This is a genomic window from Collimonas sp. (genome assembly GCF_035566555.1).
Taxonomy (GTDB): Bacteria; Pseudomonadota; Gammaproteobacteria; order Burkholderiales; family Burkholderiaceae_D; genus Collimonas.
The window spans coordinates 1-53,520 of record NZ_DATMRB010000137.1 but is presented as its reverse complement, the minus strand read 5'-3'; the positions used below and the strand labels follow the sequence as shown (position 1 = coordinate 53,520).

At 60.4% G+C, this 53,520-nt stretch carries 46 protein-coding genes and 1 pseudogene; 23 read left to right on the top strand and 24 right to left on the bottom strand.

Annotated elements, in window-relative coordinates; all coding sequences use genetic code 11:
* From VNZ65_RS17390 to VNZ65_RS17365, 6 genes and pseudogenes are all read left to right on the top strand, one after another.
* Window positions 1–263, top strand: a pseudogene (locus VNZ65_RS17390) (acetyl-CoA carboxylase biotin carboxylase subunit); the annotation flags it as partial.
* A gap of 63 nt (window positions 264–326) precedes the next feature.
* Complete coding sequence (gene prmA, locus VNZ65_RS17385) at window positions 327–1,235, top strand: 50S ribosomal protein L11 methyltransferase (RefSeq protein WP_325671197.1); 909 nt, start codon at window positions 327–329, stop codon at window positions 1,233–1,235.
* 10 nt (window positions 1,236–1,245) lie between these two features.
* Window positions 1,246–2,655, top strand: a complete 1,410-nt coding sequence (locus VNZ65_RS17380) for a DUF3426 domain-containing protein (protein ID WP_325671195.1) — start codon at window positions 1,246–1,248, stop codon at window positions 2,653–2,655.
* 49 nt (window positions 2,656–2,704) lie between these two features.
* The gene (locus tag VNZ65_RS17375; RefSeq protein WP_325671193.1) at window positions 2,705–3,637 is read left to right on the top strand and encodes a carbohydrate kinase family protein; all 933 of its coding nucleotides are present in this window, start codon (window positions 2,705–2,707) and stop codon (window positions 3,635–3,637) included.
* Window positions 3,638–3,841: 204 nt separating this feature from the next.
* The gene (locus VNZ65_RS17370) at window positions 3,842–4,081 is read left to right on the top strand and encodes a hypothetical protein (RefSeq protein ID WP_325671191.1); all 240 of its coding nucleotides are present in this window, start codon (window positions 3,842–3,844) and stop codon (window positions 4,079–4,081) included.
* A gap of 119 nt (window positions 4,082–4,200) precedes the next feature.
* Window positions 4,201–4,740: a peroxiredoxin gene (locus VNZ65_RS17365; protein WP_325671189.1), complete on the top strand. Its 540-nt coding sequence runs from the start codon at window positions 4,201–4,203 to the stop codon at window positions 4,738–4,740.
* Between the two features lie 78 nt (window positions 4,741–4,818).
* Here the strand turns inward: VNZ65_RS17365 and VNZ65_RS17360 are convergent, their stop codons facing one another.
* Window positions 4,819–6,054 (bottom strand): MFS transporter, encoded by a 1,236-nt coding sequence (locus VNZ65_RS17360; RefSeq protein ID WP_325671187.1) that lies wholly within the window; start codon window positions 6,052–6,054, stop codon window positions 4,819–4,821.
* A 174-nt stretch (window positions 6,055–6,228) separates the two neighbouring features.
* Between VNZ65_RS17360 and VNZ65_RS17355 the strand changes: the two genes are divergently transcribed.
* Window positions 6,229–7,032 carry a helix-turn-helix transcriptional regulator gene (locus VNZ65_RS17355; protein WP_325671185.1) on the top strand — a complete coding sequence of 268 codons (804 nt, stop codon included), beginning with the start codon at window positions 6,229–6,231 and terminating at the stop codon, window positions 7,030–7,032.
* Here the strand turns inward: VNZ65_RS17355 and dapA are convergent, their stop codons facing one another.
* Together dapA and VNZ65_RS17345 are read right to left on the bottom strand one after the other, a co-directional pair.
* Window positions 7,033–7,890, bottom strand: coding sequence for a 4-hydroxy-tetrahydrodipicolinate synthase (dapA, locus tag VNZ65_RS17350; RefSeq protein ID WP_325671183.1), 858 nt, complete (start codon window positions 7,888–7,890; stop codon window positions 7,033–7,035).
* A 265-nt stretch (window positions 7,891–8,155) separates the two neighbouring features.
* Entirely contained in the window at window positions 8,156–8,764 is a 609-nt protein-coding gene (locus VNZ65_RS17345) for a glutathione S-transferase family protein (RefSeq protein WP_325671181.1), read from the bottom strand.
* A 223-nt stretch (window positions 8,765–8,987) separates the two neighbouring features.
* Here VNZ65_RS17345 and purB point away from each other — a divergent pair, with 223 nt between their 5' ends.
* Window positions 8,988–10,355, top strand: coding sequence for an adenylosuccinate lyase (gene purB, locus VNZ65_RS17340; RefSeq protein WP_325671179.1), 1,368 nt, complete (start codon window positions 8,988–8,990; stop codon window positions 10,353–10,355).
* A gap of 202 nt (window positions 10,356–10,557) precedes the next feature.
* Here the strand turns inward: purB and secF are convergent, their stop codons facing one another.
* The 6 genes from secF to queA all read right to left on the bottom strand — a co-directional run bounded on the left by secF (window position 10,558) and on the right by queA (window position 17,584).
* Window positions 10,558–11,502 carry a protein translocase subunit SecF gene (gene secF / locus VNZ65_RS17335; protein WP_325671177.1) on the bottom strand — a complete coding sequence of 315 codons (945 nt, stop codon included), beginning with the start codon at window positions 11,500–11,502 and terminating at the stop codon, window positions 10,558–10,560.
* 108 nt (window positions 11,503–11,610) lie between these two features.
* Window positions 11,611–13,476: a protein translocase subunit SecD gene (gene secD / locus VNZ65_RS17330; RefSeq protein ID WP_325671175.1), complete on the bottom strand. Its 1,866-nt coding sequence runs from the start codon at window positions 13,474–13,476 to the stop codon at window positions 11,611–11,613.
* Between the two features lie 179 nt (window positions 13,477–13,655).
* Entirely contained in the window at window positions 13,656–14,009 is a 354-nt protein-coding gene (gene yajC / locus VNZ65_RS17325) for a preprotein translocase subunit YajC (RefSeq protein ID WP_061937298.1), read from the bottom strand.
* 212 nt (window positions 14,010–14,221) lie between these two features.
* Entirely contained in the window at window positions 14,222–15,349 is a 1,128-nt protein-coding gene (tgt, locus tag VNZ65_RS17320; protein ID WP_325671173.1) for a tRNA guanosine(34) transglycosylase Tgt, read from the bottom strand.
* A 127-nt stretch (window positions 15,350–15,476) separates the two neighbouring features.
* Window positions 15,477–16,484: an STAS-like domain-containing protein gene (locus VNZ65_RS17315; protein ID WP_325671171.1), complete on the bottom strand. Its 1,008-nt coding sequence runs from the start codon at window positions 16,482–16,484 to the stop codon at window positions 15,477–15,479.
* A gap of 71 nt (window positions 16,485–16,555) precedes the next feature.
* Window positions 16,556–17,584 carry a tRNA preQ1(34) S-adenosylmethionine ribosyltransferase-isomerase QueA gene (gene queA / locus VNZ65_RS17310; RefSeq protein WP_325671169.1) on the bottom strand — a complete coding sequence of 343 codons (1,029 nt, stop codon included), beginning with the start codon at window positions 17,582–17,584 and terminating at the stop codon, window positions 16,556–16,558.
* Between the two features lie 151 nt (window positions 17,585–17,735).
* On the opposite strand from queA, the gene recG reads away from it, so the two are divergent.
* The 4 genes from recG (at window position 17,736) to VNZ65_RS17290 (ending at window position 22,217) form a co-directional block, all read left to right on the top strand.
* On the top strand, window positions 17,736–19,865 hold the full coding sequence (gene recG, locus VNZ65_RS17305; protein ID WP_325671167.1) for an ATP-dependent DNA helicase RecG: 2,130 nt from the start codon (window positions 17,736–17,738) through the stop codon (window positions 19,863–19,865).
* 82 nt (window positions 19,866–19,947) lie between these two features.
* The gene (locus VNZ65_RS17300; RefSeq protein ID WP_325671165.1) at window positions 19,948–20,895 is read left to right on the top strand and encodes a LysR substrate-binding domain-containing protein; all 948 of its coding nucleotides are present in this window, start codon (window positions 19,948–19,950) and stop codon (window positions 20,893–20,895) included.
* Window positions 20,896–20,971: 76 nt separating this feature from the next.
* The gene (ubiA, locus tag VNZ65_RS17295; protein WP_325671163.1) at window positions 20,972–21,826 is read left to right on the top strand and encodes a 4-hydroxybenzoate octaprenyltransferase; all 855 of its coding nucleotides are present in this window, start codon (window positions 20,972–20,974) and stop codon (window positions 21,824–21,826) included.
* 70 nt (window positions 21,827–21,896) lie between these two features.
* Window positions 21,897–22,217, top strand: coding sequence for a DUF883 family protein (locus VNZ65_RS17290; RefSeq protein WP_325671161.1), 321 nt, complete (start codon window positions 21,897–21,899; stop codon window positions 22,215–22,217).
* Window positions 22,218–22,312: 95 nt separating this feature from the next.
* Here the strand turns inward: VNZ65_RS17290 and proC are convergent, their stop codons facing one another.
* Both proC and VNZ65_RS17280 read right to left on the bottom strand, forming a co-directional pair.
* Entirely contained in the window at window positions 22,313–23,137 is an 825-nt protein-coding gene (gene proC / locus VNZ65_RS17285; protein WP_325671159.1) for a pyrroline-5-carboxylate reductase, read from the bottom strand.
* Complete coding sequence (locus tag VNZ65_RS17280; RefSeq protein ID WP_325671157.1) at window positions 23,134–23,880, bottom strand: YggS family pyridoxal phosphate-dependent enzyme; 747 nt, start codon at window positions 23,878–23,880, stop codon at window positions 23,134–23,136. The genes proC and VNZ65_RS17280 overlap by 4 nt, the downstream gene beginning before the upstream one ends.
* A 185-nt stretch (window positions 23,881–24,065) precedes the next feature.
* Here VNZ65_RS17280 and VNZ65_RS17275 point away from each other — a divergent pair, with 185 nt between their 5' ends.
* The 3 genes from VNZ65_RS17275 (at window position 24,066) to VNZ65_RS17265 (ending at window position 26,841) form a co-directional block, all read left to right on the top strand.
* Window positions 24,066–25,109: a type IV pilus twitching motility protein PilT gene (locus tag VNZ65_RS17275; RefSeq protein ID WP_325671155.1), complete on the top strand. Its 1,044-nt coding sequence runs from the start codon at window positions 24,066–24,068 to the stop codon at window positions 25,107–25,109.
* A 98-nt stretch (window positions 25,110–25,207) separates the two neighbouring features.
* Window positions 25,208–26,344, top strand: coding sequence for a PilT/PilU family type 4a pilus ATPase (locus tag VNZ65_RS17270; protein WP_061937269.1), 1,137 nt, complete (start codon window positions 25,208–25,210; stop codon window positions 26,342–26,344).
* A complete protein-coding gene (locus VNZ65_RS17265) occupies window positions 26,341–26,841 on the top strand; it encodes a glutathione peroxidase (RefSeq protein WP_325671153.1) in 501 nt (166 codons plus the stop codon). Before VNZ65_RS17270 ends, VNZ65_RS17265 begins: the two co-directional genes overlap by 4 nt.
* 147 nt (window positions 26,842–26,988) lie before the next feature.
* Here VNZ65_RS17265 and VNZ65_RS17260 read toward each other — a convergent pair whose 3' ends face one another.
* From VNZ65_RS17260 to VNZ65_RS17245, 4 genes are all read right to left on the bottom strand, one after another.
* A complete protein-coding gene (locus VNZ65_RS17260) occupies window positions 26,989–27,702 on the bottom strand; it encodes an MIP/aquaporin family protein (protein ID WP_061937263.1) in 714 nt (237 codons plus the stop codon).
* Between the two features lie 94 nt (window positions 27,703–27,796).
* Complete coding sequence (gene glpK, locus VNZ65_RS17255) at window positions 27,797–29,293, bottom strand: glycerol kinase GlpK (protein WP_325671149.1); 1,497 nt, start codon at window positions 29,291–29,293, stop codon at window positions 27,797–27,799.
* A gap of 132 nt (window positions 29,294–29,425) precedes the next feature.
* On the bottom strand, window positions 29,426–30,961 hold the full coding sequence (glpD, locus tag VNZ65_RS17250) for a glycerol-3-phosphate dehydrogenase (RefSeq protein ID WP_325671147.1): 1,536 nt from the start codon (window positions 30,959–30,961) through the stop codon (window positions 29,426–29,428).
* A gap of 370 nt (window positions 30,962–31,331) precedes the next feature.
* Entirely contained in the window at window positions 31,332–32,126 is a 795-nt protein-coding gene (locus VNZ65_RS17245; protein WP_325671145.1) for a DeoR/GlpR family DNA-binding transcription regulator, read from the bottom strand.
* A 171-nt stretch (window positions 32,127–32,297) separates the two neighbouring features.
* Between VNZ65_RS17245 and VNZ65_RS17240 the strand changes: the two genes are divergently transcribed.
* From VNZ65_RS17240 to VNZ65_RS17210, 7 genes are all read left to right on the top strand, one after another.
* A complete protein-coding gene (locus VNZ65_RS17240) occupies window positions 32,298–33,371 on the top strand; it encodes a LacI family DNA-binding transcriptional regulator (protein WP_325671143.1) in 1,074 nt (357 codons plus the stop codon).
* A gap of 156 nt (window positions 33,372–33,527) precedes the next feature.
* Window positions 33,528–34,877: a glucarate dehydratase gene (gudD, locus tag VNZ65_RS17235; RefSeq protein WP_325671141.1), complete on the top strand. Its 1,350-nt coding sequence runs from the start codon at window positions 33,528–33,530 to the stop codon at window positions 34,875–34,877.
* A gap of 92 nt (window positions 34,878–34,969) precedes the next feature.
* On the top strand, window positions 34,970–35,860 hold the full coding sequence (locus VNZ65_RS17230) for an SMP-30/gluconolactonase/LRE family protein (RefSeq protein ID WP_325671139.1): 891 nt from the start codon (window positions 34,970–34,972) through the stop codon (window positions 35,858–35,860).
* On the top strand, window positions 35,857–36,642 hold the full coding sequence (locus VNZ65_RS17225) for an NAD(P)-dependent oxidoreductase (protein WP_325671137.1): 786 nt from the start codon (window positions 35,857–35,859) through the stop codon (window positions 36,640–36,642). Before VNZ65_RS17230 ends, VNZ65_RS17225 begins: the two co-directional genes overlap by 4 nt.
* Before the next feature lie 163 nt (window positions 36,643–36,805).
* On the top strand, window positions 36,806–38,083 hold the full coding sequence (locus VNZ65_RS17220) for an MFS transporter (RefSeq protein WP_325671135.1): 1,278 nt from the start codon (window positions 36,806–36,808) through the stop codon (window positions 38,081–38,083).
* 22 nt (window positions 38,084–38,105) lie between these two features.
* Complete coding sequence (locus VNZ65_RS17215; RefSeq protein ID WP_325671133.1) at window positions 38,106–40,577, top strand: glycoside hydrolase family 31 protein; 2,472 nt, start codon at window positions 38,106–38,108, stop codon at window positions 40,575–40,577.
* 16 nt (window positions 40,578–40,593) lie between these two features.
* On the top strand, window positions 40,594–41,775 hold the full coding sequence (locus VNZ65_RS17210) for a porin (RefSeq protein ID WP_325671131.1): 1,182 nt from the start codon (window positions 40,594–40,596) through the stop codon (window positions 41,773–41,775).
* A 23-nt stretch (window positions 41,776–41,798) separates the two neighbouring features.
* On the opposite strand, the gene glcF is transcribed toward VNZ65_RS17210, so the two are convergent.
* The 5 genes from glcF to VNZ65_RS17185 form a co-directional block, all read right to left on the bottom strand.
* Window positions 41,799–43,037, bottom strand: a complete 1,239-nt coding sequence (gene glcF / locus VNZ65_RS17205) for a glycolate oxidase subunit GlcF (protein WP_325671130.1) — start codon at window positions 43,035–43,037, stop codon at window positions 41,799–41,801.
* Window positions 43,038–43,057: 20 nt separating this feature from the next.
* On the bottom strand, window positions 43,058–44,143 hold the full coding sequence (gene glcE / locus VNZ65_RS17200; protein ID WP_325671128.1) for a glycolate oxidase subunit GlcE: 1,086 nt from the start codon (window positions 44,141–44,143) through the stop codon (window positions 43,058–43,060).
* A gap of 20 nt (window positions 44,144–44,163) precedes the next feature.
* A complete protein-coding gene (locus VNZ65_RS17195; RefSeq protein ID WP_325671126.1) occupies window positions 44,164–45,687 on the bottom strand; it encodes an FAD-linked oxidase C-terminal domain-containing protein in 1,524 nt (507 codons plus the stop codon).
* A gap of 165 nt (window positions 45,688–45,852) precedes the next feature.
* Window positions 45,853–46,740 carry a LysR substrate-binding domain-containing protein gene (locus VNZ65_RS17190; protein WP_325671201.1) on the bottom strand — a complete coding sequence of 296 codons (888 nt, stop codon included), beginning with the start codon at window positions 46,738–46,740 and terminating at the stop codon, window positions 45,853–45,855.
* 342 nt (window positions 46,741–47,082) lie between these two features.
* Window positions 47,083–48,492, bottom strand: a complete 1,410-nt coding sequence (locus tag VNZ65_RS17185) for an FAD-binding oxidoreductase (RefSeq protein WP_325671124.1) — start codon at window positions 48,490–48,492, stop codon at window positions 47,083–47,085.
* 108 nt (window positions 48,493–48,600) lie between these two features.
* Between VNZ65_RS17185 and VNZ65_RS17180 the strand changes: the two genes are divergently transcribed.
* Window positions 48,601–49,158 (top strand): cob(I)yrinic acid a,c-diamide adenosyltransferase, encoded by a 558-nt coding sequence (locus VNZ65_RS17180; RefSeq protein ID WP_325671122.1) that lies wholly within the window; start codon window positions 48,601–48,603, stop codon window positions 49,156–49,158.
* Window positions 49,159–49,212: 54 nt separating this feature from the next.
* Here VNZ65_RS17180 and folE2 read toward each other — a convergent pair whose 3' ends face one another.
* From folE2 to VNZ65_RS17160, 4 genes are all read right to left on the bottom strand, one after another.
* Window positions 49,213–50,016: a GTP cyclohydrolase FolE2 gene (gene folE2 / locus VNZ65_RS17175; protein WP_325671120.1), complete on the bottom strand. Its 804-nt coding sequence runs from the start codon at window positions 50,014–50,016 to the stop codon at window positions 49,213–49,215.
* A 187-nt stretch (window positions 50,017–50,203) separates the two neighbouring features.
* Complete coding sequence (dxs, locus tag VNZ65_RS17170) at window positions 50,204–52,075, bottom strand: 1-deoxy-D-xylulose-5-phosphate synthase (RefSeq protein WP_325671118.1); 1,872 nt, start codon at window positions 52,073–52,075, stop codon at window positions 50,204–50,206.
* Between the two features lie 12 nt (window positions 52,076–52,087).
* Window positions 52,088–52,960 carry a farnesyl diphosphate synthase gene (locus VNZ65_RS17165; RefSeq protein ID WP_325671199.1) on the bottom strand — a complete coding sequence of 291 codons (873 nt, stop codon included), beginning with the start codon at window positions 52,958–52,960 and terminating at the stop codon, window positions 52,088–52,090.
* Window positions 52,961–53,031: 71 nt separating this feature from the next.
* The gene (locus VNZ65_RS17160) at window positions 53,032–53,295 is read right to left on the bottom strand and encodes an exodeoxyribonuclease VII small subunit (RefSeq protein ID WP_061937211.1); all 264 of its coding nucleotides are present in this window, start codon (window positions 53,293–53,295) and stop codon (window positions 53,032–53,034) included.
* Window positions 53,296–53,520: the final 225 nt, after the last annotated feature.

Below are 53,520 nucleotides of genomic sequence, written 5' to 3'. Positions count from 1 at the left end.
GCTATTTCGTGCCGCCGCATTATGATTCGATGGTGGGCAAGGTGATTTCCTACGGCGCCAGCCGCGAGCAAGCCATCAAGCGGATGCAGATCGCGCTGTCGGAAATGGTGGTCGAGGGCATTCAGACCAACATCCAGCTGCACCGCGAACTGATGATCGATGCCCGCTTTATCGAAGGCGGCACCAACATCCATTATCTGGAACACAAGCTGGCCGAACGGCCGGTGGTCGCCAAGGAAACAGATAAAGCAGTAAAGAAATAAGGATTTTTTACCGCCGCCAATCCGGGCGGTGAAAAATCCATCACACACTGTGTAAGGCATCTGATGAGCTGGACCGAAATTGTTATTGATGTAGCACTGAACGACGCCGAGACCCTGTCCGACGCGTTGATGGAAGCTGGCGCTCTGTCGGTCTCGGTCGAAGATGCCGACCTCGGTACGCCCGACGAGCAACCCTTGTTTGGCGAACCCGGCATGGAACCGAAAGAAGCCGCCTGGCAGCGCAGCCGCGTGGTGGTGCTGGCCGAGGTCGACGCCGACCACGCCGCCATCGTCAGCAACGCTGCCGCGGCCTGCGGCGTGGCAGTGCCGCCCTACTCGCTGCGTCCGGTCGCGGCGCAAGACTGGGTGCGCCTGACGCAATCCCAGTTCGACCCCATCCATATCGGCAAGAACATCTGGGTCGTGCCGAGCTGGCACGATGCGCCGGACGCCAACGGCCTGATCCTGGAACTCGATCCCGGCCTCGCCTTCGGCACCGGCAGCCACCCGACCACCCGTCTGTGCATGGAGTGGCTGGAAGTTAACGTGCCGCTGCAAAAGCCGCAAACCGTGCTGGACTACGGCTGCGGTTCCGGCATCCTGGCGATGGTCGCCAAGAAGCTCGGCGCCGCCACTGTGGTCGGTGTTGACATCGATCCGCATGCGATCGACGCCGCCCGCTACAACAGCGAACGCAATCATTGCGAAGTCGCCTATTATCTGCCGGAAGATTTCGGCAACCAAAGCGGACCACAGGTCTACGACATCGTGGTCGCCAACATCCTCTCCGGCCCGCTCAAGCTGATGGCGCCGATGCTGTGCAGCCGCATCGCGGCCGGCGGCAGCCTGACGCTGTCCGGCGTGCTGGCCGAACAAGCCGGCGACGTCATCGCCGCCTACGCGCAATGGCTGCCGCTGAGCGTGTGGGCCGAGCAAGATGGCTGGGTCGCATTGACCGGCACTCGGAAGTAAGCCGCACGCCATGGCGCTCGCGACGCAATGTCCGCATTGTCAAACCACCTTCCGGGTCGCCAATGACCAGCTGAAGCTGCGCGGCGGCCTGGTCCGCTGCGGCAGCTGCCGTGAAGTATTCAACGGCATCGAACACCTGGTGCGGCCTGAACTGGCGGCACCGGTGGCGACGCCGGCTCCTGCATTGCCGCAGGAAGCAGAAGCGGCCCCAATTGCACCGGCCGCGCTGCCTGCCGCAACCGAGCAGATCGCGCCGCCACAAATCCGGCAAGCCGACAGCGAGACGGCGGCGCCGGTTCACGCCTTCCCTGCCCTCCATGAATCTGAGCCGGAGCAGTCCCAGCAAGCCGGCACGGCAAACGCCGATGCTCACCCGCAGCCAGCTGCGGCTCCCCACGCATCGTCCGCCAGCGCCGATGCCAAAGCCGCAAGCGCCAGCAGCACCCGGGTCGAAGCCGCCATCGACGGCCTCGAAGAAGACCTGCGCATCGCCGAAGAAACCAGCCAGTCCGCCCCGGCCGACGTCCATCACACGCCGTTCGGCCTGATCAAACCCTCGGCCGACGAAGCCGGCGAGGACAACGGCAGCCTGCCGGCGCCGAATGTCTGGCATCGCCATGCCGACGACGAGCCGGAAGAGCAGATGGCGCGCATGACCTTGATGCATGTCGCCGGCCAGGACGACTACACGCTGGCGGCCAAGGGCAAGGATGGCGCCTCAGCCGGCAACCCGGATGACGACGAACTCGACCGCATCATCGACGAGCTGCAGCGCAAGCCATGGCGCGGAGAAAAGAATGCTGCCGCAGCGACATCCGACGCCGCCGAAGGCGCGGAAGGCGGCAAGAAAAAAAGCCGGCAAAAAGCAGTTGAAGCAGAAGAACCCTTGGCCGATGAACCCGACTTCGTGCTCAACGGGCGGCGCCAGCAGCGCATCGGCGCCATCCAGCGCAACGCCATGCTGGGCATCGGCGCCGTGCTGCTGCTCGCCCTGGCCGGCCAGTCGACTTATTTTTTCCGCGACCAGCTGGCTGCCCGCATGCCGCAGCTGAAGCCAGTGCTGACCAGCGCCTGCGCCAAGCTCGGCTGCAGCGTCGGCCTGCCGATGAAGATCGACAGCATTTCGTTTGAAGCCAATGAATTGCAGGCGCTCGATCCGGCGCGCAACCTGTTTTCGCTGAACCTGCTGCTGCGCAACCACAGCGACACCGTGCAAGCCTGGCCCAACATCGAGCTGACCTTGAACGATGCCAACGAGAAGCCCATCGCGCGGCGGGTGTTTGCGCCGCATGACTATCTGAATCCATCGGCCAACCTGGCACAGGGTTTTGCCAGCGACCAGGAACAGCCAGTCAAGGTAACCTTTGAGCTGTTGCAGCTCAAGGCATCGGGCTATCGTGTATACCTGTTTTATCCTTAATCTTTGCGCAGGCTAAAGCGCCAACCAGCAAGCTTTCAACTTATTTGATATGACCTCTCTCATCTGCGGTTCATTGGCTTTCGACGTCATCATGCAATATCCGGGCAAATTCTCGGATGCGCTGCTGGCGGACCAGCTGCACAAGATCAGCGTCTCCTTCCTGGTGCCGACCTTGCGCCGCGACTTCGGCGGCTGCGCCGGCAATATCGCCTACAATCTGAAGCTGCTGGGCGGCGATCCGCAAATCATGGCGACCATCGGCCACGACGGCGGCGACTACCTGGCGCGGCTCGACCGCCAAGGCATTTCGCGCAAAACGGTGCGCACCATCGAGTCGATCTATACCGCGCAATGCTTCGTCACTACCGACGCAGACAATAACCAGATCAACGCCTTCCATCCTGGCGCGATGACCTATTCGCACGAAAACAAGGTTGCCGAAGCGGGCCCGGTCAAGCTGGCGATTGTCGCTCCGGATGGCCGCGACGGCATGCTGCAGCACTCGGAAGACTGCGTGGCGCAAGGCATTCCGCTGATCTTCGATCCGGGCCAAGGCATGCCGATGTTCAATGGCGACGAGTTGAAACATTTTATCGAACTCGCCACTTACATCGCGATGAATGACTACGAAGCCGAAATGCTGGCTTCGCGCACCGGCCTGACGCTGGCGCAAATCGCTGAACGGGTTTCCGCACTGGTGGTCACCCGCGGCGAACTCGGCGCGGAAATTTACACCGGCGGCAACAAGATCGACATCCCTTGCGTCCAGGCGGAACGGGTGCTGGATCCGACCGGCTGCGGCGACGCCTTCCGCGCCGGCATGCTGTACGGCATCAGCAACGGCATGGACTGGGCTACCACCGGCCGCCTGTCGAGCTTGCTGGGCAGCATCAAGATTGCCCACCAAGGGCCGCAAAACCATGCGCCCAGCCGCGCCGAAATCGATGAGCAATTCCATCGGGTATTTGGTTACCGTTTGTAAAAGTAGCACAACATTTTTCATGCCCCGCCGTCATACTAGGCGGGGTATGTGAAAAATCCCTCTCTTTCCGCCCTTGTTTTATCTTTAATTGCCAGATACTCCCACTCTCAGCCATTCCGGCGTGATACATGGCGCACTTCCCTCCCTGAACTTATCTGCTACCCTTAAATCGAACCTGCATTAGTCGCATGGACGGAGGGCATCATGAAAAAATTACTATTAATCAGTGCAGCGCTGGGAGCCAGCCTGCTGCTAGGCGGCTGTGTTGCCGTACCTTATGGCGGCAACGGATACTATGGCGGCGATTATTACGGCGGTGGCTATTACGCACCGGCGCCGGTGTATGTGGCGCCTAGCGTCGACATCGGCTTTGGCTACTATGGCGGCTGGGGCCGTGGCTGGGGTGGTGGTGGCCGTGGCTGGGGTGGCAGAGGCTGGCGCTAACCATGGCAGCAACCTGGAAACGCTATTACTTGTCCGCTATTCCAGGTTGAACATGTAATTGGACAATACTCGCAACTCGCCGCATGATGGTGCTTATCTTTAACCAGGAGTCACCCACCATGAAACGACTGATTGCCACTCTGTTGATCTGTAGTTCTGTTGCAGCACCGGCCTTTGCCGCCCTAAAGGCCGGCGACCAGGCGCCCGCCTTCACCACCCAGGCTTCGCTTGGCGGCAAGGTGTTCAACTATTCCCTGGCTGACGAGCTGAAAAAAGGGCCGGTAGTGCTGTATTTTTATCCGGCAGCCTTCACCAAGGGCTGCACCATCGAGGCCCATCTGTTTGCCGACGCCGTCGACAAATACAAGGCGCTGGGCGCCACCGTGATCGGCGTTTCAGCCGACAACATCGACACCCTCAACAAGTTTTCCGTCAGCGAATGCCGCAGCAAATTCGCGGTGGCGGCGGACACCGATCAAAAAATCATGAAGTCTTATGATTCCGTGCTGCTGTCCAAAACCAGCTATGCCGACCGCGTCTCCTATGTGATTGCGCCGAACGGCAGCATCATCTATGAATACAGCAGCCTGGATCCTGACAAGCACGTCGCCAATACCTTGCAGGCATTGGAACAGTGGACTGCAAAACAGAAAAAATAAAGACGCTATACCTATACCGGCAATAAAAAAGCGCGCTGACAACAGCGCGCTTTTTTTATGGCTTGAGGCGATCCGCGATCAGCCGGCCACCTTGCGCCGGTGTCCCTCAAGATTCGGCAGGAACATCGCCAGCAAGCCGATCAGCGGCAGGAAAGAACACACCTGGTAGACATAGCCGATGCTGGTCATGTCGGCCAGTTTGCCCAGCGCCGCGGCGCCGATGCCGCCCATGCCGAAGGCAAAGCCGAAGAACAGGCCGGATACCGTGCCGACCTTGCCCGGCACCAGTTCCTGGGCGAACACCAGGATCGCCGAGAAGGCCGACGCCAGGATCACGCCGATGACCACGGTCAGGACGCCGGTCCAGAACAGGTTGGCATACGGCAGCATCAGGGTGAACGGCGCCACGCCCAGGATCGAAACCCAGATCACCAGCTTGCGGCCGACCTTGTCGCCGATCGGGCCGCCCAGCACGGTGCCGGCCGCCACGGCAAACAGGAAAACGAACAGATGCAGCTGCGCCGCCTGCACCGACAACTGAAATTTATCGATCAGGTAAAACGTGAAATAGCTGCTGAGGCTGGCCATGTAGAAATACTTCGAGAAGATCAGCATCAGCAGGATGCCGATGGAAAACATGACCTTCTTGCGCGGCAGCGCCACATAGTGATGCTGGGCCTTGGCCGGCTTGCCCTTAGCTTCCTGGCGCTTGCGCTTGTACCAGTTGCCGATCTGCCACAGCACCAGGATCGCCAGCAAGGCCGCGCCGGAAAACCAGGCGATGCTGCTCTGGCCGTGCGGGATCACCACCCAGGCCGCCAGCAGCGGACCCATCGAGCTGCCGGCATTGCCGCCGACCTGGAAGATCGATTGCGCCAGGCCATGCCGACCGCCAGAAGCCATGCGCGCCACGCGCGAGGATTCCGGGTGGAAGATGGAAGAGCCGGTGCCGACCAAGGCCGCTGCCAGCAGCAAAATGCCGTAGTTTGGCGCCACCGACAGCAGCAGCAGCCCGACCAGCGTGAAGCCCATGCCCAGCGCCAGCGAATACGGTTTCGGGTGTTTATCGGTGTACATCCCTACCACCGGCTGCAGGATCGACGCCGTGATCTGGTAAGTCAGGGTAATCAGGCCGATCTGCGCAAAGCTGAGATTGAAATTCCCTTTCAGCAGCGGATAGATGGACAAGATCAGCGACTGGATCATGTCGTTCAGGAAATGGGCGAAACTGATGGCGCCGAGTACGCGAAAGCCGGTTTTTTCGGCATCCGACGACCCTAGCGCAGGGGAAATCTGCTTGGCAGCGGTTGACATGGCGATGTACTGAATAGTTGGAAAAAGGTGCAAAAAAGAAAACAGAATGGCGCCAGCAGCAGCCAAGTTACCGTTTATCATTCGCAAGAATGAAGTGTAAGCAAAAAATGGAAGACTGTTTTAAGATAGGAAGACATAATTTATCGCATTTCTGCCATTCTTCCATCTATCCCTATGCCAGCGCACATTCTGACCCATACCACCATAGGCCTGCTCGACGTGGTGCCCGACGCGCGCCATCCGGTGCGCCTGCGCGCCCGTGACCTGGGCGCCGCCAAGCTGCTGCCTTCGCACTCCCATCCCTGGGGCCAGGTCACCTATGCGCCGGAGGGCGTGCTGCGCGTCACCGTCGGCAACAGCACCTGGATCGTACCGCCGCTGCGGGCGATCTGGATTCCGCCGCTGCTGAAACATGAAATCGCCACCATAGAAAAATCGCAACTGCGCGCCTTGTATATCCATGCCGACGCCAACCCGTTCTCCGGCCAGGAATGCATCGTGCTGGAAGTCTCGAGCCTGTTGCGCGAACTGATCGCCGCCCTCACCGAAGCCGAGGTCGACAGCGTGCGCGAGTCGCTGCTGACGCGATTGATCCTGGACGAACTGGTAGCGGCCAAGACGCCCGGCATACGGGTCGCCCTGCCCACTGAGAAACGCTTGCATGCCATCTGCCAGGCCTTGATCGAAGCGCCCGACTCCGGCATGACGCTGGCCGCCTGGGCGGACCGGGCTGGCGCGTCGGAAAGAACGCTGGCGCGCTTGTTCGAAAAGGATCTCGGCATGACCTTCGGCCAGTGGCGGCAGCAGGTGCGGCTGGCGCATGCCGCGCCGATGATTGCGCGCGGCATGCCGCTATCGCTGGTCGCGGCCGAACTCGGCTACGCCAGCCAGTCGGCATTTTCCGCCATGTTCAAGAAAACCTTCGGGCAGTCGCCGTCGACTTTCTTTGCCCCTAAGAAAACCGGTCCGGCGATTTAATCAGGATTGCGACAGTTGCTGCAGCTGCGCGCGCAAGGCTGGACTGGCCCGCGTCATCGGCGTCCGCAGCTCGTCGCTGATCCAGCCCTGCTGCGCCAGCATTGCCTTGACCGGCCCCGGGCTGGCTTCGGCAAACATCAGGCGGATCAAGGGCGCCAGCTCATGAAAGATAGTGCGCGCATCGTGCAGGCGCTGTTCGCTGACAGCGCGATAGAGGGCAACGAAACGCTGCGGTTGCACATGCGCCGAGGCCGCGATTGCACCGCTGCCGCCCATGCACAAGGTAGTAAAAATATTGCCATCCTCTCCTGCCAGCACTTGCAGGCGGCCGTCGGCAATCAGAGCCTGGGTGGTTGCCGGCGAACCGGCGCAGTCTTTCACCGCCTGGATTTGCGGGTGCGCCGCCAGCGTCAGCAAGGTCTGGAGCTCGATCTGCACGCCGGTGCGATAAGGGATGTCGTACAGCACCAGCGGCAAGGGACTGGCGTCGGCCAGGCTGCTGAAGTGCTCGAGCAGGCCTTGCTGCGAGGGCCGCACATAGTAAGGCGCCGGGATCAGGAAACCGGCGATGGCGGCGCTGCTGAAATGCAGCAGGTTTTCACGCAATTGGCCGCTGTGGTTGCCAGCCAAACCCACAACCACCGGCAAGCCGGCGGCGGTCTCAACCACAGTGGCCACCACCGCACGCTGCTCCAGCTGGTCCAGCGCCGCGGCTTCACCTGTGGTGCCGAGCGTCACCAGGCCGCTCACGCCAGCTTCGGCGTAATGGCGCACCAGCTTGCGCAAGGCTGCATGATCCACCTGCCCATGGGTAAACGGCGTGATCAGCGGCACCCAGATACCAGTAAAAATCGACATGACAAAACTCCTAGATGAATTGACCGTTTCGGGTCCGTTCAGAGGTGCGAGGGAATTTGCCTGCGGGAGAAATTACCGAGAGCCTGCCGTTCCGTCGCCCATCTGACGGAACAGCTGGCTCCGGTCAGATGAGCTGCTGTTTTTTTGCTTTGACAACGCGGCACAGTGCCGCTGCGCTGGTAGCGGCAGCTTGGCAGGTGTGGTGGAAATTCGGCGTTGTCATGGTTAAGTATTGTAAATTGAAACCGGCCCTGCGGCGCAAAGCTTATTGTGGAACGGTATCCTTGAACGACGGCCGCTCGGACAATTTCTCGAACAGTTTGGCCAGCGTCGGATAGTCTTCGCGCCAGGTGATTTCCGGAAAACGGAAACTGAGCCAGCCCAGCGCACAGCCGACCGCAACATCCGCCAGAGAATAATGCGTGCCCGAACAAAACGGCTTTTCCGCCAGACCGGCAGACATCGCTTTGAGGCCAGCGTCGATCTTGCGCTGCTGGCGGTCGATCCAGGCTTGGCTGCGTATTTCCTCAGGCCGTTGCAGGCGTTCCAGGCGGATCAGCACGCCGGCTTCCAGCACGCCGTCAGCCAGCGCTTCCCAGCATTTCACTTCGGAGCGCTCGCGGCTGTTGATCGGAATCAGCTTGCCGACCGGCGTCAGGGTATCGAGATATTCGACGATCACGTGCGAATCGAACATCGCCCCGCCGTCTTCCATCACCAGGCAAGGTACCTTGCCGAGCGGGTTGGAAGTCTGGATCTTGGTGTCAGGCGCCCACACATCCTCCAGCACAAAGTCGTAATCAAGCTTCTTCTCCGCCATCACGACGCGGACTTTGCGAACAAAAGGACTACCCAGGGAACCGATCAGCTTCATATGTCACTTATGGTAAAAAATGTTGGCTGATTATAGCATTCGACCTTGGCCACTTTGTCCGTTGCCAACCCGCCTCACACGCAAAGCGGCATATTTACCACGGTGTAAATGGTAAAATTCGGTTTCGCTTGTGATTGTCCGGCGTATTTTGCATTATGGAAACTATCGCCGCGCCAGCCTTATCATGATCCACCCGTCATCCACCTCTATAGCCGTCACTATCATGTCTCTTACCACGCTTTCCGCCCTGTCCCCGCTGGATGGCCGCTACGCCGCCAAAACCGACAAGCTGCGCCCGATCCTGTCCGAGGCCGGCTTCATGCACCACCGGGTCAAGGTTGAAATTGCTTGGCTACAAGCCTTGTCCAATGCCGGCTTTGCTGAAATCAAGCCTTTCTCGGCCAGCGCCAGCGCCCTGCTCGACAAGCTGGCCAGCGACTTCAGCGAAGCCGATGCAGAACGCATCAAGGCGATCGAAGCGGTCACCAACCATGACGTCAAGGCGGTCGAGTACTGGCTCAAGGAACAGGTCAAGGATGTGCCGGAACTGGTGGCGGCGTCGGAATTCATCCATTTCGCCTGCACCTCGGAAGACATCAACAACACCTCGCACGGCATGATGCTGAAAGCGGCGCGCGACACGGTATTGCTGCCAGCCTTGCAGCAGCTGATCGCCAAGCTGACCGAACTGGCGCATGCCAATGCCGAATTGCCGATGATGTCGCGCACCCACGGCCAGCCGGCCAGCCCGACCACGCTCGGCAAGGAGATCGCCAATGTCGTGGCGCGCCTGCAACGCGCGGTCAAGCGCATCGCCGGGGTGGAAATCCTGGGCAAGATGAATGGCGCGGTCGGCAACTACAATGCCCACCTGTCCGCCTATCCCGACTTTGACTGGGAGAATTTCTCCAAGGACGTGATCGAGCAGCGCCTGGGCCTGACCTTCAATCCCTACACCATCCAGATCGAACCGCACGACTACATGGCCGAACTGTTCGACGCCATCAGCCGCAGCAACACCATACTGCTCGACTTGAACCGCGATATCTGGGGCTACATTTCGCTGGGTTACTTCAAGCAGCGCACCAAGGCTGGCGAAATAGGTTCTTCGACCATGCCGCACAAGGTCAACCCAATCGACTTTGAAAATTCCGAAGGCAACCTGGGCATGGCCAACGCCGTGCTCAAGCACATGTCGGAAAAGCTGCCGCTGTCACGCTGGCAGCGCGACCTGACCGATTCCACCGTGCTGCGCAATATCGGCGTCGGCCTCGGCTACGCCATCCTGGCCTATGACAGCTGCCTGCGCGGCCTCAACAAGCTGGAAGTGAATCCGGCGCGCCTGGGCGAAGACCTGGACGCCACCTGGGAAGTGCTGGCCGAGCCGGTGCAGACCGTGATGCGCCGCTACGGCATCGAAAATCCCTACGAGCAGCTGAAAGAGCTGACGCGCGGCAAGGGCATCTCCAAGGATGCGCTGCGCGAGTTCATCCTCAAGCTGGAAATCCCGCAGGAAGCCAAGGATCACTTGCTGGCGATGACGCCGTCCAACTATATCGGACATGCGGCGCTGCTGGCGAAGAAGATCTAAGCAATATTGTCAGCGTAGGATGGGCAGCTGTACCCACGCGGAAGGTCGATCATTCAAGAAACAAATTCAGCGTGGGCAGAAAATCTGCCCACCCTACGGTTACCTGAAGCTCCGTAAATAAAAATGGCTGCCAGTCCGGCAGCCATTTTTTTATCCGTAAAAAAACCAGCCCGCAGGCTGGTTTTCTGGTTGCTGCTGACGCTTAGACCACTGCGCCGTCAGTCTCGTCCTTTTCCTTGATCGGCTTGATCATGTCTTCACGCTTGACGCCCAGCCACATGGCTACCGCAGCCGCCACGAACACCGAAGAGTAGATACCGAACAGAATACCGATGGTCAGCGCCAGTGCAAAATAGTGCAGCGCCGGGCCGCCGAACACGAACATCGACAGCACCATGATTTCCGTGCTGCCGTGGGTGATGATGGTACGTGAAATAGTGCTGGTGATCGCATGGTTCATGACATCGGAGACTGCCAGCTTGCCGAAGCGGCGATCGCGGAAGGTTTCACGCACGCGGTCGAACACCACCACCGATTCATTCACCGAGTAGCCCAGCACCGCCAGGATCGCCGCCAGCACCGTCAGCGAGAATTCCCATTGGAAGAAGGCGAAGAAGCCGAGAATGATCACCACGTCATGCAAGTTGGCGATAATCGCCGCCACCGCGTATTTCCATTCGAAACGGATCGCCAGGTAGATCATGATGCCGATCACCACGAACAGCAGCGCCATCAAGCCGTCATGCGCCAGCTCGTCGCCCACCTGCGGACCGACGAATTCGGTACGCTTCAGGGTGACGTCGGCGTCCTGCTTTTGCAAGGCTGTCAGCACGGTGGCGCTTTGTGCAGCCGAGTCTTCACCCTTCTTCGCCGGCAAGCGGATCATGACGTCTTGCGCTGTGCCGAAGTTGGTCACCTGATTATCGGTATAGCCGAGACCTTCGACCGTCTTGCGAATGCTCTCGATATTGGCCGGCTTGGAATAGGCGACCTCGATCACCGTACCGCCGGTAAACTCGATCGACAGATGCAAGCCTTTCGAGAACAGGAAAAATACGGCCAATACAAACGTCAGCGCCGAAATTGCATTGAATATCAATGCATGGCGCATGAACGGAATATCTTTTTTGATACGGAAAAGTTCCATCACATTCCTTTTGGTTCACACCACTGGTTCTTGCCTGTGCCGCCGCGCTGATGAAGCGCGCCGGCAACGTTATTGAATATCTATCGCGATCCTGGTTTGTGCCGCAGCTCAGGCTGTCGGCTTCCAGATCTGGCCGATCGACAAGCTGGTCAGTTTCTTCTTGCGGCCGTACCACAGGTTGGCGAAACCGCGCGAAACGAACACTGCCGAGAAAATCGAGGTCAGGATACCCAGGCAATGCACGACAGCAAAGCCGCGGATCGCGCCGGAACCGAAAATCAGCAGCGCCAGGCCAGCGATCAGGGTGGTGACGTTGGAGTCCAGGATGGTGGCCCAGGCGCGGTCGAAACCGATAGAGATCGCAGCCTGCGGCGAATTGCCGTTACGCAGTTCTTCGCGGATACGTTCGTTCACCAGCACGTTGGCGTCAATCGCAATACCCAGGGTCAGCGCAATCGCGGCGATACCCGGCAAGGTCAGGGTGGCCTGCAGCGTCGACAGCACAGCGATCAGCAGCAGCAGGTTGACCGACAGCGCCAGCACGCTGAAGAAACCGAACAGCATGTAGTAGATGATCATGAACACGGCGATCACGGCAAAACCGTACATGGTCGAGTCAAAACCCTTCTTGATATTCTCGGCGCCGAGTTGCGGGCCGATGGTGCGTTCTTCGATGATGGTCATCGGCGCCGCCAGTGAACCGGCGCGCAGCAGCAGCGCCAGGTCGGCAGCCGCTTCCGGCGAACCCATGCCGGTGATCTGGAAGCGCGAACCGAGTTCGCTCTGGATCGTCGCCACGGTCAGGACTTCGCCCTTGCCTTTTTCAAACAGCACGATCGCCATCGACTTGCCGACCTTGCCGCGGGTAGCATCGCGCATCTTGCGGCCGCCGTCGCCGTTGAGGTCGATGCTGACCGCAGGCTGCTGGTTCTGGTCAAAGCTGACAGCCGCGCTGGAAATATAATCGCCGGTCAGGACCGGATCCTTATACAGCACGACCGGCGCATTCTTGCCGACCTTGAACAGTTCCGAGCCGAACGGGATGGCTGCAGTCGCTTCCGTGCCGCGGGTGACCGACTCGTCCACCATGCGCACTTCCAGCGTTGCGGTGCGGCCGATGATGTCCTTGGCGCGCGAAACGTCTTGCACGCCCGGCATCTGCACCACGATACGGTCCGCGCCCTGGCGCTGGATGATCGGTTCGCTCACGCCCAGCTCATTGACCCGCTTCGACAGGGTGGTGATATTCTGGGTAACGCCGTTGTCGACGATCTGCTTGATGGCTTCCGGCTTGAGCGAAGCGGTCAGCATCGGATCGCTGCCGGCAACCGGCGGCGCTACCTGGATCGTCATTTCCGTCAGCTGCGGCGCCAGGATACTGCGCGCCTTGTCGAGCGTATCCTGGTCGCGGAAACTGATTTCGATGGCGTCGCCGTTGCGGTTGATGCCGCTGTAGCGGATATCCTTGTCGCGCAGTTCGCTGCGGGCGCTGGCTTGCAGGCCCTGCAGGCGCTTGTTGACGACCGCCTTGGTGTCGACCTGCATCAGGAAGTGCACGCCGCCGCGCAAATCCAGGCCCAGGTACATCGGGAAGGCATGGATGGCTTGCAGCCAGTGCGGAGTGTTCGGCACCAGGTTGAAGGCGACCACGTAGACCGGATCGGTCGGGTCGGTATTCAGGTTCTGCTCCAGCAAGGCCTTGGCCTTGAACTGGGTGTCGGTGTCATGGAAACGGGCGCGCACCGTGCCTTGGGCGCCGGCGTTCTCAAACGTGACGCTGTCCGTCGGCAGATTGCCTTGCTGCAGCACCTGCGACACCCGGCCCGCCAGCGAACTGTCGATCTTCAGGGTCGATTTGCCGCTGCTTACCTGCACCGCCGGCGATTCGCCAAAAAAATTCGGTACGGTGTACAGCACGCCAAACAGCAGCGCGATGACGATCAGAATATATTTCCAGAGAGGATAGCGATTCATATTGATTCAGCGTTCTGTGTGAGTCTCAGAGGGAGTCTCTTGCTTGCATGGTTAATGCAGCCGATGCCCTGCGGCGATGTCTTGTAGCATTGCGCCGCTAGGCTCTTTTTTTATTCCGGACCTTACATTTGAAGAGAGCACCCATCCGGATGCTCTCGTTCCATCAGTCAGGCGCCTGCTTACAGAGCCGTCTTGATCGTGCCCTTTGGCAGCAATGTGGTGACCGAACCCTTTTGCACCACGACTTCAGTACCGCTGGCGATTTCCAGGGTGATGTAGCCGTCGGCAACCTTGGTGATCTTGCCCAGCATGCCGCCGGCCGTCACCACTTCGTCGCCCTTGCCGAGCGCTTCCATCATGGCTTTCTGTTCTTTCTGACGCTTCATTTGCGGACGGATCATCAGGAAGTACAGCACCACGAACATCAGGATGATAGGCAAAAAGCTGGTCAGGTTGCCGGAGAGACCCAGCGGGCCGGTGGCAGCAGTAGCCGCAGGTGCAGTTTGCGCGTAAGCGCTGGAAATAATTGACACGAGTTGCTCCAGGTAATAGTTTGAAAATAGCCCAGCATTCTAGCATTGGGTAACGGCATGCAACCGTCCAGCCGCCCCCGGGCGCTATATATTGCCGGGAAAATCAGTCCGATCCGCCGTCACTATAGTAGTTGCAGACAGATTGGGCCAGTGGGCATAGAGTCGTTTACCAGGAAATAGTTGCAAAATACATATTTCCCCTCAGGCAATTCCTATACGCCGCGTGCCCGGTCCAGGTGGAACTGGGTGACAAATGTGCTGAACTGCCCCACGTCCAGCGCAGCCCGGATATTTTTCATCAGATCCAGGTAGTAATGCAGATTGTGTATTGTATTCAGGCGCGCGCCAAGGATTTCGCCGGTGCGATGCAAATGATGCAAGTAAGCGCGCGAGAAATTGCGGCAGGCGTAGCAGCCGCAGGTCTCGTCCAGCGGCTTTTCGTCATCCTTGTAGCGGGCATTCTTGATCTTGAGGTCGCCGAAACGGGTAAACAGCCAGCCGTTGCGGGCATTCCGGGTCGGCATCACGCAATCGAACATGTCGACGCCGTTTTCGACGCCGGCGACCAGGTCTTCCGGCGTGCCTACGCCCATCAGGTAGTGCGGCTTGTCGGCCGGCAGGCGCGGGCCGATGTGTTCCAGCACGCGCATCATTTCTTCCTTCGGCTCGCCGACCGACAGGCCGCCGATGGCGATGCCATGGAAACCGACGTCTTCCAGGCCGGCCAGCGACTCGTCGCGCAGGTTCTCGAACATGCCGCCCTGGACGATGCCGAACAGCGCATTCGGATTTTCCAGCTGATCGAATTCGTTCTTCGAGCGCTTGGCCCAGCGCAGCGACATGCGCATCGATTGCGCTGCTTCCTCGCTGGTGGCGGGACGGCCATCGATTTCATAGGGCGTGCATTCATCGAACTGCATCACGATGTCGGAATTCAGCGATTTCTGGATCTGCATCGACACTTCGGGCGAGAGGAACAATTTATCGCCGTTGATCGGCGAAGAAAATTTCACCCCCTCCTCGGTAATCTTGCGCATCGCACCCAGCGAAAACACCTGGAAGCCGCCGGAATCGGTCAGGATCGGCTTGTCCCAGGCCATGAACTTGTGCAGGCCCCTGAACTTGTCGATGACGTCGGTACCGGGCCGCAGCCACAGGTGGAAGGTATTGCCGAGGATGATCTGCGCCTCGATCTCGACCAGCTCCAGCGGTGACATCGCCTTCACCGAGCCGTAAGTGCCGACCGGCATGAAAATCGGCGTTTCGACCGTGCCGTGGTTCAGTTTCAGACGGCCGCGGCGGGCTTTGCCTTCGGTTTTGAGTAATGTAAATTCAAGCATGATTTTCTTATCAATGGCTGCGCTGTCGCACAAACGCCAGTTAGTTTTAAAAGCGGAATTGCGCTGCCTTGCGACAGCATTGATTTCTATGGTGCAACTATTACAGCTTATTGGCAGCGCTGAAGCATCAAGTGGGGTTCTGTACCCGCTTGATCATGGCGCTGATTGCCGCAGAGGCATTGGACGGCATCATGCTGATATCGGGATGCGCATTCTGGAATACCCGGAATACTTCGTCCGCAAACGCCTGCCCGATTTCGTCGACGCCGGAAAAATCCAGCACCACGCTTTGAAATCTTTCAAACCTGCGCGTCAGTCGCTTGGCTTGCGAACGCGAGACCAGGGTCTCGCCTTCATGCTGCGCCAGTCGCACCGGCACAGTGGTTTTCGCAAAGGAAAACTCTTCCGGCAAGGCAAAGCGGTCAAACACTTCTTTCGCCGTGCGCGTACTGTCATTCGCAAGCCGCATGGAAACCTGGGTGCCGATGACATCGCTCTCGTGCTCCAGCAGCCAGTCAGGTCCCTCACCCCGATGATCGAAATGCAATTTCCCGGACCGGATCGTGTAGCGATCCATCATCTTGGACGAGAAAAAAATCCCCTCGCCGGAGTGATGGGTGGGATCGGTCGTAAATTTCCCCTTGGCCAGCTCCAGTATTGCCTCGCGCGTATCGTACAGATCCAGCGCCTTTTGGATTTTCATAAAGATACCTTCGCCGGCATCCGCGACAAATCCTTCGGTAAACAAAGCATTCATCTGCATGGCAACCGTCACCTGCCCGGAACCGGAGTGATCAACGGCATTGTTGATCATCTCTGTCATCGCATGCTGCCATATGCCACGCACGTTATCAGGGAGTTCCCGCAGCATGGGCGCGCATAATTCACGCCAGACAATATCTTCCGACAGGCCCTCGCGCTGATACACCTTGGAGGCGCTGGCAAGCGTCGCCAATGCATAGCGCACACCGCGGCCAGTGCCCTCGGATGAAATCACGCCCTCTTGCCTAGCCGCAGCTAGCCAGGCGCTGGCAGCTTGTCTCGAGACATGCTCTTTATCGGCGAGGCGAGCTGCAACATTTTGCCCATCAGCCTCGACCAATTGACAAATAAGCTTGATTTTAGCTTTTTCCATGCCAAATTGTCGCTCTTGGCTCGATTAATTGTCAAGGTAATCGGAAATAAACGTAAGGTTCAGCTTTACGTTTATTCATCGATCTCCTGCAAGGAAAGCAACATCGCATCGCCATAGCTGAAAAACCGATACTGTTGCTTGATTGCATGATCATAGGCGGTCCGAATCCGGTCGTATCCTACAAACGCCGACACCAGCATCAGCAAGGTCGATTTCGGCAAATGGAAATTCGTGATCAGGCGATCCACCGTCTTGAAACGATAGCCCGGCGTAATGAACAAGGCAGTATCGGCGCTGCCAGCCTGCAGGGCACCGGACTGCGAAGCCGATTCCAGCGCCCGCAAGCTGGTAGTGCCGACAGCAACCACCTTGCCGCCGCCGGCCTTGGCGGCGCGCACCGCTTCCACCGTGGCGTCGCCGATGGTGTACCACTCGCTATGCATCTTGTGCTCCGCCAGGTTTTCGCTGCGCACCGGCTGGAAGGTGCCGGCGCCTACGTGCAGCGTGACATAGGCGAAGCTTATGCCCTTCTGGCGCAAGCGCTCCAGCAGCGCCTGGTCAAAATGCAAACCGGCGGTGGGCGCAGCCACGGCGCCCGCATGCTTGGCATACACCGTTTGATAGCGGGTTTCATCAAAGGCATCGGCATCGTGTTCGATATAGGGCGGCAATGGCAGGCGGCCATGGGCGTCGATCAGTTCGAACACATCGGCAGGAAAGCGCAGCGTATAGAATTCGCCGACGCGCTCGCCTACCGTGACGTCGAACGCATCGGCCAGGCGAATCACGGTGCCGGCCGGCGGCGATTTCGAGGCGCGTACCTGGGCATGCACGGTACGGTCATCCACCACCCGTTCAACCAGCACTTCGACCTTGCCGCCGGTTTCCTTGATGCCGAAGAAGCGCGCCTTGAGCACCCGGGTATCGTTAAACACCAGCAGGTCGCCGGCATTCAGTTGGTCGACAATGTCGGTGAATTGGCGATCTATCAACTGTTCGCCATCCAGGTGCAGCAAGCGCGAGGCGCTGCGCTCGGAGAGCGGCGTTTGCGCGATCAGTTCTGGCGGCAGGTCGAAATCGTAGTCGGAAAGAGAATGCATGCTTGGATAAATAATGAAAAATGACGCTCGGGTTGCCATTACAGCTATAGGCTTTACAATGGCAAGCGCTGAAATCCGTCCATGACAGGGCGACAGCGCAAAATTGAGCAAACCCGCTATTTTACGCCCTGCCGCCCATTAACAACCCGATATGCCAGCTCCAAAGCGAAAACCTGTTGCCAAACCCGCCTCCGGCCCCGTCGCGAACACCCGCGCCAGCAAGCTGGAAAAACTCGGCTTGCGCACCGACATGGACCTGGTTTTGCACCTGCCGCTGCGCTACGAGGACGAAACCGAGGTCGTCAGCATCCGCCAGGCCGGCATGATGGGCTCCAGCACCGCGCAAGTCGAGGGGGTGGTCAGCGCTTGCGAGATCCAGTACCGGCCGCGCCGCCAGCTAATTGTGACACTCACCGACGCCAGCGGCCAGCTGGTGATGCGCTTCCTGAATTTCTACGGCAGCCAGACTAAGCAGTTGGCGGTCGGCACGCGGGTCCGCGCACGTGGCGAAATCCGCCATGGCTTTTTCGGCGCCGAGGTGGTCCATCCCAATTATAAGGTGGTACTGGAAGGCGCGCCCCTGCCCGAGGTCCTGACGCCAGTGTATCCGGCCGGCGAAGGCTTGTCGCAAGTATTCCTGCGCAAGGCGATCGCTGACGCCATGCAGAACATCGAATGGCGCGATACCTTGTCGTCGGCGCAGCTGGCGGCGCAGCAGCTGAGTCCGTTTGAAGACGCCGTGCGCCTGCTGCACAATCCGCCGCCGGAAGTCGACGAGCATGCGCTGGAAGACCGTTCGCATCCGGCCTGGGTCAGGATGAAATTCGATGAGCTGCTGGCCCAGCAACTGTCCCTGAAACGCGCCCAGGTCGCGCGCCGCGCCAAGAATGCCCGGGCCTTGCCGCTGGTCGGGAAATTGTCTGCCGCCTTCCTGGCGACCCTGCCGTTTACCTTGACCAAGGCGCAGCAGCGGGTGGTCGCCGAGATCAGCGCCGACCTGCGCGCTTCGTTTCCGATGCAGCGCCTGCTGCAAGGCGACGTCGGCAGCGGCAAGACCGTAGTGGCGGCGCTGGCCGCAGCGCAGGCGATCGACAGCGGTTATCAGGCGGTGCTGATGGCGCCCACCGAAATACTGGCCGACCAGCATTTCCGCAAGATCGCTGCCTGGATGGAGCCGCTCGGGGTGCAGGTCGCCTGGCTCACCGGCAGCCTCAAGAAAAAGGAAAAGCTGGCGGCGCAAGCCATGATCGAATCCGGCGCCGCCCAGCTGGTGATCGGCACCCACGCCCTGATCCAGGACAGCGTGCAGTTCGCCAAGCTGGGGCTGGTGATTGTCGATGAACAGCACCGCTTCGGCGTCGGACAGCGGCTGGCGCTGCGCAACAAGACCACCTCCGAGAATGGCGGCGAGGAGGCCTCGGCGGCGACGGCAAAAGCCGCAGCCGTGGTGCCGCACCAGCTGATGATGAGCGCCACGCCGATCCCGCGCACGCTGGCGATGACCTATTACGCCGACCTGGAAATTTCGGTGATCGACGAACTGCCGCCTGGCCGCACGCCGATCGTCACCCGTGCGGTCGACCAGATCCGGCGCGACGAGGTGATTGCGCGCGTCCACGCCGCGGTGCAGGACGGCCGCCAGGCTTACTGGGTCTGCCCGCTGATCGAAGAGTCGGAAGCCTTGCAGCTGCAGACCGCCACCGAAACCTACGCCATGCTGGCGGAGGCGCTGCCCGACCTGCGCGTCGGCCTGGTGCACGGCCGCCTCAAGCAGGCCGAGAAGCAGGAAGTGATGGACGCCTTCAGCGCCGGCGACTGCCACGTGCTGGTGGCCACCACCGTGATTGAAGTCGGGGTCGATGTACCGAATGCCTCGCTGATGGTGATCGAGCATGCGGAACGCTTCGGCCTGTCGCAGCTGCACCAGCTGCGCGGCCGGGTTGGACGCGGTTCTGCAGCCAGCGTATGCTTGTTGTTGTATCAAAGTCCGCTCGGCCATATCGCCAAGCAGCGCCTGATGACCATGCGCGAAACCACCGACGGTTTTGAAATCGCCCGGCGCGACCTGGAAATCCGCGGCCCCGGCGAATTCCTGGGAGCACGGCAGTCGGGCCAGGCCATGCTGCGCTTCGCCGACCTGATGACCGACCAATGGCTGGTCGACCGCGCGCGCGAACTGGCGCATGCCCTGCTGCAGGAACCGACGCCGGCCAACAACGCCACGGTCAGCGCCCATCTGGCGCGCTGGCTGGGCGGGCGGGAAGACTTCCTCAAGGTTTAGCGAGCCGGCGCTACGGGCATGCAAAAATGGCATTGAAACATGGAGATACATCCTCTCTTAAAAAATATGCGAAGATAACAACATGACTCTGACCGAACTCAAATATATCGTCGCGGTAGCGCGCGTAAAGCACTTTGGCCATGCTGCGGAAGCCTGTTTCGTGGCGCAGCCGACCCTCTCCGTCGCGATCAAGAAGCTGGAGGACGAGCTGGGCGTGGTGATCTTCGAAAGAGGCGGCACTGAAATCTCGGTGACGCCGCTGGGCGCGCAGATCGTGGCGCAGGCGGAACGGGTGCTGGAACAGACTGCCACCATCCGCGAAATCGCCAACCAGAACAAGGATCCGCTGGCCGGACCGCTGCGCCTCGGCATCATCTACACCGTCGGCCCGTATCTGCTGCCGCCGCTGGTGAAAACCATGATCGAGCAAGTGCCGCAGATGCCGCTGGTGCTGCAGGAAAATTTCACCGTGCGCCTGCTGGAGCTGCTGCGCCAGGGCGAACTGGACGCCGCCATCATCGCCCTGCCGTTTCCTGAGCACGGCCTGATGGTGCAGCCGCTGTACGACGAACCGTTCGTGGTAGCGCTCCCCAAGCACCATGCCTGGGCCGAACGCACCAGCATCAGCGCCCAGGACCTGAAATCGGAAACCATGCTATTGCTGGGCAACGGCCATTGCTTCCGCGACCAGGTGCTGGAAGTGTGTCCGGAAATGTCGCGTTTCTCGACCGCCGGCGACGGCATTGCCCGCACCTTTGAAGGCTCGTCGCTGGAAACCATACGCCACATGGTGGCGTCCGGCATCGGCATCACGGTGCTGCCGCAAGCGTCCGTGCCGGACCTCGACGCCAAGGACGGCATGCTGCGCTATGTGCCGTTTACCGCCCCCGGGCCGTCACGCCGCGTGGTGATCGTCTGGCGCAAGAGCTTTACCCGCCACGCGGCCATCGAAGCCGTGCAAAAGGCTGTGCTGGCCTGCGGACTGAAGGGCGTCAGCCTGCTGCATGACGCGCTCGCCATCGAAGGCTGAAGCGGCCCCGGCCGCCGTCTTCACCGAGACCCCCGAGACCTTTTCAAGGTCTCTTTTTTTGATCACCGACATCGCAATGAACCGTCTCAAACTCTATTTCCAGCTGATCCGCATGGACAAACCCATCGGCATCCTGCTGCTCCTGTGGCCGACCCTGGCCGCCGTCTGGCTGGCTGCAGAAGGCAAACCGGCATGGACGCTGGTGGCGATTTTCTGCCTCGGCACTGCACTGATGCGTTCGGCCGGCTGCGCCATCAACGATTTCGCCGATCGCGATTTCGACAAGCACGTCAAGCGCACCGCCGAGCGGCCGCTCACCAGCGGCAAGATCGCCGCCTGGGAAGCCGTCATGGTGGCCGTGCTGCTGACCCTGCTGTCGCTGCTGCTGATCCTGCCGCTCAACGCCTTGACCAAGGAATTGTCGGTGATTGCCGTGATCGTCGCCGGCAGCTATCCCTACTTCAAACGCTTCTTCGCGATTCCGCAAGCCTACTTGGGCATCGCCTTCGGCTTCGGCATTCCCATGGGCTTTGCCGCGGTACAGGGAAGCGTGCCGGCAGCGGCGTGGCTGCTGCTGGTCGCCAATGTGTTCTGGGCCGTGGCCTACGATACCGAATACGCCATGGTCGACCGCGACGACGACCTCAAGATCGGCATCCGCACTTCGGCGATCACCTTCGGCCGCTACGACGTGCTGGCGATCATGCTTTGTTATGCAGCCAGTTTGGGTTTAGTATTTGCTGTAGGCTGGCAGTACGGCTTGCGCGGCTGGTTCAGCGCCGGCATGCTGCTGGCGGCCGCTTGCGCGGTCTATCACTACCGCCTGATCCGCAACCGCGACCGGGCCGGCTGCTTTGCCGCTTTCCGCCACAATAACTGGCTGGGCGCGGCGGTATTTGCCGGCATTGCGCTGGATTATGCCCTGCGCTGAAAACCCTTCGTCATCTTATGTGATATATTAGGCAACACCTTTCCCCGCAATCCACATTGAAGAGGCAAACATGGCTACTACCGACAACGTAAAAGAGATGCGCGACAATCTGGCTGGCGAATTGAAATCGGTCATCAAGGATGCAGAAAACCTGCTCGACGATACCCATGACCACGCCGAAACCAAGTACAACCAGGCGCGCGCGAAACTGAAAGCGGCGCTGGAAACCGCCAAATCGGAACTGCCGAAAGCGACCAAGAAAGCGGTAGAAAAGACCAAGCACGCCGCGCATGCCACCGACGAATACGTTGGCGACAATCCATGGAAGGCAGTCAGCGTAGCGGCCGTTATCGGCTTGCTGGCAGGCCTGGCGATCGGCCGCAACAGATAAGATCTACCGCAGTACGGCAGCATTTCAAAAAAACAGCGCCAACCGCAATGCGGTTGGCGCTGTTTTTTTAGCTCTGCAGTTTTGCACAGCGACGTTCAGTCGCGCCCGAACTCGTCGCCCAGTTCTTTCCCGCGCGCCGCCGCCGCCTTGACGGCGTCAATGATCGCCTGCTTGACGCCGGCGTTTTCCATGCTGGTCAGGGCGGCATAGGTCGTGCCGCCTTTCGAGGTGACGCGCTCGCGCAGCAAGGCAACCGGTTCGGCCGATTGCGCCGCCAGCTGCGCCGCGCCGGTAAACGTCGCCTTGGCCAGTTCAATACCCTGCTCCGCGGTCAGTCCCAGTTCCTGGGCCGCCTGCTGCATCGCCTCGATGAAATAGAACACATAGGCCGGGCCGCTGCCGGATACCGCCGTCACCGCATCGATCTTCGCCTCGTCGTCCAGCCACACCGTGCTGCCGACCGCCTGCATGATCAGGTCGGCGGTCTCGCGCTGCTGCGGCGACACCCCAGCGCCGGCAACCATGCCGGTGATGCCCTTGCCGATCAGCGCCGGCGTGTTCGGCATGCAGCGCACGATGACGTCATGCCCGCCGAGCCAGCGCGAGATGTCGGCGGCGCGGATGCCGGCGGCAATCGACAGCACCATTTGCGTCGTCAGATAGGGCCGCAGCAAGCCTATCACCTGCTTCATCTGCTGCGGCTTGACCGCAAGCACGATGACGTCGCTGACGCTGACCATGGCGTCGATCTCGCTGGCCGGCGTCACGCCGAAGCGCTGCGCCAGGCTCTGCAAGGCCTCCAGGTTGGGATCGATGACATGGATATTGCCGCCGTCGGTGACCTTGCCTGCCAGGCCGCCGATCAGCGCAGACGCCATATTGCCGCCGCCGATGAAACTGATGTTCAATTGCTTTTTCATGATTGAATGGTCCGCTTACGTTGTCCAAAAATGGCGCTGCCGACGCGCACGATAGTGGCGCCCTCTTCGATCGCCGCCGCCATGTCGGCCGACATGCCCATCGATAAAGTATCCAGCTGCGCGGCATGCGCCGGCAGCCCGGCTTGTAATTGCTGCAGCAGTTCCCGCGTCTGGCGGAATGCCGCATGCTGTTTCTCTAAATCCTCGGTCGGCTCGGGAATCGCCATCAGGCCGCGCAACACCAGCCGCGGCAATCCGATGATGGCGCGCGCCGCTTCCAGCACCTCGGCCGGCGCCATGCCGCTCTTGCTGGCCTCGCCGCTAATGTTGACCTGCAGGCAGATATTCAGCGGCGGCAGCTGCGGCGGCCGCTGCTCGGACAGGCGCTGGGCAATTTTCTCACGCTCCACGGTATGCACCCAGGCAAAGTTTTCTGCGATCGGACGCGTCTTGTTGCTTTGGATCGGACCGATAAAATGCCATTCCAGCAAGGACCGGGCAACCGCGGCGCCATCCCCGGCTTGCAGCGCAAGATCGACCGCCGCTATCTTGGCGATGGCTTCCTGCAGATAGTTTTCGCCAAAGGCGCGCTGGCCGGCGGCGATCGCCTCCAGCACCATGTCGGCGCCGAAGGTCTTGGAGACCGCCAGCAAGGCGACACTGTCAGGCTGGCGCGACACCGCAGCGGCTGCGGCCTGAATACTGGCATGGACGGCTTGCAACTTCTGGGACATTAAGGACATAATCGGAGACTTTGGAAATTGCCGTAAAGAACTACTCGCTTGTATCACCAAACGCCTTCAGCTGGCTGATTTGGAAACTTTTTTCAGGACTTTGCCGCTGGCCGGATCGTGAAGAAAGCGCTACAAGGTAGCATGCGGCGCCAAAGATGCCTTTCAACAAACAAAATTCAGCACAGGGATTATAAATGGACATTTCCGAACTTCTGGCTTTTTCGGTGAAGAACAAGGCATCCGATTTGCATCTATCCGCAGGCTTGCCGCCGATGATCCGGGTTCATGGAGATGTGCGCCGCATCAACCTGCCGCCGCTCGAGCACAAAGACGTGCACTCGATGATCTATGACATCATGAACGACGGCCAGCGCAAGGCTTACGAGGAACACCTGGAGTGCGATTTCTCGTTCGAGATCCCGGGCCTGGCGCGTTTCCGCGTCAATGCCTTCAACCAGGACCGCGGCGCCGCCGCCGTGCTGCGGACCATTCCTTCCACCGTGCTGACGCTGGAACAGCTCAACGCGCCGCGCATCTTTGCCGAACTCTCGCTCAAGCCGCGCGGCCTGGTACTGGTCACCGGCCCCACCGGTTCAGGCAAATCTACCACGCTGGCGGCGATGGTCAACCATGTCAATGAAAACGAATACGCCCATATCCTGACCATCGAAGATCCGATCGAATTCGTCCATCAGTCCAACAAGTGCCTGATCAACCAGCGCGAAGTCGGCCCGCACACCCATTCGTTCAGCAATGCGCTGCGCTCGGCCTTGCGCGAAGACCCGGACGTGATCCTGGTGGGCGAGTTGCGCGACCTGGAGACCATCCGCCTGGCCATGACTGCCGCTGAAACCGGCCACCTGGTGTTCGGCACCTTGCACACGTCCTCTGCCGCCAAGACCATCGACCGTATCGTCGACGTCTTCCCGGCGGAAGAAAAAGAAATGGTGCGCGCCATGCTGTCGGAATCGCTGCAGGCGGTGATTTCGCAAAGCCTGCTGAAAACCAAGGACGGCTCCGGCCGCGTCGCCGCCCATGAAATCATGCTGGGCACGCCGGCGATCCGCAACCTGATCCGCGAAAGCAAGGTCGCCCAGATGTATTCGGCGATCCAGACCGGCAGCAACATGGGCATGCAAACCCTGGACAGCAACCTCACCGATCTGGTCAAGCGCAACGTGATTTCGCTGGCGACGGCGCGCGCCGCGGCCAAGACGCCGGATAATTTCCCCGGCTAACAAGCATTCGCCGCAACCAAACTGAAAAAGGCGGATGATGTGTCATGCAGTCCGCCCCTGCGCCACCCTGATACTGTTATTGTTTTACTAGGATAGACATGGAACGAGATCAAGCAACCAAATTCATGCACGACCTGCTGCGACTGATGGTCAGCAAGCGCGGCTCCGACCTGTTCATCACCGCAGACTTTCCGCCGGCCTTCAAGATCGACGGCAAGATCACGCCGGTCTCGAACCAGGCGCTGACCGCCGTCCATACGCTGGAACTGGCGCGCGCCATCATGAGCGACAAGCAGGCGGCGGATTTCGAAGAAACCAAGGAATGCAATTTCGCCATCAGCCCTGGCGGCCTGGGACGCTTCCGCGCTTCTGCTTTCATCCAGCAGGGCCGGGTCGGCATGGTGCTGCGGACGATCACCACCGACATCCCGAAATTCGAAGACCTGGGCCTGCCGCCCACGCTCAAGGAAGTTGCGATGACCAAGCGCGGCCTGGTGATCATGGTCGGCGCCACCGGCTCCGGCAAGTCGACCACGCTGGCGGCGATGATCGGCTACCGCAATGAAAACAGCTACGGTCACATCATCACGATTGAAGATCCGGTCGAATACATCCATCCGCACAAGAACTGCATCGTGACCCAGCGCGAAGTCGGCGTCGACACGGAAAACTGGGGCGTGGCCCTGAAGAACACCCTGCGCCAGGCGCCGGACGTGATCCTGATCGGCGAAATCCGCGACCGCGAAACCATGGACTACGCCATCGCCTTCGCTGAAACCGGCCACTTGTGCCTGGCCACGCTGCATGCCAACAGTTCCAACCAGGCGCTCGACCGCATCATCAACTTCTTCCCGGAAGAACGCCGGCCGCAGTTGCTGATGGACTTGTCGCTCAATCTTAAAGGGATCGTCTCGCAACGCCTGGTGCCGCTCAAAACGGTAAAAGGCCGCGCGGTCGCAGTGGAGATTTTGCTGAATTCGCCATTGATTTCGGACTTGATCTTCAAGGGCGATGTCCATGAAATCAAGGAAATCATGAAGAAGTCGCGCGAGCTCGGCATGCAGACTTTCGACCAGGCCCTGTTCGATTTGTACGAAGACGATAAAATCAGTTATGAAGACGCTTTGCGCAATGCCGATTCGGTCAACGACCTGCGGCTTTCCATCAAACTGCGTGGCAAGGACGCAAAAGACCGCGACCTGTCTGCCGGCACTGAACATCTGGGGATCGTATGAGCAAGGACACTAGCGCCACAAAGATCTACGACTTTACCGTCAATCAGCTGGATGGCAAACCCGCCGCGCTGGGGGCTTACCGCGGCAAGGTGCTGCTGATCGTGAATACCGCCAGCAACTGCGGTTTCACGCCGCAGTACAAAGGCCTGGAAGAGATTTACCAGAAATACCATGCACAGGGCTTTGAAGTGCTGGGTTTCCCCTGCAACCAGTTCGGCGCGCAGGAACCGGGCACTGCCGACGAAATCGGCGCTTTTTGCGAAAAGAACTACGGCGTGACGTTTCCCTTGTTCGAGAAAATCGACGTCAACGGCGACCACGCCGCGCCGCTCTATCAGTATCTGAAAAACGCGGCGCCGGGCTTGCTCGGCAGCGAAGGCATCAAATGGAATTTCACCAAATTCCTGGTGGACAAGGACGGCGCGATTATCGACCGTTTCGCGCCGCAAACCAAGCCGGAATCGCTGGCGGCCGATATAGAAAAACTGCTGGGATAAAAACAGTAGGGTGGGCACATCGTGCCCACGCGGAAACTACTTCACGTACCTGCCATTGCCATGCTGCGCGGGCCTGTATTCCGGTTATCCCGGTCACGCGTGGGCACAAAGGCGTGCCCACCCTACGGCTAGGTTCTTGCTAGCTGTTTAATGCGCCATCTGCAAGCCGTACACCAGCGCCGCCAGAATGCCGCCGGTAATCGAACCGACCACCGGCACCAGGGCGTAACCCCAGTCACTGTCGCGCTTGCCCGGAATCGGCAGCAAGGCGTGCATCAGGCGCGGACCCAGGTCGCGCGCCGGATTGATCGCGTAACCGGTGGTGCCGCCGAGCGACACGCCGATGCTCATCACCAGCAACGCCACAGGCAGCGCATCCAGCGCACCCAGGCCCATAGTCGGCGAGGCGATATTCAACACGCAATACACCAGCACGAAGGTGCCGACCACTTCCGACACGACATTGCCGACTTTGTTGCGGATCGCAGGCGCCGTGCAAAATGCGGCCAGCTTGAGATTGCCGTCGGCGGTTTCAGCAAAGTGATTGCGGTACACCAGCCACACCAGGAAGGCGCCCATCATGCCGCCCAGCATCTGCGACAGGATATAAGCCGGCACACTGGCCCAGGCGAACTTGCCGGCCACTGCCAGCGCCAGCGTCACCGCCGGATTCAGGTGGGCGCCGCTGGACGAGGCCGCGACGAACACGCCGACAAACACCGCCATCGCCCAGCCGACGGTGATCACGATCAGGCCGCTGCCGTGGCCGTGGGTTTTACTCAACAAAACGTTGGCAACCACACCGTTGCCAAGCAGGACAATCAGGGCAGTGCCCACGAATTCAGCTAAATAGGGAGTCATCACAAACTCTTTCGGAAATAGGAGGGGGATGGAACAGAGCAAGCCAATGCTCTGTCCTGCATCTCATTCAATAACGGAATAATCCGGATTCAGGTCAGGAATCGGCCCACACCGTGGCCGCCGCAATCGCGCGCTGCCAGCCCTTGATGCCACTCTGCACTTCCGCCGCCGGCAATGCCGGCTTGAAGCGCTGATCCAGCTGCCATTGCCCTTGCACATCGTCCGTGCTGCTCCAGTAGCCAACCGCCAGGCCGGCCAGATAGGCCGCACCGAGCGCCGTGGTTTCAGTGACTTTCGGACGCACCACATCGACGCCGAGGATGTCCGACTGGAATTGCATCAGCAGGTTGTTGGCGGTGGCGCCGCCGTCCACCCGCAGTTCCGGGATCACGATGCCGGCATCGGCTTCCATCGCCTTCAGCACATCCATGGTCTGGTAGGCGATGCTGTCCAGCGCCGCGCGAGCGTAGTGGGCCGCGGTGGTGCCGCGGGTGATGCCGAAAATGGTGCCGCGCGCGTGCGGGTTCCAGTGCGGTGCGCCGAGGCCGGCAAAGGCTGGCACCAGGTAGACGCCGTCGCTGCTCTTGACGCTGCGCGCCAGCGCTTCGATTTCGGTGGAGGTCTTGATGATGCCGAGGCCGTCGCGCAGCCACTGCACCACGGCGCCGCCGATGAAGATGCTGCCTTCCAGCGCGTAGCTGACTTCATTGCCGATTTTCCAGGCCACGGTGGTCAGCAGATTGTTCTTGGAAATGATCGGCTTGCTGCCGGTGTTCATCACCATGAAACAGCCGGTGCCATAGGTATTCTTGACCATGCCAGGCTGAGTGCACATCTGGCCGAACAGCGCGGCTTGCTGGTCGCCGGCGATGCCGGCGATCGGAATTTCCGAACCAAAGCCGGACACCTCTGTGTGACCGTAGACTTCGCTGGAGGAACGCACTTCCGGCAGCATGCTGCGCGGCACGCCCATGATCTCCAGCAGCTCGTCGTCCCACTGCATGGTATGGATATTGAACAGCATGGTGCGCGAAGCATTCGAGACGTCGGTCAGGTGCATTTTGCCGCGCGTCATGTTCCACACCAGCCAGGTATCCACTGTGCCGAACAGCAGGCGGCCCTGGTCGGCCAGCGCCTGGGCGCCGTCGACATTGTTCAGGATCCAGCGGATCTTGGTGCCGGAAAAATAGGAGTCGACCAGCAGGCCGGTCTTGGCGCGGATGGTTTCCGCCAGGCCGTCGGCTTTCAGCTGGTCGCAGAAGGCTGCGGTGCGGCGGTCTTGCCAGACGATGGCGTTGTAGATGGCCTTGCCGGTTTCGCGATCCCAGACGATCGTGGTTTCGCGCTGGTTGGTGATGCCGATGGCGGCAATCGAAGTGCCGTTCAAGCCGATGTTGGTAGACGCTTCTGCGGCGACGCCGACCTGGGTTGACCAGATTTCCTGCGGATCATGCTCGACCCAGCCCGGCTGCGGATAAATCTGGCGGAATTCTTTCTGCGCTGAAGAAACGATATTGCCCTGGCGATCGAACAGGATGGCGCGCGAGCTGGTAGTCCCCTGATCCAGGGCTAAAATGTATTTATCTTTCAACTTGTCTACTCCAAGGTTGGTAATCCGGCATTGCGGATCGGGGCGACTTTGATCCCGCCAAGCGGCTGGATCCGTCTGTTTTATCTACCGGCTGCGCAGGCAGTGCTGCTGCCTGCAAGGCCGGGATGAATCTCAGGCCAGCATGGCGGCAACCGGCGCCGGTACTTGCGCCTGCTCCTGCAACCACGTGCGCAGCCTGTCTACCGCAACAGCATCAAGACGCAATCCCAGCTTGGAACGGCGCCACAGAATATCTTCCACCGTCAGCGCCCATTCATTGCGCATCAGGTAACGCACTTCCGCTTCATACAGGTCGGCGCCGAACAGTTCTCCCAGCGCCGCGACATCGTGTATGCCATCCAGCAGACGCGCGGTGCGGGTGCCATAAGCGCGCGCATAACGCGTCGCCAGCGAAGCTGGCAGCCAGGCGTGGCGCTGCTGGAAAATCCGCAGGAATTCGGCAAAATCGGCGTTGGCGATGTCGCCGCCCGGCAGCGCTTCATGCGCGGTCCAGTGCGATTTCATGTAACCGAACAGCGGCTGCAGATGTTCCATCACTTCTTCCGCCAAGCGGCGATAAGTGGTGATCTTGCCGCCGAATACCGACAGCACCGGCGCCAGGCCAGGTTCGTTCCTCAGCTCCAGCTTGTAGTCGCGGGTGACGGCGGACGGATTGGCGACTTCTTCTTCCAGCAAAGGACGGACGCCTGCATACGACCAGACCACTTGCTGCGGCGTCACCGCCTTTTCGAAATAACGGCTCACCGATTCGCACAGGTAGGCAGTCTCTTCTTCTGAAATCCCGACCTTGGTCGGATCGGCGCTGTATTCGACGTCGGTGGTGCCGATCAGCGTGAAGTCGTCTTCATAAGGAATCGCAAAGACGATGCGCTTGTCCGGATTCTGGAAAATATAGGCATGGTCGTGATCGAACAGACGCTTGGTGACGATATGGCTGCCCTTGACCAGGCGGATGTGGTGCTGTGCCGGCGTATTCAGGGCGCCGTTCAGCAGGCTGGCAACCCATGGACCGGCGGCGTTGACGATGCAGCGCGCCCGCACTTCGCTGGTTTCGCCGGTTTCGGTCGACAACAGTGTGGCGTCCCAGTACTGGCTGCCTTGACGCGCCTGTATCATGCGCGTCCTGGTGAGAATGGTGGCGCCGCGTTCCTTGGCGTCCATGGCATTGAGCACCACCAGCCGCGCGTCCTGCACCGAGGCATCGGAATAGACGAAGCCCTTGCTCAGGGTTTTCTTGAGCGGCGCGCCGGCGACGTGTTTGCGGAAATCGATGCCGCGCGAACCGGGCAGCAATTCACGCTTGCTGAGGTGATCGTAGAGGAACAGGCCGGCCCGTATCATCCAGGCCGGGCGCAAGCTCGATACATGCGGCATGACGAAACGCAGCGGCGCGATGATATGCGGCGCCAGGCGCAGCAGCAGCTCGCGCTCTTGCAGCGCTTTGCGCACCAGGCTGAATTCGTAATGTTCCAGGTAGCGCAGGCCGCCATGGATCAGCTTGGTGCTGGCGGAAGAAGTATGCGAAGCCAGGTCGTCCTGCTCGCACAGCAATACGCTCAAACCACGGCCGGCTGCGTCGCGCGCAATTCCGGCGCCGTTAACGCCGCCGCCCACTACCAGCAAATCTACAATTTCACCTGATGCCACAGCTATCTCCTTGTGTCGGTAACCTACCCATCGGACAAACAGCTTATTGCCAAATGCAAAACCAGCATGTTCGTAATGTCACCGCACATCATAAAATATTTATATTCGAAAGTATATTGTTCGAATTCGAACATAGATAATCATTTATATTTATCAAAAATAATTTACCGATAGAAATAAACTTAAGTAAAGATAGCTAATTTCAATCTCGCCATTGGCGGCAGGAATGCGTCGGCACGTCAAAAAGATGAGCGAACCCGCGCCGGACGGTAGGCCACAATATGAGGAAAATCAGAGGAAAACGAGCTGTGTCGCCGTCAAGCAACAAGAAACAAGACAGGCAAGCCGGCCATTTTCTGCCGGCATGGGATTAGCTGGATGGGTTGCTCTCTGCTACGAATACATCGATTTTGGCGTCGGCAAAGATGCCGTTCATTTCTTCCGGCACCGGCTGGTCGGTGAACAGGGCGTTGACCTTCGAGATATCGCCCAGCCGCACCAGCGCCGGCCGGCGGAACTTGGAATGGTCGGCCACCAGGAATACCGTGCGCGAATGCTCGATGATGGCTTCCGATACGCGCACCTCGCGATAATCGAAATCGCGCAGGGTGCCGTCAGCCTCGATGCTGGAAATGCCGATGATCCCGAAATCGACCTTGAAGCGGCGGATGAAATCGATGGTCTCATCGCCGGTAATGCCAAGGTCGCGCGCGCGCACCACGCCGCCGGTGATGATCACTTCGCAGCCGGGGTAGCCGCTCATGATCGCCGCCACGTTCAGATTATTGGTGATCACGCGCAGGTTGCGGCGCCGGCTCAGCGCCTTCGCCACTTCCTCATTGGTGGTGCCGAGATTGATGAACAGCGTAGCCTGGTCGGGAATATGTTCGACCACCAGCGCGGCGATGCGGCGCTTTTCTTCCGAATACAAGCCCTGGCGCGCGCCGTAAGCGATATTCTCGGCGCTGGACGGCAGGCCGACGCCGCCGTGGTAGCGCTGCAGCAGGTTCAGCTCGGCCAGCAGGTTGATATCGCGGCGGATGGTTTGCTGGGTAATCTGGAAGCGCGTGGCCAGATGCTCTACCGTCACGAAACCGTCGCGCTGCACATAGCTCAACAGCTCCTGTTGACGGCCATTCAGCTTTAGCGTTGATATTTCTGGCATGAAACCTGTCCCGTGCGTATTTTTCCAAAGATTTTTATTATGATGGGAATTCCGCCGCAGAGGGAGAATCCAGCCTGGATTGTAGCGGCCTATTCTATCGGACGCGACAGATTTGCATGACAACTTGCAAAATGGTAACGGTATCATTTTCATTGATGTTAGAATTTCGCCATGGAAAAAGAAACCCTGTTGGATGCAGTCGTTGCCGATGTCACTGCGCGCCGCAAAGGCGGCCGCAAGACTGGCGGCTTTACCTTGCGCGACGTCGCCAAACTGGCCGGCGTGGCGCCGATCACCGCTTCGCGCGCACTCAATACACCGGATGCGGTGTCCGCCAAGGTGCTGCAAAAAGTCCAGGCCGCCGTACAGCAGACCGGCTACGTGCCGAACTTGCTGGCAGGCGCGCTGGCATCGCAGAAAAGCCGTCTGGTGGCGGCAGTGGTTCCCACCTTGTCCGGCCCCATGTTCCTGGAAACCGTGGAGTCGCTGACCGATACCCTGGCCGCCGCCGGCTACCAGGTCATGCTGGGCCAGAGCGGCTATGAAAATTCACGCGAAGATGCCTTGCTGGACGCTATCATCGGCCGCCGCCCCGACGGCATCGTGCTGACCGGCATCAACCGCTCGGCGCAGGCGCGCCGGCGCTTGCTGGCGAGCGGCATTCCGGTGGTGGAAACCTGGGACCTGACGCCGACCCCGGTCGACATGCTGGTCGGTTTCTCCCATGAAAAGATCGGCATCGCAGTGGCGCAATACCTGCACGCCGCCGGCCGCCGCCGGGTCGCCGCCATCGGCGCCAGCGACGACCGCAGCCGGCGCCGCGTCAGCGCGTTTTCCCAGGAAGCAGTCCGGCTCGGCATGGCGCCGGCAGGGGCAAGCGAGATTCCCTCCTGCGAAGTGGCGGCGCCGACCACGCTTGGCAATGGCCGCAGCGCTTTGACCGGTTTGCTGGCGCGCGCCCCCGATATCGACGCCGTGTTTTGCAGCTCCGATATGCTGGCGCTGGGCGTCATGATTGAGGCCCAAGCCAGCGGCATCTCCATTCCACAACAGCTGGCGGTGATCGGCCTGGGAGACCTCGGTTTTTCGCGCGACCTGCAGCCGCCGCTGACTACCGTGCGCATCGACGGCACGGTCATCGGCCGCACCGCGGCGCGCTTCATCATTGCCCGCTCTGAAGGCAAAAGCGTTGCCGAACCGGTCTGCGATATCGGCTTCACCATCATAGAGCGCGCCAGCGTTTAAGCCCTTCTGTTACAAAAATAAGCATTGACAGCCAAAAATGGGACCGCTACCATTTGAATTGGTAGCGGTCCCATTTTGTAAAAAAACGCATTCCAAAAAGCAGGGATTGCAAGCGGCACTACCGATTCGACATCTTTCAGTCACAGGCAGCCACACATGACATCATCGAGCAAACAGGTTCCAGGCAGTCCCCTCATCGTCGACATGCGCGTGGTGCCGGCGGCCGGACGCGACAGCATGCTGCTCAACCTGAGCGGCGCACACGGTCCTTATTTCACCCGCAACATCGTGATCCTCACCGACAGCGCCGGCCATACCGGCGTCGGCGAAGTGCCGGGCGGCGAACGCATCCGGCAAACGCTGGAAGATGCGCGGCCGCTGCTGCTGGGCAAAGCCATCGGCAACTACCAGGCGATTCTCAACAGCGCCCGCAGCGCATTCAGCGAACGCGACGCCGGCGGCCGCGGCTTGCAAACTTTCGACCTGCGCATCGCGATCCACGCCGTGACGGCGCTTGAAGCCGCCCTGCTCGACCTGCTGGGAAAATTCCTTGGCGTGCCGGTAGCGGCCTTGCTGGGCGAAGGCCAGCAGCGCGACGCGGTAAAGATGCTGGGTTACCTGTTCTACATCGGCGACCGCACCGCCACCGACCTGCCCTACGTCAGCGAAGCTGACAGCGACGATGACTGGCTGCGCCTGCGCCATCAGCCGGCGCTCGATACGCAGGCCGTGGTGGCGCTGGCGGAAGCAGCCCATCAGCGCTACGGTTTCAACGACTTCAAGCTGAAAGGCGGCGTGCTGCGCGGCGAAGATGAAATGGAAGCCGTGACCGCGCTGGCCGAACGCTTCCCGCAGGCGCGCATCACGCTCGATCCCAACGGCGGCTGGCTGCTCAAGGATGCGATCCGCCTCTGTCGCGACCAGCATGCGGTGCTGGCCTATGCTGAAGATCCCTGCGGCGCCGAGAACGGCTTTTCCGGGCGTGAAGTCATGGCCGAATTCCGCCGCGCCACCGGCCTGAAAACCGCTACCAACATGATCGCCACCGACTGGCGCGAAATGGGCCACGCAATCCAGCTGCAATCGGTCGACATCCCGCTGGCCGATCCGCATTTCTGGACCATGCAGGGCTCGGTGCGGGTAGCGCAGATGTGCCATGAATGGGGCCTGACCTGGGGTTCGCACTCCAACAACCATTTCGATATCTCGCTGGCGATGTTCACGCACGTGGCGGCGGCGGCGCCCGGCAACATCACCGCCATCGATACCCACTGGATCTGGCAGGACGGCCAGCGCCTGACCAGGGAGCCGCTGCAGATCGTCGGCGGCATGATCGAGGTACCCAAAAAACCCGGCCTCGGCATCGAGCTCGACCTGGCGCAGCTGGAAGCTGCGCATCAGCTGTATCGCAATATGGGACTGGGCGCGCGCGACGATGCCGTCGCCATGCAATACCTGATCCCCGGCTGGAAATTCGACAACAAAAAACCCTGCCTGCTGCGCTAAACCAGCAGACAGGCGGCGACAAAGATTCAGCAAAAGCCGCATCATGCAAACTGTATGCCCATCCATCGCATGACCAGCAATGAGGTAGCAACATGATCCAGCAATTTGATTTCCCTGTCCGCGTGATCCGCGCCGAGGGCGCCATCGTCGGCGAATCGCCGGTGTGGTCGCAGCGTGAACAGGTCTTGTACTGGGTGGATATCCTCAAGCCCGCGCTGCACCGCTTTGACCCCGCCTCGGGACAACAGCGCAGCTGGCCGGCGCCTGCCGCCATCGGCTCGATCAGCCTGGCGAAGAACGGCAAGATCGTCGCCGCATTGCGCAGCGGCTTCCACTGGTTCGATCCGGCTGACGCCAGCTGGACCCTGATCGCGCATCCGGAACCGCACATCTCGCACAACCGCCTCAACGACGGCAAGACCGGACCGGACGGCGCCTTCTGGGCCGGCACCATGGACGACCGCGCCGACAAGCAGGCTTGCGCGTCGCTCTACCGGCTCGCGCCGGACGGCAGCATCAGCGCTCACGGCAACCAGCTGGTGGTCTCGAACGGCCTGGCATGGAGCCCGGACGGCCGCACCATGTACCACTCCGATTCGCGCCGCGCAGTGATCTATCGCTATGATTTCGACGTCGCCAGCGGCACGCTCGGTCCGCGCCAGGTGTTTGTACAGATGCAGCCGGAATGGGGCCGCCCCGACGGCGGCGCCGTCGATGCCGAAGGCAATTACTGGGGCTGCGGCATCACTGCCGGACGCATCAACAAATTCTCGCCGCAGGGCCAGCTGCTGGGATATTTGCCGCTGCCGGTTTCGCGCCCGACCATGTGCGCCTTCGGCGGCGCCGGCCTCAACACGCTGTACGTCACCTCGCTCACTGAAAACATGAACGCCGAGGAGCTGGCGCGTGAGCCGCTGGCCGGTGCGCTGTTTGCGGTCGACATGCCGGTGGCGGGCACGCCGGTGGCGGAGTTCGGAGCATGAAAACCATCGTGCTGACCGGCGCCGCCGGCAATATCGGCAAGGTTCTCAGGCAAGGCTGGTCGGACGGCCGTTATCAGCTGCGGCTCAACGATATCAAGCCGCTGGGCGCGATGGCCGTGCATGAAACCCTGTACACCGGCGATCTGCGCGATGCGGCTTTTTGCGCAGCGCTGCTGGAAGGTGCGGACGCTGTGGTGCACATGGCCGGCATCGGCACCGACCTGGAACTTGAGCTGCTGATCGAGCACAACCTGAAAGCCCTGCTCAGCGTATATCAGGCGGCCCGCGCCCATGCGGTGCGCGTGATCTACGCCAGTTCCAACCACGCCATCGGCATGTACGCCACGGAAATCGAGATCGACGAGTACGCCGCAGTGCGGCCGGACAGCCTGTACGGCATCAGCAAGGTCTGGGGGGAGGGCATCGCCCGGCTGTATTTCGACAAGCACGGCGTCGAATCGGTTTGCCTGCGCATCGGCTCGTTCGAGGCTGAACCGTTCGAGCGGCGTCATCTGCATACATGGTTATCGCACGCCGACATGCAGCACCTGGCCGAATGCTGCATCGAAGCGCCGCAGGTCGGATTCCAGATCATGTATGGCGTATCGGCCAATACCCAGCGCTGGTGGCAACAGAGCGACAATCCGATCGGTTATCAGCCGCAAGACAATGCGGAACAGTTCGCCGCCCGGATCGCCGCCATCCCGAGCCGGGGCGGGCCGCAGGCCGAGCGCTTCCAGGGCGGCGGCTTTGCCTCCGCGGATTATTCCAACACAAAATGACGGCCCTTTTACCCTCTTCCAAGCTTGCGCGAGGCAGATGAGCGAGCGCCGTCACAAGCAGGCCGGCGGCCTGCGCCTGGATTGTTTTGACAGTGCCGCCGTTCCGGAAACACCCTGACGCCGCCAAGGCGATCAATGATAAAAACTAACCGAGACAACCCATATGAAACGCATCAAAGGCCTGCGCTGGTGGATTATCGCCCTCGTCTGTTTTGGCACCATCCTTAACTACATCTCGCGCAATTCGCTGGGAGTGCTGGCGGACACGCTGAAGCACGATCTCGGATTCAGCACCAAGGAATACTCATACGTTGTCGCCGCCTTCCAGGTGGCTTACACCATCATGCAGCCGGTGTGCGGCTATGTGATCGATTTTCTCGGCCTGAAAGTCGGCTTTGCGCTGTTTGCCGCCGCCTGGTCGGTGATAGGCATGCTGCATGGCTTTGCCACAGGCTGGATCTCGCTGGCATTCTTCCGAGGCATGCTTGGCCTGACCGAAGCGGTGGCGATTCCGGCCGGGGTAAAAGCCGTGTCGGAATGGTTTCCGAAGCAGGAACGCTCGGTCGCCGTCGGCTATTTCAATGCCGGCACCTCCATGGGCGCCGTGATCGCGCCGGTGCTGGTGGCATGGCTGCTGTACAAGCACAGCTGGCAAGCGGCGTTCATCGTGACCGGCGCGCTCGGTTTCATCTTTGCCGGCTTGTGGTTCTTCTTTTACCGCGCCCCCAAGGACCATCCTAACCTGACCGATGCCGAACGCGACTACATCCTTTCCGGCCAGGAAAGCGTCGCCGAAAGCCAGGCGCACGCCAAGCCATCCGTCAAGACTATCGTCAGCACGCGCCGCTTCTGGGGCATCGCCATCACGCGCTTCCTGGCCGAACCGGCCTGGCAAACCTTCAATTTCTGGATTCCGCTCTACTTCATTTCGGTGCGCGGCATGAATCTGAAAGAGTTCGCGATATTCGGCTGGATGCCCTTCTTCGCCGCCGACATGGGCGGCATCCTGGGCGGCTACCTGTCACCTTTCCTGATGAAGCATTTCAAGTTCAAGCTGGTCAACTCGCGCATCGCCGGCATCGCTACCGGCGCCCTGCTGATGACCAGCGTCGGCTTTGTCGGCTATGTGGAAAGCCCCTACATGGCGATCGCCCTGTTCTGCATAGGCGGCTTTTCCCACCAGATGATTTCCGGCCTGGTCAACACCATGACCACCGACGTCTTCAACACCCGCGAAGTCGGCACCGCCAACGGCCTGACCGGCATGATCAGCTGGATAGGCGGCCTCTCGTTTTCACTGCTGATCGGGCAACTGGCCGAATCGATCGGCTATACCCCGCTGTTTGCGGCTTTGGGCATGTTCGACGTGGTAGGAGCCACCATCCTGTTCCTGCTGTATCGCGGCTACAAAGACAGCAGCGTCACTGTATCAAGAATCTGAATCAAGCATCCTGGAGATTTGCATGTCGGTTAACCATATTCCTGAATTCCATCTGGCAGAAAAAAACGGCCCGGCGCTGATGCTGAAAAGCGCCGATGGCCACGTCGCACATATCTTCGTGCTGGAACAAGACATCATTCGCGTGGTGGTGCTGCCGGATGCACAGCTGCATTTCCCACGTACCTGGGCGATCGCTCCCGGCGCCCAGCAAATGCCGCTGGAGGGGCGCGACCGTCTTTCTCTGGCTGGCTTTTCCCTGCCTGACTACACCCTCAGAAACCTGGCCGGGGCCTTGCAGATACAGACTGAAAAGATCCGTCTCACGGTGCAGCTGAAAGGTCTGTTCTGCAGCTGGGAAACCCGGGCCGCCGGCGAGTGGAAGGAACTGGCGCGCGACCGCAGCACGCAAGCCGTCAATTTCGGCTACTGGGATGACAAGGTGTATCACTACCTGAAGCGCGACGCCGAGGATGAGATGTACTTCGGCCTCGGTGAACGCAGCGGCGACACCAACCGCCATGGCCGCAGCTTTTCCCTGAAGACCATCGATGCCATGGGTTACAACGCCTTCAGCACCGACGTCCTGTACAAGCATATTCCGTTCTATGTCACCTGGAGCAAACGCCAGCAAGCCGCCTTCGGCCTGTTCTACGACACCCTGTCGGAAGGCAAGCTGGACATGGGCTGCGAGATGGACAACTATCACGGCCACTACCGCTACTTCGTCGCCGACCACGGCGACCTGGACTACTACTTCATCGCCGGCGACAGCATGGAGCAGGTAGTGCGGCGCCATACCTGGATGACCGGCAAGCCTGCGTTCACGCCAAAATGGGGACTCGGCTATTCCGGCTCCACCATGACGTATACCGACGAGCCGAATGCACAGGAAAAGATGAATGAATTCCTCGCCAACTGCGAGCAGCACGACATGCTGTGCGAATCCTTCCATTTATCGTCCGGCTACACCTCGATAGACAACAAACGCTACGTCTTCAACTGGAACCGCGACAAATTTCCCGATCCCAAAGCCTTTTCCCAGCGCTACCTGGATCATGGTGTGCGGCTGTGCGCCAACATCAAACCTTGCCTGCTGCAGGATCATCCGCGCTTCAGCGAAGCTGAAAGCCTGAACCTGTTCATCAAGAACCAGGACGGCAAGCCGGAAATGGTGCAGTTCTGGGATGAAATCGGCGCCTACCTGGATTTCACCAATCCCGACACCATCGCCTGGTGGAAACGCGCGGTGACCACCTCTTTGCTGGAATACGGCATCGGCAGCACCTGGAACGACAATAATGAATTCCAGATATTGAATCCGCAGGCCACCGCCAACGGTTTCGGCCAGCGTTTCAAGGCAGTCGAGGCCAAGGGCTTGCATACCCTGCTGATGATAGCCGCCTCGCGCGAAGCGCAGGCCGAATTCGCACCGGACAAGCGTCCTTACCTAGTGTCGCGCTCCGGCGCCGCAGGCATGCAGCGTTATGTGCAGACCTGGTCGGGCGACAACTACACGTCGTGGCAAACGCTCAAGTACAACATCAAGATGGGACTGGGCCTGGCCATGTCCGGCATCTCCAACACCGGCCACGACGTCGGTGGCTTCAGCGGCCCGGCGCCGAGTCCGGAGCTGCTGTTGCGCTGGGTGCAGTTCGGCATTTTCATGCCACGCTTTTCTATCCATTCCTGGAACGACGACAAGACTGTCAACGAAGCCTGGATGTATCCCGAAAATACCGGCGCGATCCGCAACCTGCTCAAGCTGCGCGCCTGCCTGACGCCCTACTTCTACGATCTGCTGTGGCGCTATCACCAGCACTACGAACCGATGATCAAGCCGACTTTCCTGGCTTTTCCGGACGATCCGAAGTGCTTTGCCGAGAACGACGACATGCTGGTCGGTTCGAATTTATTGCTGGCAGCTGTGGTCGAGCCGGGACAGACCAGCCGCACTGTCTATCTGCCAGCCGGCGCCGGCTGGTACGACTTCTGGAGCGGCGCCCATCATCAAGGCGGGCAAGAAATCACCTTGCCCGCGGTGGGTGAACAGCCGCCGTTGCTGGCGCGGGCCGGCAGCGCCATCGCCATCAACGTCGCCGAACAGCATTTCAGCCAGACCGCACATCAGCAAGGCTTCATGGTGTTTCCGCACCAGCCGGACGGCGTTTTCTCGACTGAGTTTTTTGACGATGACGGCGACAGCCATGCTTACCTCGAGGGCAAGAGCAGCCTGTGGAAGATCCAGGTGCAAAGCAACGCAGAAACGCTGGAGGTCGATCTTGAATGTAGCGGCGTTCAACCGGCATCGGACCTGGTGACTTTGCTGCTGCCTCAGCACGAAACACGCCAGGTTGTGCTGAACGCCGCCGCCATCCTGGGCGATGCCATCGTCAATCAACGGCGTGAAATCCAGCTGAAAATCAAGCTGCAATCCGATCCCAAGCTATCCATCAAACAAAAGATTGTCAGCATTCTGAAGCGTTTCAATAAATAAAACTCAAGGGGGAGACATGAAAAACACAACACTGAAACTACTGCTGGCCACAACGTCGCTGAGCGGCGCTGCCTACACCCAGGCGCAAACCAGCGTCACGATCTACGGCACCGCCGACGCCGCCATCATCCATTCAAGCAATCAGCATGGCAATGCGAACACCTATATCAACAGCGGCAACCTGAACGCCAGCAAGCTTGGCTTCACCGGCGGCGAAGACCTGGGTGGCGGCAGCAAGGCGATTTTCACGCTGGAGCAGGGTTTCAACATCGACACCGGCGCCCAGAGCGACGCCACCAAGGCCTTCAACCGCCAGGCTTTTGTCGGCCTGAGCGACGCCCGCTACGGCACGTTTACCCTTGGCCGCCAGTACACCCCGTACTGGCGCTATGTCGGCGGACTGGGGCCGACCGGCGTGCTGACCGGCGCCACCGGCTCCCACCCGGGCGACCTGGATGGCCTCGACACCACCATTCGCATCAACAATTCCCTGGTATATGCAACACCGCTGATCGCCGGCTTCCAGGCCAGCGCCCTGTATGGCTTTGGCGAAAACGCCGGCGCCATCAGTTCCGGCAATTCCACCAGTGCGGCGCTGCGCTATGACTACAATGCGGCAAGCGTGGCCATCGGCTATCTGAAGCTGAACAACAACAATCTCAAGGGTTTTGCGCAGTGGGATCCGAATGTCACCTCAGGCAGCTATGGCCAGTCGCCGGTGAATGCCGGCTATGCCTCGGCGAAATCGGTACAGATGATTGCCGCCGCGGCACGTTATAACCTTACCGGCAACCTGATGCTTGGCTTGAATTTTTCCAATGTGCAGATGACGCCGGGAGCGGCTTCCCTGTTCGCGCACCAGGCAACCTTCAATACCGGCGGCCTGATCTCCACCTACAAGCTGACGACGGCGACCACGCTGGCAGCCGGCTATAGCTATACGCGCGAATCAGCGGCGAACGGCATCAGCGATCCGGCAAGCTACCAGCAGTTTTCGCTTGAGCAGACCTATGATTTTTCCAAGCGGACGGCGCTCTATTTCCTGGAAGCCTATCAGAAAGCCCGCGGCCAGACCCTGGGAGCGAATGGCGTAACGCCGGTCAATGCGGTCGCCGTCGTTGGCGATTCGCAAAACGGCACGCCGTCTTCCAACGGCAAGCAATTTGTCGCTGCGATGGGTATCCGCCATCAGTTCTAAGCAAAAGCCCGGCCGGGCGCTGGTCAGGATGACAGCGCCTGGTCCAGCAACTCTATCCAGTGCCTGACCGGCGTCTCCGTGCCTGACTGCAGATGTGTCAGGCAACCGATATTGGCAGATACGATCATGTCCGGCTGGCTAGCCTGCAGTTTTTCCAGTTTATTGTCGCGCAAGCGATACGACAGATCCGGCTGCAGGACCGAATAGGTCCCGGCTGAACCACAACACAAATGGCTGTCGGCACACAGCTGCACATCGACGCCGACGCCACGCAACAGCCCCTCCACCTTGCCACGGATCTGCTGGCCGTGCTGCAAGGTACAGGGTGGATGATAGGCGACGCGCTGAAGTGATTTCCCGCTCAGCTTCTGTTGCAGCTCAACTTCAAACTCGGGCAGGATTTCGCTCAGATCCTTGGTCAAGGCCGAAATGGCTTTTGCCTTCACCGCATATTCAGGATCGGCCGCCAGCAAGTGGCCGTACTCCTTCACCGTCACGCCACAGCCGGAGGCGGTCATCACGATCGCTTCCACGCCCTGGCCGTTGCTGCCGATGACATACGGCCACCAGGCATCGATATTGCGCCGCATGTCGTCAAGGCCGCCGCCCTGGTCATTGAGGTGATAGCGGATAGCGCCGCAGCACCCGGCTTTCGGCGCCACCAGCAGCTGTACTTCCAGCGCATCCAGCACCCTGGCCGTGGCGCTGTTGATATTCGGCGACATCGCCGGCTGCACGCAACCGTCCAGCAACAGCATCTTGCGCTCGTGCTGGCGCTGCGGCTTGACTCCAGCATCCTGCCTGGCGGGAATCTTGTTCTTGAGTTTCTGCGGCAGCAGCGGCCGCAGCAATTGCCCGGTGGCCATGGCCGGCTTGAACAGCCATGGCCGCGGCAGGAATTCCTTCAATACCGTGCGTGCCAGCTTCTCGCCGAATGGGCGCCCGACCTGGCGCTCCACCACTTTGCGGCCGATATCCAGCAAGCGCCCATATTCCACTCCCGACGGACAAGTCGATTCGCAATTGCGGCATGTAAGGCAACGGTCCAGGTGCGATTGCGTCTTGACGCTGGCCGGCTTCCCTTCCAGCACCTGCTTGATCAGGTAGATGCGCCCGCGCGGCCCGTCCAGCTCGTCGCCCAGCAGCTGGTAGGTCGGGCAGGTGGCGGTGCAGAATCCGCAATGCACGCAGGCGCGCAAGATGGCGTCGGCTTCCTTGCCGTCGCGCGTATTCTTGATGAAATCGGCTAGATTGGTTTGCATGGATGCGTGTTTTTCTTTTACTAGAAATCCGGATACATACGGCCGCGATTGAAAATGCCCGCAGGATCGAAGCCAGCCTTCAAACGGCGATGGATTTGCGCGACAGCAGGCGCCAGCGGCTGGAACACGCCGACGCTTTTATCGCCGCCCCGGTATAAAGTGGCATGGCCGCCGACAGCGCTGGCCGCCGCGCGGATTGTAGCGGCATCCAGGGCAGGACTATCGTCTGCCAGCAGCCAGCGTTGCGCCCCGCCCCATTCGATCAGGGTCGCGCCGGCCAGCGGCAGTGGCTCCGCGATCGACGGCAGAGACAAGCGCCACAAGGCCTTGCCGCCGGCAACGCTGGCAAAGAAAGAGTGCGTCTGCTCGCGCAGCGCCTGCCAGAACTGTTCGGCGTCCATGACAGCTTCGCCGCCCAGCTTGTGCTGCGCCGCACGCACCGCGGCTTCGGCGCCGGCCAGCCGTATCGTCAGCATGCCGTCATGCCAGCAACTGGCCGACAACGGCAGCGGCTGGCCACCCCATTGATTCAAGCTGCGGATCGCTTCGGCCTGGGTCATTGCGAAACGCCGGCTGTTGACCGCAAGCGGACGCGGCAGCACCTTGAGCGACGCTTCCAGTATCAAACCCAGCGTGCCTAGCGAGCCCGCCAGCAGACGCGACACATCGTAGCCGGCGACATTCTTCATGACCTGGCCGCCGAAGTGCAGCACATCGCCTTTGCCATCCATCAGCACCGTGCCCAGCACAAAATCGCGCAAGGCGCCGACTGCCTGGCGCGACGGCCCCGACAAACCGCTGGCAAGCATTCCACCCAAGGTCGCGCTGCTGCCAAAATGCGGCGGTTCGAATGCCAGCATTTGCTGATGCTGCGCCAGCAAGGACTCGATTTCCCCCAGCGGCGTGCCGCAGCGGGCGGTGATCACCAGTTCGGTCGGCTCGTAGTCGATGACGCCGCTGTAGCCGCGCGTATCCAGCAGTTCGCCTTGCACCTCTTGGCCATACCAGCGCTTGCTGCCGCCGCCGCGGATTTCCAGCGCGCGCTGCCCTGCTGCCGCGCCGAGGATCTGCGCCCTCGCCTGTTCTTTGAAATCTTGTGGGTCCATGTTTAGTGTCGTGTCATGTCTCAAAACCGGGGCAGATCGGGGAACTTCATGACGCCGCGCTGTATGTGCATCTTTCCGTACTCGGCGCAGCGCTGCAAAGTCGGAATCGCCTTGTCCGGATTCAGCAGGAACGCCGTGTCGAAGGCGCGCTTGACGCTGAAGAAGGCCTCGCGTTCCAGCGGCGAAAACTGCACGCACATCGAATTGATCTTCTCGATGCCGACGCCGTGCTCGCCGGTGATGGTGCCGCCCACCGCCACGCACAGCTCCAGGATTTCAGCGCCGAACTCTTCGGCACGATGAAATTCTCCAGGGATATTGGCGTCGAACAGGATCAGCGGATGCAAGTTGCCGTCACCGGCATGGAACACATTAGCGCAACGCAAACCATACTTGCTTTCCATCTGTTCTATACCGAGCAGCACCTGCGCCAGCTTCTTGCGCGGGATGGTGCCGTCCATGCAGTAGTAATCGGGAGAGATGCGGCCGGCCGCCGGAAAGGCGTTCTTGCGGCCTGACCAGAAGCGCAGGCGCTCGGCTTCCGAAGTCGAGACTTCGATGCGGGTGGCGCCGCTGGCGCTCAGCACCGCACTCATGCGTTCGATTTCTTCTTCGACCTCTTCGGTGGTGCCGTCCGATTCGCACAGCAGGATGGCCGCGGCTTCGGTGTCATAGCCGGCCTTGACAAAGGGTTCCACCATGCGCGAACTGGTGCGGTCCATCATTTCCAGCCCGGCCGGGATGATACCGGCAGCGATCACGCTGGCGACCGCGTTGCCGCTGGTGACGACATCGTCGAAGGAGGCCATGATGACGCGCGCCGCCTGCGGCTTCGGGATCAGCTTGACCGTGACTTCTGTCACCACGCCCAGCATGCCTTCCGAACCGATGAATACCGCCAGCAGATCGAGGCCAGGGGCATCCAGCGCGCCGCCGCCCAGTTCGACGATGTCGCCGTCGATGGTCACCATCCGCACCCGCAAGACGTTATGGATCGTCAGGCCGTACTTGAGGCAATGGACGCCGCCGGAATTCTCGGCGACGTTGCCGCCTATGGTGCAGGCGATCTGCGAAGACGGATCCGGCGCATAGTAAAGACCATGCGCCGCGGCCGCTTCGGAGATCGCCAGGTTGCGTACACCCGGCTGTACCAACGCTGTCCGTGCATAGGGATCGAGCTTGACGATGCGGGTGAATTTGGCGGTCGACAGCACCACGCCGTCGGCGATCGGCAAGGCGCCGCCGGACAGGCCGGTGCCGGCCCCGCGCGGCACGATAGGCACTTTCAGGTCGCGGCAGGCCTTGAGTATGGCCACCACCTGCGCCTCGGTTTCAGGCAAGGCCACCACCATCGGACTCTGGCGATAAGCCGCCAGGCCGTCGCATTCGTAGGGACGGGTATCTTCGTCGTTGTGCAGCAAGGCGTGCGCCGGCAGCAGCGCGCGCAGCGCCGCCACCACTTGCTGCTGGCGGGCTGGGTTAAAGGTCGATTCAGCGGCGCCGGTGGCTGGCGCCGACGCTGGCACTGGGTCTGAAAACGTCATGCTGGCTTCCCGGCTGTGGTTTTATGATTGAAACGTCTCTCAGCGAGTATAAGGCCATTGCCAAGCCAGCAAAATGCTTTCCTGCCGATTCCCCCTGAAAAGCTTGCAAGCCGGCGATGAAATGTTTTCAGGTCGGGCCGGGCCGCGTAGGTCGGACCGGCGCTTTCAGATGCTGCTGAAGGTGGTTTTCATCCAGTCGATGAAGGTGCTCACTTCCGGCCGCTCCTGCGGCTTTTGCTGGTACACCAGATAGTAGGCGTGCGGCGGCGAAGTCAGGCTGATGTCGAACAGCTGCACCAGCTTGCCCTGCTCGATCAGCTCGCGTGCAAAATGCTTGCGGGTCAGGCCGACGCCGTGGCCGTGCCGCACCAGTTCCAGCAGCAAACCCAGGTCATCCGCGCGCAAGCCGGATGACGGTTCAGGCCAGTCGAGGCCGGCCGCCTGGAACCAGGGTTGCCACGGTTCCAGCGCCGAACGCAGCAAACTCGCCTTGCGCAGGTCGGCCGGCTGGTGCAGCGGGCCGATTTTTTTCAGGTATTCCGGGCTGGCGACGGCAAAGGTCGGTTCCTCGAATAATTTTTCGGTAGTGGTGTTGGGATACTTGCCTGCGCCAAAACGGACTTCCAGATCGCTCTCCGTCAGGCTCAGGTCATACAGCGGCACCGACAGGAATATCTCCACCACGATCTCGGGATGCTGGCTGACGAAGCTGTGCAGATGCGGAATCAGCAACTGCCGCGCAAACGTCGGCGGCGCCGTGATCTTGACGCGCGGCTGCACCTGCGCGTGACGCTGCGGCAACGGGAATTCAGTCAAAGTCCGCAAGGCGCTGCGCACCACTTCCAGGTAGCGGTGGCCGAATTCCGACAAGGCCACGGTACGGCCTTCGCGCGAAAACAGACGCTCGCCGACAAAATCCTCCAGCAGGCGAATACGGTGCGACAGCGCCGACGGCGTGATGCACAATTCCTCCGCCGCCACGGCGAAGGAATGGTGGCGCGCCGCGGCTTCAAATGCGGACAAGGCATGCACCGGCGGCAGGCGATTGACCAGGGGGGCTTTATTCGACATGAATGACCTGCTTGCTGATTTATTAAGAATCTTATTAAGCACAATAAAATCGTAACCGGGTTTTCGTTGCGCTTAACACACGCAGCTAACTGGGGTCAGAGTGAACTTTCTGCGCGCTTTTTGCAGAAACTTCACTCTGACCCCACTTAGCGGGCTACGAAGTACATGCTTCGCCGCTGGAAAAAACCATGCAGCACGTCCCGTCTTTCTCCGAATCCGTCATGTGGGGTCAGAGTCGAGTTTCGCGAAAAAGCGCCGCGAAAGTCGACTCTGACCCCAGATGACTCTGATCCTAGATGACTCGCCCATGAATAGCTGGGCGACTCACCAGCGGATGATCTTGCCGGGATTCATGATGTTCTTGGGATCGAAGGCATGCTTGAGCGCGCGCATGGTAGCGATCGCTTCGACGCCATGTTCTTCGATCAGAAAATCCATCTTATGCAAGCCAACACCATGCTCGCCGGTGCAAGTGCCATCCATGGCGATGGCGCGGCTGACCATGCGCGCATTCACGCCTTCGGCGCGCGCGATATCGGCGGCGTTGCCGGGATCGACCAGCATCTGCGTGTGGAAATTACCGTCGCCGACATGGCCGATGATCGAGTACACCAGGCCGTTCGCTTCGCAATCGGCCTTGGTGTCGAGTATGCATTCGGCCAGGCGCGAAATCGGCACGCAGCAATCGGTGGAAATCGCACGGCTGCCCGGGCGCAGTTGCAGCAACGCGAAATAGGCATTGTGGCGCGCGGCCCACAAACGCGAACGGTCTTCCGGCCGCGTCGCCCATTCGAATCCGGTAGCGTGATGATCGGCCACCAGCGTCTGCACTACTTCGGCTTGTTCCTTGACGCCGTTCTCACTGCCATGGAATTCAAACAGCAGCAGCGGCTGCTCCGGCAGCGCCAGTTTCGCGTGTGCGTTAATAGCGCGCACGCCGTTTTCATCCAGCAGCTCGACCCGCGCAATCGGCACTCCCAGCTGTATGGTCTGGATCACGGCATTGACGGCGTCGGCGATATTTTCAAACGAACACACCGCGGCGGAAATCGCTTCCGGCTGCGGATAGAGCTTGACCGTGATTTCGGTGATGACGCCGAGCGTACCTTCGCTGCCGACAAAAATCCGCGTCAAGTCATAGCCGGCTGCCGATTTCCTGGCGCGTGTGCCGGTCTTGATGATGCGGCCGTCGGCCGTCACCACGGTCAGCGCCAGCGTATTCTCGCGCATGCTGCCGTAGCGTACCGCGTTGGTGCCGGAGGCGCGGGTGGCTGCCATGCCGCCGATCGAAGCGTCAGCGCCGGGATCGATCGGAAAGAACAAGCCGCTATCCTTGATCTCGTGGTTCAGCTGCTTGCGGGTCACGCCGGCCTGCACCGTCGCCGTCAGGTCTTCGGCGTGGATCGCCAGCAAGCGGTTCATGCGCGACAGATCGACCGAGATCCCGCCTTGCAGCGCCAGCACGTGGCCTTCCAGCGAGGTGCCGCTACCGAAAGGAATCACCGGCACCTGATGCTCGCTGCACAGCTTGACCAGCGCCGCCACTTCTTCAGTGCTTTCGGCGAAAACGACCGCGTCCGGCAGCATCGGATCGTAAGACGATTCATCGCGGCCATGATGCTCGCGCATCGCCTGCGTGGTCGAGAAACGTTCGCCAAACAGGGGCTTGAGAGATGCCTGCAGGGTTTCCGGCAGCGCTTTCTTCAAGGCTGCGAGATCGGTGATGTGATTCATGGGAAGCTCTCCTTTTCCATGAATTTTACTCTGCGGCGGCCAGTCGTGCCGCTACCTGCTGGTGTACAGTAGCAGCATCGCTATTTCACCTCACATATATTCAATCCCATGGGCAACCGACTTTCCAAGATCGCCACGCGTACCGGCGACAAAGGCAGCACCGGCCTCGGCGACGGCAGCCGGGTCGACAAGGACAGCCTTCGCATACAAGCCATCGGCGACATCGACGAACTGAATTCCCAGCTCGGCGTGTTGCTGTGCGATTCATTGGAGCCCGCACTGCGCGAGGCCTTGCTATCGATACAACACGATCTGTTCGACCTCGGCGGCGAACTGTGCATTCCCGGCTACACGCTGGTCAACGACGGCCAGGTAGCGCGGCTGGACAATCTGCTGGAAAAATATAATGCCGACCTGCCGCCGCTCAAGGATTTCATCCTGCCCGGCGGCAGCCATGCGGCCGCGCTGGCGCATGTGTGCCGCACGGTTTGCCGGCGTGCGGAACGCAGCATTGTCAGCCTGGGCAAGAGCGAGACCGTCAGCGAGCCGGTGCGGCAGTATGTGAACCGCCTGTCGGACCTGCTGTTCGTGTTGTCGCGGGTGCTGAACCGGGCGGATGGCGGCAGCGATGTGCTGTGGCAGAAGGAGCGAGTGCGGGACACATGAAAAAAGGGCGCGGCGTTTACGGCGCCACGCCCTTTTAGCGGTAAAGCTGCAATCTTATTTGCTGCGCTTGTCGTGTTCGATCAAGGCATACGCCGAGTGATTGTGGATGGATTCGAAATTTTCAGCTTCCAGCACGTATGCCAGCACGCGCGGCTCCTGGTTCAAGGCGACTGCGACGTCGCGCACCAGGTCTTCGACAAATTTCGGATTCTCATAGGCGCGCTCGGTCACGTATTTTTCATCCGGGCGCTTGAGCAGGCCGAACAATTCGCAAGAAGCCTGGGCTTCGATGCGGGCGATCAGTTCATCCACCTGGATCTCGCCATCCAGCACGGCATTGACCGTGATGTGCGAGCGCTGGTTGTGTGCGCCATACGCTGAAATCTGCTTCGAACACGGGCACAGGCTGGTGACCGGCACCATGACTTTCAAGCTGATTTCCAGCTCGCCGTCGCTGATCTCGCCAGTCAGGCCGACCTCGTAATCCATCAGGCTCTGGACGCCGGAAACCGGCGCGGTCTTGTTGATGAAATACGGGAAGCTCAGTTCGACGCGGCCACGCTCAGCGTCCAGCAGGGTCACCATCTTGCGCATCAGTTCCCCGAACGACGCCACATCCAGCGGACCGTCCAATCCTTCCAGCAAGGCGATGAAACGCGACATGTGGGTGCCCTTCTGCTGCTCCGGCAGATGCACGTACATATTCCAGCTGCCGACCGTGGCTTGCGCTGCCGCCCCGGTACGCACCGTCAGCGGATAGCGCACGCCTTTGACGCCGACGCGCTGGATCGCCAGGCGGCGGGTGTCGACGCTGCTCTGGACGTCTGGAATGGTCAGGTTCTGGTCACGGGTATTCATTTGTTGTTTAACCTTTGCGCAATGGACAAAAGACTGCCTTGGCGGTCTTGTCCCGGCTCACCGTCGCGCACCATGGGTGCTGACGGGAAACCGGGGGATTGGAAATAGATTGGCTGGAACGCTGCCGCCTTGTAGCGGCCGCGTCCTGGCTGGCATTACTTGAACAACGGCCGGCGCCAGGGCCAGCTTATTTCTGATTGACGACCAGGCGCGGCTGGTCCTTGCCGAAGCGCTGGCGTATCGAGGCCGCGATGCCTTCGGCATTCAGTCCGCACTGCGCCAGCAGCAGGCCGGCGTCGCCATGATCGATGAACTTGTCCGGCAAGCCAAGATTCAAGAGCGGCTTGACACAGCCCGCTGCAGCCAGCGCTTCAGCCACAGCGGCGCCGGCGCCGCCCATGATGCAGCCCTCTTCCACCGTCACCAGCGCATCGTGGGAAGCGGCCAATTGCAGCACCAGTTCCACGTCCAGCGGCTTGATGAAGCGCATGTTGACCACTGTGGCGTCCAGCAATTCGCCGGCAGCGATGCTCGGCGCCAGCAGCGAACCGAAAGCCAGGATCGCGACATGATGGCCCTTGCGCTTGATCTCGCCTTTACCCAGCGGCAGCAGCGTCAACGCCGGATCGATGGCAGCGCCGGTACCGGCGCCGCGCGGATAGCGCACCGCGGCCGGACCATTGTATTGATAAGCGGTGGTCAGCATCTGGCGGCATTCGTTTTCGTCGGAGGCCGCCATCACCACCATGTTCGGAATGCAGCGCAGGTAGGCCATATCGTAGTTGCCGGCGTGCGTGGCGCCGTCGGCGCCGACCAGGCCGGAACGGTCCAGGGCGAAGGTGACGTCGAGGTTTTGCAGAGCGACGTCATGGATCAGCTGATCGTAGGCGCGCTGCAGGAAAGTCGAATAGATCGCCACCACCGGCTTCAAGCCTTCGCACGCCATGCCGGCGGCGAAAGTGACGGCGTGCTGCTCGGCGATGCCGACGTCATAGAAACGTTGCGGATAGCGCTTGGCGAAGGTATCCAGGCCGGAGCCGCCCGACATGGCCGGCGTGATGCCGATCAGCTTGTCGTCTTGCGCCGCGGTGTCGCACAGCCAGTCGCCGAACACCTGGGTGTAGGTCATCTTGCTGACCGCGGCCGGCTTGATGCCTTCGGCCGGATTGAACTTGCCCGGGCCGTGGTACAGCACCGGATCGGCTTCCGCCAGCTTGTAGCCCTGGCCCTTCTTGGTCACCACGTGCAGGAACTGCGGACCCTTCAGGTTCTTCAGGTTCTGCAAGGTCGGGATCAGCGATTCCAGGTCGTGGCCGTCGATCGGGCCGATGTAGTTGAAACCGAATTCCTCGAACATGGTGGCTGGCACCACCATGCCTTTGGCGTGTTCTTCAAAACGCTTGGCCAGCTGACGCATCGGCGCCGGCAGGATCGATTTGCCGACATTCTTCGCCTGGGCGTAGAACTGGCCCGACATCAGGCGCGCCAGGTAGCGGTTCAAGGCGCCTACCGGCGGCGAGATCGACATGTCGTTGTCGTTCAGGATCACCAGCATGTTGATATCGTCATACACGCCTGCATTGTTCATGGCTTCGAACACCATGCCGGCAGTCATGGCGCCGTCGCCGATGACGGCGATGGCGTGGCGATCGGTCTCGCCCTTGGTCTTGGCGGCCAGCGCCATGCCCAATGCGGCCGAAATCGAAGTCGACGAATGGGCCGTGCCGAAGGTGTCGTATTCGCTTTCGTCGCGGCGCGGGAAACCTGAGATACCGTTCAGCTGACGCAATGTGTTCATGCGCTCGCGCCGGCCGGTGAGGATCTTGTGCGGATAGGTTTGATGGCCGACATCCCACACCACACGATCCTCCGGCGTGTTGAAGACGTAGTGCAAGGCAATCGTCAATTCCACCGTGCCGAGGTTGGACGACAGGTGGCCGCCGGTCTGCGACACCGATTCGATGACGAATTCGCGCAGCTCGTCCGCCAGCGGCTTGAGTTGCGCCCGCGACAACTTGCGCAGGTCTGCCGGGCTGTCGATTGTGTTAAGTATTTCCATATGCCCTGAACCTTAAGCTTTCCGTTGCACGATCAAATCCGCCAGCTCGCGCAGGCGGCGTGCCTTGTCCCCGAAGATCGCAAGCGCCCGGTGGGCGTCATTGCGTAATTTTTCTGCCAAAGCCTGCGATTCCGGCAAACCCAGGATCGAGACGTAGGTCGGCTTGTTGTCGGCGGCATCCTTGCCTGCAGTCTTGCCCAGCGTGACGGAATCGGCAGTGGCGTCGAGGATATCGTCGACCACCTGGAACGCCAGCCCGATCGCCGTGCCGTAGGCTTCCAGCGCATCCGTTTCATCCTGCGTCAAGGTCTTACCGCCCCACGCTCCGAGCAATACCGAAGCGCGCAGCAAGGCGCCGGTCTTCAGCTTGTGCATCTGTTCCAGCTCGGCCAGCGACAGGCTGAGGCCGACGCTGGCAAGATCGATGGCCTGGCCGCCGCACATGCCGAGCGAACCGGATGCCTGCGCCAGCAAGCGCAGCATGACGAGCTGGCGCGCCGCATCGAAGCCGGCGCCATCGGTCTCGGCCAGCACCACGAAAGCCTGCGCCTGCAAGGCGTCGCCCACCAGCAAAGCGGTGGCTTCATCGTACTGCACATGCACGGTCGGCTTGCCGCGGCGCAAGGCGTCGTCGTCCATGCAGGGCATGTCGTCATGCACCAGCGAATAGGCATGGATCATTTCGACCGCGGCGGCCGCCCGCTGCACAACCGTTGCCGGCGCGGCAAACAGTTCCCCTGCAGCAAATGCCAGCAAAGGCCGTATGCGTTTGCCGCCGTCCAGCACTGCATAGCGCATGGCTTGATGCAATCTGGCGGGCGCAGCATTTTCTGATGGCAACAATCTGCCAAGCGTCGCTTCCATCTCGCACTGCACCTGGCGCATCCATTCGCCGAACGATTGTTCTGTCGCCGGCGTGGCATGGGCTAACTGCGGAGCTAACTGAGCGGTCGCCGTCATTCGTCGGCTCCACTGTGATCGTTCAACGCTTCGCCGACGAAAGGCTTGAGCATGTCGCCTTCCAGCACCTTGACCTGGCTGTCGACTTTTTCCAGCTGCGCGGCGCAAAACTTGACCAGCTCGGATCCGCGCTTATAGGCGGCAACCGACGCTTCCAGCGGCAGTTCGCCGGCTTCCATCTGGGCTACCAGTTGCTCCAGTTCAGCCATGGCTTGTTCGAACGAGGCCGGGCTGCTGGCGGAAATCGGATTTTTTGGCATAGTAGGTGTAAATAGATTAGACCGCTATTTTAGAGCAAACCTCTATAAGCCGTTGAATTTAGACACAAGATTTGGCTACCAGGCGCGATAAAATGCCTGAAACGACGCCAAATCCAGGTTTTTTGTGGGATAATCCTCGGTTCTGTCCAAAATTTCCGTTTCATATTATTTGAACACAGGTTTTTGCGGATTCTTTCTCTCTTAGGTTGATACAACACATTTGGG

What these genes read in the sequence shown, in the direction of transcription:
- prmA (WP_325671197.1), top strand. Translation starts at nt 327, where the DNA reads ATGAGCTGGACCGAAATTGTTATTGATGTAGCACTGAACGACGCCGAG.
- VNZ65_RS17380 (WP_325671195.1), top strand. Translation starts at nt 1,246, where the DNA reads ATGGCGCTCGCGACGCAATGTCCGCATTGTCAAACCACCTTCCGGGTC.
- VNZ65_RS17375 (WP_325671193.1), top strand. Translation starts at nt 2,705, where the DNA reads ATGACCTCTCTCATCTGCGGTTCATTGGCTTTCGACGTCATCATGCAA.
- VNZ65_RS17370 (WP_325671191.1), top strand. Translation starts at nt 3,842, where the DNA reads ATGAAAAAATTACTATTAATCAGTGCAGCGCTGGGAGCCAGCCTGCTG.
- VNZ65_RS17365 (WP_325671189.1), top strand. Translation starts at nt 4,201, where the DNA reads ATGAAACGACTGATTGCCACTCTGTTGATCTGTAGTTCTGTTGCAGCA.
- VNZ65_RS17360 (WP_325671187.1), bottom strand. Translation starts at nt 6,054, where the DNA reads ATGTCAACCGCTGCCAAGCAGATTTCCCCTGCGCTAGGGTCGTCGGAT.
- VNZ65_RS17355 (WP_325671185.1), top strand. Translation starts at nt 6,229, where the DNA reads ATGCCAGCGCACATTCTGACCCATACCACCATAGGCCTGCTCGACGTG.
- dapA (WP_325671183.1), bottom strand. Translation starts at nt 7,890, where the DNA reads ATGTCGATTTTTACTGGTATCTGGGTGCCGCTGATCACGCCGTTTACC.
- VNZ65_RS17345 (WP_325671181.1), bottom strand. Translation starts at nt 8,764, where the DNA reads ATGAAGCTGATCGGTTCCCTGGGTAGTCCTTTTGTTCGCAAAGTCCGC.
- purB (WP_325671179.1), top strand. Translation starts at nt 8,988, where the DNA reads ATGTCTCTTACCACGCTTTCCGCCCTGTCCCCGCTGGATGGCCGCTAC.
- secF (WP_325671177.1), bottom strand. Translation starts at nt 11,502, where the DNA reads ATGGAACTTTTCCGTATCAAAAAAGATATTCCGTTCATGCGCCATGCA.
- secD (WP_325671175.1), bottom strand. Translation starts at nt 13,476, where the DNA reads ATGAATCGCTATCCTCTCTGGAAATATATTCTGATCGTCATCGCGCTG.
- tgt (WP_325671173.1), bottom strand. Translation starts at nt 15,349, where the DNA reads ATGCTTGAATTTACATTACTCAAAACCGAAGGCAAAGCCCGCCGCGGC.
- VNZ65_RS17315 (WP_325671171.1), bottom strand. Translation starts at nt 16,484, where the DNA reads ATGGAAAAAGCTAAAATCAAGCTTATTTGTCAATTGGTCGAGGCTGAT.
- queA (WP_325671169.1), bottom strand. Translation starts at nt 17,584, where the DNA reads ATGCATTCTCTTTCCGACTACGATTTCGACCTGCCGCCAGAACTGATC.
- recG (WP_325671167.1), top strand. Translation starts at nt 17,736, where the DNA reads ATGCCAGCTCCAAAGCGAAAACCTGTTGCCAAACCCGCCTCCGGCCCC.
- VNZ65_RS17300 (WP_325671165.1), top strand. Translation starts at nt 19,948, where the DNA reads ATGACTCTGACCGAACTCAAATATATCGTCGCGGTAGCGCGCGTAAAG.
- ubiA (WP_325671163.1), top strand. Translation starts at nt 20,972, where the DNA reads ATGAACCGTCTCAAACTCTATTTCCAGCTGATCCGCATGGACAAACCC.
- VNZ65_RS17290 (WP_325671161.1), top strand. Translation starts at nt 21,897, where the DNA reads ATGGCTACTACCGACAACGTAAAAGAGATGCGCGACAATCTGGCTGGC.
- proC (WP_325671159.1), bottom strand. Translation starts at nt 23,137, where the DNA reads ATGAAAAAGCAATTGAACATCAGTTTCATCGGCGGCGGCAATATGGCG.
- VNZ65_RS17280 (WP_325671157.1), bottom strand. Translation starts at nt 23,880, where the DNA reads ATGTCCTTAATGTCCCAGAAGTTGCAAGCCGTCCATGCCAGTATTCAG.
- VNZ65_RS17275 (WP_325671155.1), top strand. Translation starts at nt 24,066, where the DNA reads ATGGACATTTCCGAACTTCTGGCTTTTTCGGTGAAGAACAAGGCATCC.
- VNZ65_RS17270 (WP_061937269.1), top strand. Translation starts at nt 25,208, where the DNA reads ATGGAACGAGATCAAGCAACCAAATTCATGCACGACCTGCTGCGACTG.
- VNZ65_RS17265 (WP_325671153.1), top strand. Translation starts at nt 26,341, where the DNA reads ATGAGCAAGGACACTAGCGCCACAAAGATCTACGACTTTACCGTCAAT.
- VNZ65_RS17260 (WP_061937263.1), bottom strand. Translation starts at nt 27,702, where the DNA reads ATGACTCCCTATTTAGCTGAATTCGTGGGCACTGCCCTGATTGTCCTG.
- VNZ65_RS17245 (WP_325671145.1), bottom strand. Translation starts at nt 32,126, where the DNA reads ATGCCAGAAATATCAACGCTAAAGCTGAATGGCCGTCAACAGGAGCTG.
- VNZ65_RS17240 (WP_325671143.1), top strand. Translation starts at nt 32,298, where the DNA reads ATGGAAAAAGAAACCCTGTTGGATGCAGTCGTTGCCGATGTCACTGCG.
- gudD (WP_325671141.1), top strand. Translation starts at nt 33,528, where the DNA reads ATGACATCATCGAGCAAACAGGTTCCAGGCAGTCCCCTCATCGTCGAC.
- VNZ65_RS17230 (WP_325671139.1), top strand. Translation starts at nt 34,970, where the DNA reads ATGATCCAGCAATTTGATTTCCCTGTCCGCGTGATCCGCGCCGAGGGC.
- VNZ65_RS17225 (WP_325671137.1), top strand. Translation starts at nt 35,857, where the DNA reads ATGAAAACCATCGTGCTGACCGGCGCCGCCGGCAATATCGGCAAGGTT.
- VNZ65_RS17220 (WP_325671135.1), top strand. Translation starts at nt 36,806, where the DNA reads ATGAAACGCATCAAAGGCCTGCGCTGGTGGATTATCGCCCTCGTCTGT.
- VNZ65_RS17215 (WP_325671133.1), top strand. Translation starts at nt 38,106, where the DNA reads ATGTCGGTTAACCATATTCCTGAATTCCATCTGGCAGAAAAAAACGGC.
- VNZ65_RS17210 (WP_325671131.1), top strand. Translation starts at nt 40,594, where the DNA reads ATGAAAAACACAACACTGAAACTACTGCTGGCCACAACGTCGCTGAGC.
- glcF (WP_325671130.1), bottom strand. Translation starts at nt 43,037, where the DNA reads ATGCAAACCAATCTAGCCGATTTCATCAAGAATACGCGCGACGGCAAG.
- glcE (WP_325671128.1), bottom strand. Translation starts at nt 44,143, where the DNA reads ATGGACCCACAAGATTTCAAAGAACAGGCGAGGGCGCAGATCCTCGGC.
- VNZ65_RS17195 (WP_325671126.1), bottom strand. Translation starts at nt 45,687, where the DNA reads ATGACGTTTTCAGACCCAGTGCCAGCGTCGGCGCCAGCCACCGGCGCC.
- VNZ65_RS17185 (WP_325671124.1), bottom strand. Translation starts at nt 48,492, where the DNA reads ATGAATCACATCACCGATCTCGCAGCCTTGAAGAAAGCGCTGCCGGAA.
- VNZ65_RS17180 (WP_325671122.1), top strand. Translation starts at nt 48,601, where the DNA reads ATGGGCAACCGACTTTCCAAGATCGCCACGCGTACCGGCGACAAAGGC.
- folE2 (WP_325671120.1), bottom strand. Translation starts at nt 50,016, where the DNA reads ATGAATACCCGTGACCAGAACCTGACCATTCCAGACGTCCAGAGCAGC.
- dxs (WP_325671118.1), bottom strand. Translation starts at nt 52,075, where the DNA reads ATGGAAATACTTAACACAATCGACAGCCCGGCAGACCTGCGCAAGTTG.
- VNZ65_RS17165 (WP_325671199.1), bottom strand. Translation starts at nt 52,960, where the DNA reads ATGCGCCAGGTGCAGTGCGAGATGGAAGCGACGCTTGGCAGATTGTTG.
- VNZ65_RS17160 (WP_061937211.1), bottom strand. Translation starts at nt 53,295, where the DNA reads ATGCCAAAAAATCCGATTTCCGCCAGCAGCCCGGCCTCGTTCGAACAA.